We start from the raw sequence: 43638 nt of genomic DNA, 5'->3' as shown, positions 1-43638 counted from the left end.
TATCCGGTCAAATGCGCAGGGGCGGCGGCGAGGTCAGCGGGCACGGAGGCGGTGAGCTGGGCCCGGCGGACGCGGAGGCGCCGAGCCGAGGTCAGCGGACGCGGAGGCGGCGAGCTGGGGTCGGCGGGCACGGAGGCCAGCGGTCGCGGAGGCGGCGCCGAGGCCAGCGGTCGCGGAAGCGACGGCGCGGAGGCGGTGGGGTGAGGTCCGCGGAGGTGGTGGGCTGGGGTCGGCGCGGAGGTGGTGGGCTGAGGTCGGTGGGGGCGGAAGCGGGTGAAGTGGGGTTAGAGGTCGCGGAGGCGGGAGGCGATCTCGGACTTGGGGTGGTGGGCCTCGTCCGCGGCGGCGGCTTGGGTTTGCTGGTCGGTGCGGGGAGTGGGGTTGGCGGCAGCGTGGAAGGCGCGGGCCAGGTCGGCTGACTCGGCGGCGGCTTGGGTCGAGTCGACCTGGGTGTCGTCGAAGGCCTGGTTGAGGGTGTTGAGGCCGGCGCGGGTGTGCATGAGCTGGGTGTCGGCGGCCTGCGCGGCGTTCGTGATACCGGCCGCCGTGGCTCCGCGGTCCTGGACGTTCGCGCTGGAGTTGATCAGCGGGTCGAGGGTCTCGCGAGTCGCCACCAGGCGACGGTCGGCGTTGTCGATGCCCTCGCCGAACTGGTCGACTGCCCTGTCCAGGGCGTCGATCCGGCTCGAGAGCCGCGACATCGCGGCTTGGTCGTGCTCGACGGGCAGCTCGGACAACTCGGTGAGCGCGTCCCGGCCGGCCTTCAACGCACGGGCCCCGTCGGACAGGCGGTCACGCACCTCGTTGATGCCCTGCTGGCCGTACCGGACCCGCTGGTCGGCCTGATCGGCCAACTGCTGGACGTTCCGCACCCACGGGCGTGGTTCGCTCTCGACCGCGATCCGGTTCGCCTGACCGGGCAACTCGAAGACCTCTTGCTCGCTCCGCCGCAGGAAGTTGTCCACGTCCCGGGTGACATCGGCGGCCCGTCCGAGCGACGACCGGGCAGCCGAGAGCGCGTTGGCCGCCGTCTCAGCCAGCCAGGCGGCCCGTTCCTGGGCGCGCTGCTGCTCCTGCGCCGGCGTACTCATTCGTTGCCCTCGGCCTCTTCGTCGGCGGCGAGCGCGGCGCGCAGGGCTGCCTCGGCGCTCTGCAGTTCGGCGCGGGCGGCCTGCAACTGGTCGCGCGCTGCCTCAAGGGCATGATTCGACTGCTCGTTCGGCTCCGTGGACACGGCCCGAGCGTATCCGAACGACGGATCAGCGACGCGCAAGCAGCTCGACGGCCTCGGCGGCCCAGTAGGTCAGGATCTGGTCCGCACCCGCCCGCCGGATCGACGTCAGCGTCTCCAGGATCGCCTTCTCCCGGTCGATCCACCCGTTCGCCGCGGCGGCCTCGACCATCGCGTACTCACCGGAGATGTTGTACGCCGCCACCGGCAAGGTCACGTGGTCGCGCACCTGCCGGATGATGTCGAGATACGCCAGCGCCGGCTTCACCATCACGATGTCCGCGCCCTCGGCGACATCCAGATCGACCTCGCGGATGGCGTCGCGCGCGTTCGCGCCGTCCTGCTGGTAGGTCTTCCGGTCGCCCTGCAGCGACGAGCCGACAGCCTCCCGGAACGGCCCGAAGAAGCTCGACGCGTACTTCACCGCATACGCCAGGATCACCGTGTCCACGAACCCGGACGCGTCCAGAGCCCGCCGTACGACGCCGACCTGGCCGTCCATCATCCCGGACGGGCCGACGATGTGTGCACCCGCCTCGGCCTGCGCGACGCCCATCTCGGCGTAGATCTTCAGCGTCGCGTCGTTGTCCACGCGACCTTCGGAATCCAGTACGCCGCAGTGCCCGTGCGAGGTGAACTCGTCGAGACACAGGTCCGACATCACCAGCAGCGAGTCACCGGCCTCGTGCACCGCATCGCGGATCGCGACGTTCAGGATGCCGTTCGGATCGAGCGCACCCGAGCCGACCTCGTCCTTCTCCTCAGGCACTCCGAACAGCATCACGCCGCCGAGCCCGAGCCGTGCCGCCTCCGCGACGGCCTTCCGCGCGGTATCCCGGGTGTGCTGGTAGACCCCGGGCATGGAGCTGATCGCGATCGGATCGCGGGCCCCTTCCCGGACGAACATCGGCAGGATCAGCTGCCGCGGCTCGAGCGTGGTCTCCGCGACCAGCCTGCGCATCGCCGCCGACTGACGCAGCCGACGGGGCCTCACATCCGGGAATCCAGTCACAGCATTAGCTCTTCCTGCGAGAACCTGCACGACGTTCCGAGGGGCGGGTGACGGGCTCGCCCGCCTCCACCATGGTGTCACGCCGGTCCGCACCGAACCGGGCGAGTGCGTCGGCCAGCTCCTCGGCGGACGGCGCATCGGCCATCGCGTCGACGCGCAGACCGTGCTCCTCGGCCGTCTTCAGCGTGGCCGGGCCGATCACCGCGATCACCGTCGACGCGTGCGGCTTCCCGGCGATGCCGACCAGGTTGCGCACGGTCGAGGAGGACGTGAACACGACCGCGTCGAACTTGCCCGACTTGATCGCCTCACGCGTCGGCGCGGGCGGCGGGGCGGCCCGAACGGTCCGGTACGCCGTGACGTCGTCGACCTCCCAACCGAGGTCGGTCAGTCCGGCGACCAGCGTCTCGGTCGCGATGTCCGCACGCGGCAGGAAGACCCGGTTGATCGGGTCTAGCACCTCGTCGAACGGCGGCCAGTCCTCGACCAGGCCGGCGGCGGACTGCTCACCGGTGGGGGTCAGGTCCGGACGGATGCCCCAGGCACCGATCGCCTCGGCGGTCTTGTCGCCGACCGCCGCGATCTTCAGCCCGGAGAACGCCCGTGCGTCCAGCCCGTACTCGTCGAACTTCTCCCGGACCGCCTTGACCGCGTTGACCGAGGTGAACGCGACCCACTCGTAGCGGCCCTCGACGAGCCCGCGGATCGCCTTGTCCATCTGCTGCGGGTTGCGCGGCGGCTCCACCGAGATCGTGGGGACCTCTTCGGGCATCGCGCCGTACCGGCGGAGGCGGTCCATCAGCGGACCGGCCTGGTCCTTGGTACGCGGCACCAGGATCCGCCAGCCGAACAGCGGCTTGGTCTCGAACCAGGACAGCGCCTCGCGCTGCTCGACCACGGCACCGACCACGATCACGGCCTCGCCGGTGACCTTGGCGGCGCGCAGGTCCGCGACGATCGTCTCGAGCGTGCCGACCACACTGGTCTGCGCGGTCGTCGTACCGCCGACGGTCGCGGCGACCGGGGTCGACGCGTCGAAGCCGGCCTCGACGAGCGCGGCCGCGGTGTCCTTGAGGACGTCGGTCGCGTTCAGCAGGACCAGCGTCTGCTTGGCGTGCAGGCGGCTCAGGTCGAGCTTGGTCTCGGCCAGGTCGAGCACCGTGACCTCGCGGTCGTTCTTCATGGTCAGCGGGATTCCGGCGTACGTCGGGACCGCGCTCACCTCGCTGACGCCCGGGATCACGTTGAAGCCGATCCCGGCCTTGCGGCACGCGGCCGCCTCCTCCGCACCGCTGGAGAAGGTGAACGGGTCACCGGTCAGCAGGCGGACGACGTTCGCCGCGGACTTGGCGGTCTTCACCACCAGCCGGCCGCGGGCCGCGACGCGCAGTGCGCGGCTGCCCTCGGCGCCGGAACCGTCGATCACCTCGACGCCCGGCTTGCAGTAGGTCAGGAAGGCGTCGTGCTCGGGGCCCTCGACGACGACCGCGTCCGCACCGGCCAGGACGTCGCGTCCGGCCAGTGTCAGCAGCGAGGGGTCACCCGGGCCGACGCCGACGAACGTGACGTGGCCGAGCGGTCTGACCGCCTTGGCCGCCGTACTGGTCGCGGCAGCCTTCGCCGGCACTGTCTGAGGTGTCGCGGATACCGCGGTGGAGGCTGCTGTCTGTGCGCTGCTCACGTCTGCCTTCGCCCTCGTCCTCGTGGTGCTTGTCTTCTTGGCTGTCGTCGTGCCTTGTGGCGGTGGTGTCATTCGCGCTCCAGCAATTCGTTCGCCAGCGCTATGCCGAGGGACACCGGGTCGTCCACCGGCCCGTTCGCGGAGAGCCGCCGTACGCCGTCGTCCTGGCCGAGCGCGCCCCGCAGCCAGAGCTCGGGACCGTCCTCACCCTCGACCACCTCGGCGAGCGCTCCGACCGGAGCCGAGCACCCTGCCTCGAGTGTGGCCATCATCTGCCGTTCCGCTGTCACCGCCGCGCGGGTGGCCGGGTCCTCCAGCGGAGCCAGGGCGGCCAGCACCTCGGTGTCGTCCGCCCGGCACTCGATGCCCAGGGCACCTTGTCCCGGAGCGGGCAGAACCTGGATCGGATCCAGGGTCTCGGTCACCTCGGCGAGCCGTCCCAACCGGGACAACCCTGCCCTCGCAAGGACCACCGCGTCCAATTTACCGTCTGTGACGAGCTTGATCCGGGTGTCCACGTTGCCGCGGATCGCGGTCAGCTCCAGCCCCAGACCGAGCCCTTCGAGCATCGCGACCCGGCGGGCCGAACCCGTCCCGACCAGCGCGCCCTGCTGCAGCTCGCCGAGCGTGAGCCCGTCGCGGGCGACCAGTACGTCGCGCGGGTCCTCGCGGACCGGGATCGCGCCGACTGTCAGACCCTCGACCGGCACGGTCGGCAGGTCCTTCAGTGAGTGCACCGCGATGTCGATCTCACCGGCCATCAGGGCGTCGCGCAGGGCGCTGACGAAGACTCCGGTGCCACCGATCTGCTGCATCGGCGCCAGATTGACGTCGCCGGTGGTGACGATCGGGACCAGTTCGACCTCGTGCCCGAGTGCGCGCAGCTGGTCGGCCACCAGCTTTGCCTGGACCGTCGCCAGTGCGGACCGCCGGGTTCCCAGTCGGATCATGCGTGCTCACCTCCGCGCGCCTTGGGCGTCGTCACCGCGTCGACCGTCGCCTGGTCGATGGCGAACAGTTCGCGCAGCGCGTTCGCGTACGTCGGTCCGCCGGGATCGGCGGCAAGTTCCTTCACCCGAACGGTCGGGTTGTGCAGCACCTTGTCGACGACCCGGCGAATCGTCCGGGCCACCTCCTGCCGCTGGTTGTCGTCCAGGCCGGGCAGCCGGCGGTCCAGCCGGGCCAGCTCGGAATCGACGAGCTCACTGGCCATCGTCCGCAGAGCGACGACCGTCGGCGCCACCGAAGCGGCCCGCCGGGTCGCCTCGAACACCCCGGTCTCCTCGCCGACGATCCGCCGTACATCCTCGATGTCGTGCGCACTGCCACCAGCAGTGCCCGCGAGATCGGCCAGCGTGACCAGCGTGACGCCGGGAATGCGGGCTGCCTCAGGCGCGACGTCGCGCGGCAGGGCCACATCCAGTACGCCGAAAGGCCTTCCGTCGCTGGCGTTCTGGATCATCTGAGCGGTCAGCACCACACCACGAGCGCCGGTGCACGACACCACCAGGTCAGCCTCGGCCAGTGCATCAGGAACGTTCGCCAGCTGGATCGCCGTACCGCCGATGCGTTCGGTCAGCGCGACCGCACGGTCATAGTTGCGGTTGGCAATGACCACGCTCTTGGCGCCGTTGTTGATCAGGGTTTGTGCGGCCAGCGAGGCCATCGAACCGGCGCCGACGATCAGTGCGCGACGACCCTCGAAGCCGCCGACCGCCTCGAGCCCGGCCGAGACGACCGAGCGTCCGGCGGAGTCGATGCCGGTCTCGGTGCGAGCCCGCTTGCCGACCCGCAACGCGTGCTGCAGAAGGGCATTCAGGTCGGTACCGATCGTCTCCAGGTCCTGGCCGACGCGCAGCGTCTCCTTCACCTGGCCGAGGATCTGGCTCTCGCCGACGATCATCGAGTCCAGCCCGACCGCGACCTGGAAGAGATGCGCGACCGCGCCCTCCTCGAAGTGCACATACAGGTGCTCGGCCAGATCGATCAGCGGTACGCCGGTGACGTCGGACAGGATCGCGGTGACCTCGTCCATACCCGCGTGGAACCGGTCGACGGTCGCATACACCTCGGTGCGGTTACAGGTCGCCAGTACGGCGGACTCCGTCACGGCCGGCGAGTTCTGCACGGCCAGCGCGAGTTTGATCGCCGCGTCCGGATCCAGCGCGACCCGCTCCAGCACGTTGATGTCCGCGGAGCGGTGACTGATCCCGACGACGAGGTAGCTCATTTCCGTCCTCGCTTCGCTGCGGGCGCAAATGAACTAAGAGCGCTGTGTTGAATGGTGAACTCGCTGCGCTCCTTCACGCGCCGACACCTCCACCCACGGCGGGCAGATCAGAGGCTAGACCGTTGGTCGCTGGTAGCTCGGGCACCTGGGGGAGCGCCACCTCTCCGGACTTGCGTTGTTCGTGGTACGCCAGGATCTGCAACTCGATCGAGAGGTCCACCTTGCGGATGTCGACACCGTCGGGCACGGACAGCACCACCGGCGCGAAGTTCAGGATGCTGGTCACCCCTGCCGCGACCAGCCGGTCGCAGACCTCCTGGGCCGGACCGGCGGGAGTGGTGATGACGCCGATCGAGACCCGGTCGGTCTCGACGATGTGCTCGAGCTCGGCGAAGTCGCGGACCTCCATGTCACCGATCCGCTCGCCGACCAGCGTCGGGTCGGCGTCGAGCAGGGCGACGATCCGGAACCCGCGGGTGCCGAAGCCGGAGTAGTTCGCCAGCGCGTGACCCAGGTTCCCGATCCCGACGATGACGACCGCCCAGTCCTGGGTGACGCCGATCTCGCGGGCGATCTGGTAGCGCAGGTACTCGACGTCGTACCCGACGCCGCGGGTGCCGTAGGAGCCCAGGTAGGACAGGTCCTTGCGAAGCTTTGCGGAGTTCACGCCGGCCGCGGTGGCCAGGTCCTCACTCGACGCAGTCGCGATACCACTGTCCGACAGCGCGGTCAGCGCCCGCAGATAGACCGGCAAGCGCGCGACAGTCGCCTCGGGGATGCCGCGTTCGGTTCTCGTCGGCGGGCCGGGACGACCGCTGCTGGCACGCGTCACAATTCTCCTGGGGGGTGGTTCTCATCAGCCGCGTTCAGTACCCTGCGGCTCCTCTTACTCTAGGAGCTTGTGAACGTGAGAACAAAATCGGCGAACCCCAGGGTGACCGACAGCACTAAGGTCATGCCTGGGCGCTGAGCGCCTTCCGGAGTCTGGCCGGGTCGACCCGCCAGAAGTCGTGCTGCTTGCCGTCCACGAGGGTGACCGGGATCTGTTCGCCGTACTGGGTGAAGAGGGCGTCGTCCTGGGTGATGTCGACCTCGGCCCACTCCACGCCGAGCTGGGCGCAGACCGCCTCGACGATCACCCGGGCGTCGTCACAGAGGTGACAGCCGGGCTTCCCGTAGAGCGTGACGCGAGCGCTCATCCCTCCGCCCGGAGCCGGCCCTTGGCCACTTTGCCGGTGACCGAATGCGGCAACTGCTCGACGACCTCGAGCTCGCTCGGGCACTTGAACCGCGCCAACCGCGTGGACGCGTAGGCCGCCACGGCGTCCGGATCAACCGTCGTACCGGTCTCGGGGACGATGAACGCCTTGATGGCCTCGCCGGTGTCCTCGGACGGTACGCCGATGACCGCAGCCTCCAGTACGCCGTCGGCCGCGACCAGCACGTCTTCGACCTCACTGGGGAAGACGTTGAACCCGGACACGATGATCAGCTCGCGCAACCGGTCCACCAGGAACAGGTCGCCGTCCGAGTCCAGGAAGCCGACGTCACCGGTCCGGTACCAGCCATCGGCGTCCGGTCCGTCCACACCGTCCGGCCAGTAGCCGGAGAAGACGTTCGCGCCGCGGATCAGGATCTCGCCGGGGTCGTCGCCCTCGACGTCCTCACCCTGCTCGTCGGCGATCCGGAGCTCGACGTTCGGCAGCGGGCGACCTACAGAGCCCGGCTTCGGCTCTTCCTCGTCGAGAGTGGTGGTCACACCTGGGGACGCCTCGGTCAGGCCGTAGCCCTGGTGGACATAGAGACCGGTCATCTGCTCGAAGCGGTCGGCCAGGCTGCGCTCCAACGCGGATGCGCCGGTCAACACGACCTTCACGCCGGCGAGCGCCGTACGGAGGTCTGGTTGGGCCAGCAGCGCATGCAGGGCCGGCGGCGCGAGCGGTAGTCGGGTGACTTCATGCTGTTTGACCAGCTCAAGGGTGTGCGCGGCATGGAAACGCTGGTCGATGACCAGGGCCGCGCCGGTCGCCACAGTCCAGCCGAGAACAGCGTTCAGACCGAAGGCGTGGAACATCGGCAGGACGCCGAGGACCACGTCTTCGGGTCCCATTCTGTCGGGGCCGAGCTCGGAGAGATTCTTCACGTTGGCCGTGAGTGCGCGATGCGTGAGCATCGCGGCCCGCGGATCTCCGCTGGTCCCCGAGGTGTAGAGCAGCACCGCGAGCGTCTCGGGGTCGATCGTCGGCTGTAACACAGCGTCACCTTGGAGGTCGCCGGCCCGCACCGTCCGGACCCCCTCGACGAGCCCGGCGAGGTCCGCGTCGGTGACCGCGAGACGGGCCCCGGAGTGCGCCACGACGGTGTCCACCTCGGACTTGGTCAGGCCGGTGTTCAGTGGCACCGCGACCAGACCCGAACGAAGAACGCCCAGGTAGGAGGTGACGAACTCGATGCTGTTGGCAACCAACAGGATGACCCGCCAGCCCGGCACCAGACCGGCCGCGGCGAACCCCCGGGCGGCGCTTTCGACGGCCGCGTCGAGCTCGGTCCAGGTCAGTCGCCGGTCGCCGTCGACCAGCGCGACCCGATCGCCGTGACGTCGCGCTGTGTCACGAAGCAGGTCCGCGAAATTGAAGTCCACCCGCTGAGTCTGCCATGGCCGATCCACGCTCACCGAGCAACCGGCTTGGCCGGAATGGTTGCAGCGGAGCGTAACGGGAGATATACAGGTGAACTCGTGGATGTGCTTCTGCTGAACCTCACACTGCAGAAACCCGTCCATGACGGGGCGACCATGCGCGACAACCCCGACAGCAGGCTGCATTGCGTCATCAGGTGGTGACGGGAGCAGTCCGCTGGCGCATTCGTAGACGATCGACCGACGGGAAGGCGGCACGCCGCAAGCTGTTGACAGCGAGTGTTCTGGGCGTAACGCTCAGTGCTCGCCCATGTCGTCAGCCGCTGTGGCCATGCGCGGATGTGTCAGACGACGTGTCTTTCGAACGGGGAGAGATCTTGACGACGCCGGAGCCAAGTCCGGACGGGATGAGACGGGCAGAGCTCGTCGATCGCGCTCAGGCAGGTGACGTCGGTGCCTTCGGTGAGCTCTACGACGAGTACTCGCTCACCGTCTATCGCTATATCTACGCCCGGGTGTCCTCATCGGCACTCGCCGAGGACCTGACCAGCGAGACCTTCGTCCGGGCGCTGCGCGCACTGGACTCGTTCCGCTGGCAGGGACGGGACTTCGGCGCCTGGCTGGTGACCATCGCCCGGAACCTGATCACCGACCACTACAAATCGGGCCGGGTCCGGCTCGAGGTGGTCACGGACGAGATCGAGACGCACGACCGGCAGACCGAGGGGCCGGAGGTCGACGTACTGGCCGCCGCCACCGCCGAGGTACTGCGGGACGCCGTCGCGGGCTTGCCCGACGAACAACGCGACTGCCTGACAATGCGGTTCTTCGCCGGTTTGTCGATCGCGGAAACGGCCAGGGCGCTGGAGAAGTCCGAAGGCGCCGTCAAGCAACTGCAACTGAGGGCCGTCCGGCACTTGGCGAAGGTTATCCCGAAGGACTTGAGGTGAGACGGATGACAACGAACGTCTTCCGTAACCCGTCAGGCAGTTTCGTCGTTCTCCCTCGTGAGGACCTGTCGGTAATCCCGACTGGCCATTGAGGAGAACGAGATCCATGAGTGACCTACACAGGGCTCGAGCGCGCGCGGAGACCTTCGCGCACGCCGTCGATCACGGGCCCCGTCACTCTTCGCGACTGAGCGATGACCCGGAGTTGGTAGAGGCTGTAGAACTCGTCGGACGGCTGAGGACCGCCGGCGCAGTCGCACCCCGACCGGAGTTCAGCGCCGAGCTGCGGCACCGTCTGCTTGAGCAGGCGGCCGCCCGCGCGGCGACCAGTACTCCGACCATGGTGCGCAGCACTCCTGACAACTCCGACGACCCGCCGAGTGGCGAGGACGTCGACGCGTCCGTGACAGATATCCGCCATCGTCATGGCCGGCGCATCCGGCTCGTGGCCAGTACCGCCGCGCTGGTGCTGCTGGGAGGTGGCATCGGTTCTGCCGCTGCCGCTCAGCAGGCGATGCCCGGCGACACGTTGTACGGGATGAAGCGCAGTATCGAGAACGTGGCCACCAATGTCGGGGTCGGCGACGACTCCCGCGGCCGGCGCGAGCTCGATCATGCCAAGACCCGGCTGTCCGAGGTCCAGGCACTCGCCGAGAACGGCGGGTCCGCGACCACCATCAACGGCACTCTCGACGACTTCTCGGTGCAGGCCCGCAAGGGCGTGTCCCGGCTGGTCGCGTCGTACCAGCAGAACGGCGACGCGAGTGCGATCACCGCGGTCACGACGTTCATCACCAGCGCCCGCCAGGCACTGGTCGAGCTCGGGCCGAAGCTGCCACCGGAGTCGCTGAAGTCGGCGGTCGAGGCGTTGTCCACGATCGACGACCTGGCTCAGCACACGACGACGGCCTGCCCGAAGTGCGACAAGCCGCAGCCGGCGAAGAACCAGCAGGTGCCGACCACGGTCGAGCAGTCGACCAAGCCACCCGGCAAGCTGAAGACCCCGCCGGTCACCAAGCCGTCATCGGGTCCCAGCAGTGTGCCGTCCGTGGCACCCAGCAAGGTGCCGAACACGACGATCGTCGAGGAGTCCCAGAAACCGCCGCCGAGCGCTCTGAAGACCCCTCCCCTACCGTCCGGCTCCAAGCCGACCGGGACACCTACGGGTACCCCGACCGGCCCGACCACCAGCCCGTCCTGGCCCTGGCCGTTTCCCAGCCTGAGCCTCCCACCGCTGATCAACATCCCGGGCGTCCTGCAGACCCTGCTCCCGCCCTGGAAGTAACAGCACCCTTCGCACCACCAAGAAGCCCGGCCCCCGCGGCCGGGCTTCTTCCTTTGTCTCCCCATTTGATGGGCTGACCCACCTGGTTGGGGGAGAGCTAGCCGCATGCGGTTGGCCCACCCACCACGCGATGGGCTGACCCATCAAATGGTGGGGAGCGGCGGGTCAGAAGAAGACGCTGCGGCGCTGGACGAGCAGGGTGTAGAGGGTCTGCTGGATGGTTTCGCGGACCTGGTCGGTCACGTTGAAGACCAGCATCGGGTCGTCGGCGGCACCCTCGGGGAACTCGTCGGTGCGGATCGGTTCGCCGAACTCGATCAGCCACTTCGACGGCAGCGGGATCAGGCCGAGCGGCCCGAGCAGCGGGAAGAACGGGGTCACCGGGACATACGGGACGCCCATCAGGCGGGCCAGCGAGGAGAGGTTGCCGACGAGCGGGTAGATCTCCTCGGCGCCGACGATCGAGCACGGAACGATCGGTACGCCGGTCCGCATCGCGGCGCTGACGAATCCACCCCGACCGAACCGCTGCAGCTTGTAGCGCTCGCTGAACGGCTTGCCGAGTCCCTTGAACCCCTCGGGCCAGACGCCGACCAGGTTTCCCTGGCGGAGCAGCCGCTCGGCGTCGTCGTTGTTCGCCAGCGTGGCGCCGCCCTTGCGGGACCACTCACCGACGAACGGCGTGCGGAACACCAGGTCGGCCGCGAGCGTGCGCAGCGGCCGGCTGGTGTGGTCCGCGACGATCAGCTGGGTGATCAGGCCGTCGAGCGGCATCGTGCCCGAGTGGTTCGCGACGATCAGCGCGCTCCCGGTCTCCGGGATGTTCTCCACCCCGCGCACCTCGACCCGGAACCACTTCTCCGCGAGCGGCCGCAGCATCGGCAGCAGGATCTGATCGGTCAGGTCGGAGTCGAAACCGAACTCGTCGACCTCGTACTCCCCCGACAACCGCCGGCGCAGGAACGCGAACCACTCCGCGATCCGCCGCTCGCCGTCCGCGCCGAACAGCTCTCGCACGACCTTCTCGAGCTGGGCGAAGTCCAGTCCGCCCAGTCCGAACGCACCGAGGTCCGGCGCCCGGTCCTCGGCCCGCGTGGAGCTCTCCTGCTCGGCAACCGGCGGCAGCTCGGTCACGGTCTCGTCGACCAGGTCCGGCTCCGCAGTCTTCACCTTTTTCTTCTTGGACCGCGCTGCTCCCGGTCCAGCGAGAGCGCGCGCAGCCGCGGACGGCGTCGTACGGCGTCCGCTGCCTCGACCCGGGCGTCCACCGGAACCGATCGGGATCACATCCGCGTCAGCCACGCAGCGCTCCGAGTCCGGTCGACAGCAAGGACGCGATCTGGCTGGCCGCGCCCGGACCGAGCGAGCGGCGGAACTCGTCGAACGCCTCGGCGGTGGTGAACTGCGGCTCGAACCCGAAGGCGCTCCGCATCCGCGTGGTGTCGACGACCCGGCCGTAGGTCAGGAACGTGATCTGGTCGGGCGAGAAGTCGGCCAACCGCGCGCGCCGCACGGCGGCCGCCGTACTGGACGCTGTGAAAGACGGGAGGCGAAGCGTCGGGCGGCCGAGCCGCCGGATCGCTTGGGAGAGGGCGAGCACGCCGTCGCCGGCCAGGTTGAAGGTGCCGGGCAGATCGTTCACTGTGGCGTGGTGGATGGCCTCGACGCCGTCGTCCTCGTGCAGGAACTGCAGGCGGGCGTCATACCCGAACACTGTCGGTACGACGGGCATGCCGAAGTACCGCGTGATCGGGGAGTCGGTCTTGGGGCCGATCCAGTTCGCCATCCGGAGCGTGGTCACGCAGACATCGGGGCGGCGCCGGGCGAACCCGCGCACATACCCCTCGACCTCGACCGCGTCCTTGCTCAGACCGGTCTGATGGATCGCCCGCGGCGCCATCTCCTCGGTGAACATGGCCGGATCCCGCGGACCCGCGCCGTACACCGTGGTGGACGACTTCACCACCAGCTTGGCCACGCCGGACGCCTTCTGACAGGCGGCGAGCAGCTGCATGGTGCCGATGACGTTGATCTCCTTCATCGACGACCGGCCGCCGGCACTGCCCGGGGTGGCCACCACGCCGGTGTGGACGACAGTGTCGACGTCCTCGGCGGCAATCACTTTCGCGATCACGGGATTGCGAATGTCTGCCCGGACGAACCGGACCCGGCCCAGCTCGGCCCGTGGCGGAACCACGTCGACGCCGAGCACCGTGCCGATCGACGGATCGTCGGCCAGTCTGCGGGCACACCGAGCACCGGCATCTCGCGAGACGCCGGTCACCATTACCACCTGTGCCACGAGAAGCCCCCAGCCAGACAGCAACCCCACCGATCGCCGCGCCACCTCATGTCGCCGGGCGCGGCGGGCCTACCTACAAAACGACGGGCCTGCTACTTACCGAGCTTGCGGCGCTGAACCCGCGTCTTCTTCAGCAGCTTGCGGTGCTTCTTCTTCGCCATACGCTTGCGGCGCTTCTTGATTACAGAACCCACAGTGGACCATCCAAACTCAAAGAGAACGTCGGCAAAGCTTACCCGTACGTATCGTCGTGGACCTAAAGCGGCCCTTGGGTAGGGTGGAGATCACGTCTGGGGAGGCGCCATGAACACTGTCACCAAGGCTCGGTACGACGGTCTGGCCGACTGGTACGACGACCGGTTCGTGAGCGGCGCGGAGCCGCATCAACCCGGCCTGCTCGAGCTGCTCGGCGAGGGTTCCGGCCCCTGCCTCGACATCGGCTGCGGCACCGGACGCAACTTCGGGACCATCCGGGCCAGCGGTCGCGAGGTCGTCGGTCTCGACTACTCGTCCGACCAGCTGCGCCTCGCGCGAAACCGCACCGACGGCCCGCTGATGGTCGGTGACGCAGCCGCCCTGCCGTTTCCCGACGAGTCCTTCGACACGGTGATGGTGATGTGGATCTCCACCGACGTCGACGACTTCGGTGACGTACTGCGCGAGGCTGCCCGTGTCCTGCGGGCAGGCGGGGTCTTCATCGAGTACGGCGTGCATCCGTGCTTCAACGGACCACATGTCGTGTACAACGAGGACGGCAGTCGTACGGCGCACACGTCGTACCGGCAACCCGGCTGGCACGAACCCGCGCCGTACTGGGGTGAAGGCGGCATCCGCCAACACATCGGCATGAGCCACGTCCCGCTCGCCGACTACCTCAACGCCTTCCTGACCACCGGTCTCGCCCTCGAGCGATTCATCGAGCCCGAGGGCCCCGGCGTACCCCACTCCCTCGCGGTGCGGGCGAGGAAGCGGGTCTGAGTCATGGCCTACGTGATCTTCGTCGGCGGTCTGGTGGTGGTGCTGGCCGGGCTCACCGTGTTCGCGCGGTGGGCCAAGGGGCGTGGACATGGGGCCGGGCTGGCCCGGGCGGTGGCGGCGTACGAGGAGGCCTATCGGCCCACCTCGCATCACGCTCACCAGGAGCAGCGCGTCGCGGGTGATCGGCGGGCTGAGGCTGGTTCGCCGGACGACCTCTAGAGGTAGTTGGCGACTGGGCCGAGGGTGAGGAAGCCGGATTGGGCGCCGGCTTGTTCGGAGGCGGCTGGGCGGAGGGCGGCTTGGGCTTTCGCTAGCAGGGGTTGATGATCTGCGGCCTTGGCTGCTTGGGCGAGGAGGGCCCAGTGTGCTTCGAGGAGCAGGCCTGGGGGTGGGGGTGCGATGTGGCTGAGCAGGCGGGCCGCATAGGAATACTTGCCCTGGGCAATCATAAGCAGGGGCTGGATCCACGGGGTGTGCGGACCGTAGTCGGCGGTCTGGGAGAGGGAAGTCTCGTGGCGGAGGCTGTGGGCCGCGAGGGCGAGTGGGAGTAGGCCGTGGTCGAGGCCGGGCATGGCGGTCGCGGGGTGGTGGGTCGCGGCTTGTGCGTAGGCACTTGGGGTGTCGGCGCGGAGGGCGGCGTACCAGCTGGTGAAGACGCCGACGAGCGGTGAGTCGTGCCGGGCGCCCAACGCATCGGCCGCGGCTGCATGCTCGTCGGCGGCGGTGTGGTCGGCGATGGCGCACGCGGACTGCAGGCGGATGAGGTGCCCGAGGATCTCGTACGCCGGGAGCGCGTGGCGGGCGGCGAGCGCGATCAGCTCGGCGCCGATCCGGTCGCGGGTTTCCGACTGACCGGCCTGGCGGCAGGACTGGATGAAGACACCGTTCAGCGCGAAGGCGAGGATTGCGGGATCATCCAGGGTGCGGGCGATCTGCTCCGCTTCGCGAGCGGCCTCCAAAGGGCGGGCGGCGCTGGATCCCCTTGATTCCAAGGCGATTGTGGCGAGGAGGCGTGCGCGCAGTGCCGGGTGATCCTGGGTCGGGAGGACCCGCTCGGCCGCACGCACGATCGCTGCGGCCTCCGCCTCGTCGTCGGACCGCGTCCAGATCGCCGGTACGTCGTACGCGCCGATCACCCGCGCAGCGAGATCCGGATCGCCGAGCTGCTCGGCTGCGGCGATGGCCGCCAAGCGGTGCCGACGTACCTCAGCGAGCTCGCCGGTGACCGCGAGACTGCGCAGCATCCCGACTGTTGATTCCAGCTGCGCCTTCGCGCCGGTGGTGCGTTGATAGGCGGCTGCGGTGGCGGACCACACCGACGTAGGCTCCACGGCTTGGTTGAGGATGTCCGCCTCGAGCCGCACTAGCGCCGTACCGGGGTCGATGCCTAGCTGCTCGACCAGCATGGCGCGGGCACGTCGCAGTACGGCGAGGGCGTCGGCCTGGCGACCGGACTGGTAGAGCGACAGCGCCAGGAGTCGCCAGCCCTCCTCACGCCAGGGGTGGTCGGTCACATGAGCGTCCAGCTCAGCCACAGCCGCTGCAGCCTCGCCCGCGGTCAGTCGCGCCTCCGCCAACCGCTCCACGGCCAGCAGCCGCAGCTCGGTCAGCCGGGCTCGCTCCCCCTGCGCCCACGGCTCGTCGGCAAAGTCGGCGTACGCGGGACCTCGCCACAGCTTGAGGGCAGCCTCGTACTCCCCCGCCTTAACTGCGTCCTCAAAGCGCCATGCATCGACAGATGTTGCTTTGAGCGCATATCCGGGCCCCTCGGTCACCAGCAGTTGCGGCTGGGTCCGCGGTGCCCGCTCCGGCTCCAGAGACCGCCGGAGCGCGGCCACAAACGTCCGTACGGCGCTCAGCGCACCATCTGGCGGATCGCCCCACAGATCGTCGACCAGCCGCGTCGCGGGTACCACCCGTCCCCGCGCGACGATCAACCGAGCCAGTACGGCGCGATGCCGCGGACCCTTGAGCGCAACCAGCTCCCCAGCGTCATCCCAAGCCACCACCGACCCGAGCACCCCGAACTCCACCCACTCACCGTAACGTGCTCATCCAGCGCTCATCCGCCCGCGCGAACCTGAGCGAGTGAAGATCAACGGATTCGACTACCTCCAACTCCCAGGCGCCGACGGCATCACCCTCAACGTCGCAGTAGGCGGCACCGGTACGCCGATCGTCCTGCTGCACGGCTTCCCGCAAACCCACCTGATGTGGCGCCACGTCGCCACCAAGCTCGCGACCGAACACACGGTCATCTGCCCCGATCTACGTGGTTATGGCGACAGCTCCAAGCCGGCTGAGGCCTACTCCAAACGCACGATGGCCATGGACATCGTCACGGCGGTTCGCTCACTCGGCCACTCGACGTTCGCCCTGGCAGGTCACGACCGCGGCGCCCTCGTGGCCTTCCGTGCCGCCCTCGACCACCCGGACGCGGTCACCCACCTGCTGTCGCTCGACGTACTGCCCACCCTCGACATGTGGGAAGTCATGCACGGCACCACCGCCGCCATCGGCTTCCACCTCTACCTGATGGCGCAGCCACCCGGCCTCCCAGAAGCACTGATCGCCGGCGCCCCCGACGCCTTCTTCGGCCACTTCCTCGACATCTGGACCAAAGACCCAACCGCCATCCCCGCCGAGGTCCGAACGGCGTACCTGGATGCCTCTCGGGCTGCCATCCCCTCGATCGTCGCCGACTACCGAGCCTCCGCCACCATCGACGTCACCCACGACACCGAATCCCTTGCCGCTGGCAACAAACTCGAAATGCCCGTCACCGTCATCCAGCAGGACTGGGGCTCCGCCCTAGGCTTCGACGCCACCGCCCGCTGGCAAGCCTGGGCCCCCAACCTCCACCACCAAACCACCACCGCCGGCCATTTCCTGGCCGAAGAATCCCCCACCGAAGTACTAACCGCCCTCCACCACCTCCTCAACCGCTAACAGCACCCCCCGCCCGCGCCGCCGTCGCAACTTCACGCGCACTCGCCGGGGGTGTGCACCCCCTGTCGTGCCCTTGAACAAGCTATGACCTGTCCACGCCCACCACGTCCTGTTCAAGCCCCCAATTGGAAGCCCGTACGGCGCGGTGATTACGCCGCTCCGCCTTGCGCCGGGTCCGCTCCACCTTGCGCCGGGTTCACTCCACCTTGCGCTAGGTTCACTCCACCTTGCGCCGGGTCCGGTACGGCGTTTGGTTGCGCGCCGCCTCCGCCTCCGCCTCCGGGAATTTGAACGGATAACCCCTGAAGTTGACCCTTCTCCCTTGAAAATTTGAGGGGAGAAGGGGCCATCTGCGGGGATATCCGTTCAAATGTGGATAGGGGATCGTGGGGGTTGGGAGGCGTTGGCCGGTACGGCGGGGTGGTTGCTCGCCGATCCGACTGCGGCCGGGGATGTGGGCTTGTGGTTGCTCGCCGCTGCGGCCGATTTACAGTGGCGGGTGGCCGGGCTGGGTGCCGGGCTGAGGGGATGGTTCGGCCGGTGACCGCGGTGGCCGTTGCTTGGACTTCCGGGCTGTGGCTGGGGTCCAGGATCTGCGCTGAGTGGAAACTTCTGGTCGCCATCTGCACAAAATGTTCCACCGAGCGAACGGGGCGACCGGCATGGGGCCCGTTTCGCGTTATGGGTGAATTTTTCGGGTCCATGCGCCGAAAAAAGTCACCGATAACGAGCAGGCGGACCCCAGGCGCGGGGTGGGTCGCGCTAATTGGTGAGTTTTGGGGACTCGGTGACGAAAATCGACCAACTAGTGGGCCGGGCGGACCGGCGTGCGGGTCGGATCGCGTTAGTTGGTGAGTTTTAGGGACCCGGTGACGAAAATCCACCAATTAGCGAGGGCTTCCAGGCGCGGCAGTACCCCGGCACCCCCCGGCACCCCGGCACCCCGGCACCCCGGCACCCCGGCATCCCGGATCCCAGCACCCCCTGAGCCCCCGCCATCTGATGGGTTAACCCATGAGGTGGTGGGTTTTGGACTCTCATGCGGGTGCAGAACCCACAAACTGGTGGGGGAACCCATCAGATGCGCAGGGGGGCGAGGGCCCGGGCGGGAGCGGTCGCCACGGCGGGTCACTTTGCAGGCCTCGTTGTTACTGGCCGCAACCGAAGCCCGGAAGCCCAGGCAACGGGGACGCGGTCACCGACGGGTCCATCCCCCTCAGCCACGCGCCGGGCCTCAGCCACCCGCCACTGTAAATCGGCCGCAGCGGCGAGCAACCCAAGGCACACGTCTCCGGCCGCAGACGGATCGGCGAGCAACCACCCCCGCCGTACCGGACCAGCCGCAGACGGAGTGGCGAGCAACCATCCCGCCGTACCAGCCCGCCCGGCCGCAGACGGAATGGTGAGCAACTATCCCCCGCCGTACCGGACCAGCCGCAGACGGAATGGTGAGCAACCATCCCCGCCGTACCGGACCAGCCGCAGACGGAATGGTGAGCAACCATCCCCGCCGTACCGAACCGGCCGCAGACGGAATGGCGAGCAACCATCCCGCCGTACCAGCCCGCCCGGCCGCAGGCGGAATGGCGAGCAACCATCCCCGCCGTACCGGACCGGCCGGAGGTGGAGCGGCGAGCAACCACCCCGCCGTACAAGATCCGGTGACCTAGGCGAAGAGGTGGGTCGTGGAGGTGGCTAGGTCGGTTAGGGCTGATTCGAGGGGCGTGCTCACGAGGTGGCCGTTTTGTTTGACGATGGTCCCGCCGACGAGGACGGTTTCTACGTTGCCAGGGTGGGCTGAGGTGACGACGGTCGCGACCGGGTCGGTGAGGCCGCCGGCGAGGTTGAGGTCGGTGGTGCGGAGCAGGATCAGGTCGGCTTGGTTGCCTACGGCAAGGGAACCTACGTCGGGGAGGTTGAGGGCTTGGGCGCCGGCGATCGTGGCCAACTGGAGGACTTCGGCGGCAGTGAAGGAGTTGTAGCCGAGGGCCAGGATCTGCCGCATGAGGCTGAACATGTCGCCGGGGGCGCTGGTGACGGTGTCGATCCCCAGCGCCAACGGGACGCCCAGGGACTTGAGGCGGACAGCCACAGCGGGGCCCATTTCGAGGCGGGCCTCGACGGCGGGGGCGATCGAGACGGAGGCGCCGGAGTCGGCGATCAGGCGCAGTTCGTCGTCGGAGAGGTTGTTGCAGTGGACGTAGAGGGTGGTCGGGCGGAGGAGACCCGCCTTCTCCAGAAGGGCGATCGGGGTTTGGGTGACCTCGCTGCGGTCGATGTGAGTCACCACGGAGAGGCCGAGCGAGGCCGCCAGAGCCCAATCCGCCGAGACGACGTCGAACGGCGCGTACGCCGGTCCGGTGGATGCGACCGCGATCGTGATCCGCGGGGAGGCGAGGTCGGCGACGTGCCGCATGGCATCCGCATCGACCGTTCCGCCGACCAGCGGCGAGGGACCGAATCCGTAGACCGCACGGATCCCACTGCGATCCAACGCGTCAACGGCAGCCTCGGCAAACTCCACCGAGCCCTGCACATGCGAGTAGTCCTGCACCGTAGTGATGCCGCCGTCCAGGCACTCCAGCGCGCCGACAAGGTTGCTTGCGGCAACATCCGAGGGACGGTACCGCGTCCCGCGCGCCTGCATCACGTGGTCGAAGTAGTACCCGAGGTCGCCCTCGGTCCCGATCCCCCGCAGCGCCGCCTGCCAGACATGCCGGTGCGTGTCGACGAAACCCGGCAGCACGATCCGTCCGCGCGCATCGATCACCTCGGCTCCGAGAGCGGACAGCCCCGGGCCGACCGCGACGATCCGGCCGTCCTCGATCAGTACGTCGGTCTCCGGCCGCACCACCACCTCCGGCGCGGTGTCGATCACGAGACCACCCTGTACGAGCGTGCGCATCACAATTCCCCTCAGTGGAAAGCTTTCTTCAAAGCTATCACCAAAGGCATCTAGACTGTCAACCATGACGACAGATCGGGTGGACGGGATCCTCGCGGCCTGGCAGCACGAACTGCCGGCCGCGCTGCACCCGACCAGTGAGCTGACCAAGCGAGTGATGGTGCTGGCCGACGCCCTGGATCAGGCCAGCCGGCCGGTACTACGAGAGCTCGGCCTGACGTCGGCCGAGTACGACGTGATCGTCGCGCTGCGCCGTGAGGGAGCGCCGTACCGGCAGAAGCCGTCGGACCTGAGCCGCAACCTGTTCCTGTCCTCCGGCGGCACCAGCAACGTGATCAACCAGCTGGTACGGCGGGGCTACGTCGACCGCGAGCCTGATCCGGAGGACGGCCGCGGCACCCAGATCCGGCTCACTGCCGAAGGGGTCAAGGCGGCCGAGGAGGCCGTGGTCGCCAGCTCCGCGGCCCAGCACAAGGTCTGGGACGGGTACCCCGACGAAACGGTCCAGCAGGCGCTCGCCGTACTGCGAGCGCTACAAGGACTGGACACATGACGAGGCGGCCGGTCCCCAGACAGGGATCCGGCCGCCTCTCTCGTGGTTATCCGGCCTGAAAGAAGGCGCCCTTGAGGTAGTCGTGCACTGCGTCCTCCGACACCCGGAACGAACGACCCACCCGCACCGCGGGCAGCTCACCGGAATGCACCAATCGGTACACCGTCATCTTGGACACGCGCATGGCCGTGGCAACCTCTGCCACGGTCAGAAACTTCACCTCTGCGAGCGGCTGCTCACCACCGGACTTCTTTGATGCCATTTGCGCACCGCACTTCCAGCACGGATCGTGCGCCGGCTTCCCCTCCGGCACCTCCGTCCGTGCATGTGTCGAGACTAGTGGCTGTTGGTGCGAATGGGAAAGAGGGGGACTCGTGTGACTCGATCCTGTGACGAAGTCAGTACGTAGGGTCGAGGCCCAGGTACGGAAAACAGATGTCCCGGGTGGCCTTGATCGACCGGTCCAACCAGGTGTCCGGGTTGTAACCGGTCGACCAGTCGATGTACTCCGGGTCCCGCCCGTCCGTCATCCGCAGCGGTGCCACCCGCCCGAACCGGATCTGTACCTCTTCCCGCCACGCCTCCGGCACCGGAGTCTGCGGATCGACCGGCTTCCCGGCGACGATCGCCAGCAGATGGCTCCACGCGCGCGGGACGACGTCGATGATCGCGTAGCCGCCACCGCCGGTCGCGACCCACTTCCCGTCGGTGACCTCGTGCGCCAAATCGTGCAGAGCCAGGTACGCCGCCCGCTGCCCATCAACCGTCTTGGTCAGGTGCGCGAGCGGGTCCTCCACATGCGAGTCACACCCATGCTGCGTCACCAGGATCGAAGGCCGGAACGCCCGAACCACGTCCGGCACGATCGCGTGGAACGCCCGCAGCCAACCGGCATCCCCGGTCCCAGGCGGCAGCGGCACGTTCACCGCAGACCCCTGCGCATTCGGCCCACCGATCTCCCCCGATCCACCTGTCCCCGGGAAGAGCGTGGTCGGCGACTCGTGCAGGCTCACGGTCAGCACCCGCGGGTCGTTGTAAAAGACTTCCTGTACGCCGTCCCCGTGGTGCACGTCGACATCGACGTACGCGACCCGCTCGGCGCCATGATCGAGCAGCCACTGGATCGCGATCGCGGGGTCGTTGTAGACGCAGAACCCGCTGGCCCGGTTCGGCATCGCGTGGTGCAGGCCACCGGCGATGTTCGCCGCGTGCAGCACCTCGCCCTCCCAGACCGACCGCGCGGCCTCGACGCTGGCCCCGGCGATCTGCGCGCTCACCGCATGCATGCCGGCGAAGTTGTACGTGTCGTCCGACCCGAGCCCATGCTCAAGATCCGGTACGTCGGGATGCTCGCTCGCGCGTTTGACCGCGTCGACGTACTCCGCCGTGTGCACCGTGCGCAGCAGGTTGTCACTCGCCACCGGTGCCGGGACGATCGGCAGATGGTCGAGGATCCCGAGTTCCCGGGCCAGGCGGATGGTCAGCTGCACCCGGACCGGACTCATCGGATGCCCGCGGCCGAAGTCGTACCCCGTCAGCGCATCCTCATAGACCAATCTCGCCTCACCACTCATGTGTCCTCCGCTTCGCTCCGGCCCCATGAGCCTTGCTCCCTGTGCCTTTTGATGAGCTCGCTCCGCTCACTCAAGCGACCATAGCGGTCCACCTGGAGTTCGGGGTCGGTCGAAAGGTTTGCCGGGGTCCCGGCAGCGGCTGACGATCGATGCGCACCCGCCCAGCTTTCGAGGAGACCTCCATGCGTGCGATCGCTCGTGCCCTGCCCGCGCTGCTCAGTGTGGCCGCGCTGATCGGAACCGGCGTCAGCGCCGGAACCCTCACCACCAGTACGACGGCCGCACCCGCCGCCGACACCCCCGCCGTGCCGATCAACCGGGCGACGCCGACCAAGATCATGCCGCTCGGCGACTCGATCACGGCCAACTCCACCGGCAACGGCGCGGCGTCGTACCGGCCGGACCTGTGGCAACTGCTGAAGGCGGACGGCCGGCCGATCGACTTCGTCGGCTCCCAGGTCAACGGGCCGGTGGCCCTGATGGACCCCGACAACGAGGGCCACGGCGGCTGGACGATCAGCCAGATCCAGGCGAACGCCGTCAACTGGATGAACACCTACCGGCCGGACGTCGTCACGCTGCAGATCGGCACCAACGACATGTACGACGACGCCTCGGCCGGCGCCGCGCCGGGCAAGCTGTCGACGTTGCTGGACACGATCACCAGCACGCTCCCGGACACCAAGGTCTTCGTGAGCGCGATCCCGCAGCTCGCGAACGCCGACTACTACACCCGGGTCGCCGCCTTCAACTACACGATTCCCGGCATCGTCGCCGGGAAAGTTGCCGCTGGCAAGCATGTCAGCTACCTGGACGCGAACTCCGGCCTCTTCCAGCCCTACGACTTCGTCGACATGTGGCACCCGAACTACGGCGCCGCGTCCAAGGCCGCAGTCCGCTGGTACGCCGCGTTGACCGGGCTGCAGGTGACCCGGTTCGAGGCCGAGCAGACCGCCAACGCGACGATCAGCGGAGCTCCGACCAAGCGGACGCAGATCATCTCCGCCTCGGGCGGTGCGAAGGTCGGGTACATCGATCTCCCGACCAGCTTCGTCAAGTTCACCTTCGATGTCGGTGCCGCCGGCACCTATCGGATCCGGGCCCGCGGCGCCAACGGGATCGGGACTCCCTGCACGCACATCGTCGACGCCAATGGCGGTACGCCGGCCACGATGACGTACCAGTCGTACAGCTGGGACCTGCTCGGTACCTCCGCGGTCGACCTCGACCTGAAGGCGGGGACGAACACCGTCACCTTCAAGAAGGGCGAGTGCTACACCGAACTGGACGCGATCGACATCAGCCTCAAGCCGACTGCCTGATCGCTAGAGCGTCTGGGCCATCAGGGTGAGCGGGCGCGTCGGGTCGTAGAACGTCTCGATGCGCCCGGTCGGCTGGAAACCGGCCCGGCGGTAGAAGGCCGCGGCCCGCGGAGCGGCGTCATACACCCAGAGCAGCAGCCGCTTGAACGACTGCTCGCGAGACCACGCCAGCAGCGAGGTGGTGAGCGCATCGGCCACTCCCACGCCACGGAACGACGGGTCGACCCACATCGAGAGCATCAGGGCGGCATCCGGGTCCCGCTCGTCCGGACCGGCCGGTACGCCGATCACCATGCCCGCGGGTTTGCCGTCGGACTCGGCCAGCAGGGTCACCTTGGTGTCGGCGCTCAGCCGGGCGCGCCAGTCGGCCGCAGTCAGCGCGATCGACTCACCGTGCGTCTCGTAGAAGGATCCCGGCGCCTCGAGCAGGGCGCGCAGCCGGACCTCACGCAGGATTTCCCAGTCGTCCTCGGCCAGTCGCTGTACCAGCACCGTCATAGCCTCCATTTTGGCCCACGTGGTCTGGAGGCCTGGAGGGGGCGGGTTGGAGCAGCGGGCGGCGCAACACCCCTCCCAGGCTGCGCCGGCCCGCTCAAGCGCTGGGTCAGCAGCGGGTCCAACAGCCGGTTCATCGCGTTGGGACTGCAAAGCGTTACAGGATCTGCAAGGAAAAACAGATTCGTTGCCCAGAGTGAGCCTGGGGTAGCCCTCGAACCGCTCCCGGGGCTAGGCTTCGGGCGTGAACACGAATCTGCAGCAGTGGTGGGCCGTCTAGGGCGGTCACCCAGCGTTCACGCGCATCCATGAGGCCGTCTCGCCGAGACGGCCTTTTTTGTGCCCCGGTGAGACCCCAACTCACCCGAAAGGCACTGATCATGACCTCGCTCTCCGGCATCACGCCGTCCGGCCGCCTGACCCTCGGCAACCACCTCGGCGCCCTGTCCCGGTTCACCGACCCCGACGGTTTCTACTTCGTCGCGAACCTGCACGCCATGACGACCCGGCACAATCCACGACGGCTCGCCGCCCTCACCCGAGAATGCGCGACGCTGATGCTCGCCGCCGGCATCCCGCCTGGAGCGGTCTTCGTGCAGTCCGACGTCCCCACGCACGCCCAGCTCGCCTACCTGCTCGAGTGCACCACGTACGTCGGCGAACTGGGCCGGATGATCCAGTACAAGGAGAAGGGCGGCCGCCCGATGACGCGGGCGTCCCTGTTCACCTATCCATGCCTGATGGCGGCCGACATCCTCCTGTACGGCGCTGAGCAGGTCCCGGTCGGCGGTGATCAGGACCAGCACGTGGAGCTGGCCCGGGACGTCGCGATCCGGTTCAACCGCGAGTACGGCGAGACGTTCGTCGTACCGAGGCTGCACAAGGCGGCGCTGGCCACGCGGATCAAGGACCTGACCACCCCGACAGCCAAGATGAGCAAGTCCGACACCGACGACGCGGTCGGGACGATCCGGCTGCTCGACCCGCCGGACGTCATCCGTCGCCAGATCATGCGGGCGGTCACCGACTCCGAGAACACGGTCCGCCACGACGAGGACAACAAGCCGGGAGTGACCAACCTGCTGGAGATCCTGGCCGCTTGTACGGACGGCGACCCGGTCGCGTTGGCCGCGGCGTACTCGTCGTACGGCGATCTCAAGCGGGACGTGGCGGACGCCGTACTGGCCGTGATCGAGCCCCTGCAGAAGGAGTACGCGCGACTCGCGACCGACCCTGGGGCGATCGACGAACTGCTGGCGCAAGGGCGGGATCGCGCCCTTGAAGCGAGCACTCCCCGACTCCAAGCGGCGATGCGAGCCATGGGTTTGGCAGGATCAATGCCATGAAGATCCGCGCCGCCACCTTCAACCTCCGCAATTCTTCCGCCCCGGACGGCGACAACGCCTGGCCGGTACGACGGAATGCGGCGGTGGCGGCGATCGAGCTCCTCGACGCCGACGTGGTCGGGCTGCAGGAAGTGCTGCCCGACCAGCTCGAATACCTGCGGTTCCGGTTCCCGAAGTACGAGATCGTCGGCGTCGGCCGCGACGATGGCATCGACGCCGGCGAACGCTCCTCGGTCATGGTCCGCACCGGCGATTGGCGCATCGAGCGCTCCGAGACCCGCTGGCTCTCCGACGACCCCGGTACGCCGGGCTCGGTCGGCTGGGATGCCGACCTGACCCGAGTCGCGACACTCGTCTGGCTACGACACCGCAGCGGTACGACGATCGGCGTACTGAACACGCATTACGACCACGCCGGCGAGGTCGCGCAGCTCCAGTCCTCCCGCCTGGTCGCCAAGTGGACCGCTGGTGACCTGCCGTGGATCGTCATGGGCGACCTGAACGCGACCCCGGATTCACCGCCCTTGAAGGCGTTGACGGACGCCGGCCTGCGGTACGCCGTACCAGCTGATGCCGGTGGTAGCTGGCACAACTTCACCGGGGCCGAAGACGACGACCGGATCGACCACATTTTGGTGAGCCCGGCCTGGACGGTGACCGAGGCGGCCGTCTCGCACTTTCGCCCCGGCGGAAGGCTGCCCAGCGACCATTGGCCGGTCATGGCCACGCTCAGCTTGTAGACCAATCGGCGATTGGTCTAAAGGCAGGCTGGACCAGGTCGCCAGCCGGGCCGACCATGGTGTCGACTAAACGCATGTATGCCGACAACGAACCGCGCTGGCGCGTCCTCGGCCCCTGGCAGGTGGGCTCTGATCTCGCCGAGCTGACCTTGCCCCCAGGGCAGGCCCGAGTGGTTCTGGCGTCACTGCTGCTTGCCGTCAACCAGCCGGTCGGGCTCGACGCCCTCGCCGACCAGGTCTGGCCTGAGCGTCCACCAGCCAACCCGCCCGGCACCCTCCATACCTACGTCTCGCGCCTGCGCCGGGTCCTCGGTGCCGGCCGGATCGAAACCGACCAAGCCGGGTACGTGCTCCGCGCGGATGAGCGGAACATCGATCTCCACCAGTTCCGCGCGCTGTGCGCCCAGGCCGCAGCCGCGGAATCGCCGGCTGCAGAGCTGAAACTGCTCCGTACGGCGCTCGCGCTCTGGCGCGGCAGACCCTTCGGTGACTTGACCTCCACGTGGCTGGACCGCGACGTCGTACCGCAACTAACAGAGGAATGGTTCGCGGCGACCGAGCGCAGGATCGACCTCGAACTGGCCGCCGGGCCACCCGGGGGTGTGGTCGCGGAACTGTCCGACCTCACTCGGCAGTACCCAACTCGTGAAGCGCTGTGGTTCCGGCTGATCGACGCCTTGCGCCGCTCCGGCCGCCGAGCCGAAGCGCTCGACCGCTATCACCAGGTCCGCGCGATCCTGCGAGATGAGCTCGGTATCGATCCGAGCCAAGAGCTGGACGAGTTGCACCGCGCGATCCCGAACAGCGAGGCGAGCCACGGACCGGAACCGATTCGGCAACTGCCGCACGGCATCCGCACCTTCGTCGGTCGCGGTGCAGAACTGACCGCACTCGACGCGCTGGATCGTGAGCAGTCACCGAACCAGGCGACCATTGTCACGATCGACGGCGCGGCCGGCAGCGGCAAGACCACCCTCGCGGTGCACTGGGCACACCGGAAAGCCGCCGACTTCGGTGACGCACAGCTGTATCTGAACCTGCGCGGCTACGGCCCCGGCGACCCAGTCAGCCCGTACGACGCCGCGGCGATGCTGCTGCGGTCCCTCGGCGTCGCCGCCGAACGGATCCCGGGCACGCTCGAGGAGCGATCCGCCTTGCTACGCAGCACATTCGCCGGCCGGCACGTGCTGCTCGTTCTGGACAACGCCCGCGATGCCGACCAGGTCCGTCCACTGCTCCCCGGACCCGACAGCCTCGTCGTCGTAACCAGCCGCAATCAGCTGCGCAGCCTGGCGATCCGCGACGGCGCCCGCCGACTGACATTGCGGTCAATGGAGCCGGACCAGGCCATTGAGTTGCTCGCAGCAACTATCGGTGCTGACCGCGTCGCCGCCGAACCGGAGGCCAGCCGTGCTCTGATCCGGCTCTGCGACCGGTTGCCGCTCGCGCTGGCCATCGTCGCCGAACGCGCAGACCGCGCCCCGACCCTCGCCGAGGTGGTCGACGCACTGGGCGACGCGCAGGCCCGCCTTGCCCACCTCGACGGCGGTGATCCGCAGTCCGACCTGACCGCGGCTTTGTCATGGTCGCATCAGGCTTTGCCAGCCCCGGCTGCTGCGATGTTCCGGTTGCTCGGCCTCCATCCTGGGGACGACATCGGCTTGCCGGCCGCGGCCGCACTGGCCGGGCTCCCGCTGATGCAGGCTCGGGCGGTGCTCGATCATCTCGTCACTGTTCACCTGGTTCACCAACATCGGCCTGGCCGGTACGAAATGCACGACCTGATCCGGCTCTACGCCGGCGAACTCGCCGCGGACGTCCCCCGCTTTGAACGAGACACGGCCATGGACCGGCTAGCCGACTGGTACCTGCACGCCGCGTTGAGTGCCGACGGGCGCCTGTCGCCGTTCCGGCCGAGAGACTTCGCTGAACCGTTCCGTCCGACGTCCCCGACGCCGGAGTTCGCCACCGTCAGCGACGCTGTTGCCTGGTTCGAGCAGGAGTACGACTGTCTGCGCGCCATCATTACCTGGTCGGCGTCCCACCGACGCGCTGGACATGCCTGGCGGACCGTCATAGCGATGCTGATGTTCATTGACAACCGGCTCCCGTGGTCAGACGGGCTGGCACTCTTGGAGTTGGCCGTCGACGCGGCCAGCACGGAGTCCCGGCCGTCGGCGCGCGCTCTCGCTCTGAACTCCCTCGTCTTCTTTTCTTTCCACCGACGGGACTGGGCACGTCTTGAGAGCTACCTGACCGAGGCCATCTCGTGTTTCCAGGCGGATGGGCACACTCGGGGCGAAGGGTCAGCGCTCTCCAACCTCGCCTACCTGCATGCGGAGCTGGGACATTTCGAGCTCACGCTCGAATACAGCGACCGAGCCATCCGGCTCTGCGCCGAGTCCGGCGAAACGCGCGGCCTCGCGATGAATCTGCACAATCGAGGTGTCGCACTGGCAGCGACAGGCCGCCACGCCGAGGCCCTCGAGGCTCACCTGGAGTCCGACAGAGTAAATCCGGGGGACCCGGCGACGGAAGCGATCAACCTGCAGGATCTCGGCCGCACCTATGCCGAACTCGGCCGGATCGCGGCCGCAGTCCGAGCTTTCCGTCGCTGCGTCCAAAAGCTCAGGATGATCGACAACCGGCGCGGAGAGGCCGACGCCCTGATTGACCTTGGCAAGCTGCTGCTCAAGGCCGACCACCCCACCCTCGCCGCCGGTCCCCTCCGGACCGCCCTGACGATCCTCGTCGAGTTCGCCGACCCCCGCATCGCCGACGTCGAAGCGCTGCTTGCCCAAGCGGAACAACAGACCGCTCGCTGACAGCTTGCGGCTCCCGGAGTCCCCGAGAGCCGCAAGCCGGTACTCGTTAGAAGTACTTCAGGTTCGTCCCGGGGACCGAGTACACCGCGTTCCCGCCGATGTTGCCCCGCGAACGCGGTTCTGACGACCTCCGCGACGCGGATGCGCTCTGGTTCACCCAACTGAACCAGCTGCGACCGATGCCGGCTACGTTGTTCCCTCCCGTCCAGACTGGGCCCGCGATTGAGGCCTCAGCCGAGCGCCAGCGATCCAAGAACGTGGTGCTCTTCACGTCGTAGTAGCGGGCATTGTTCGGGCCAGGCTGCTGCTGACACGGGACAACCATCTGGATCATGCTCCCAGCGCTGCTGTAGCACTTGGCCGGCGACCCGGCGCGGGAGTCCTTGATGTTGTCGGCCTCGGCCATACCAGCGCTGAACCCATTGATGACCTGTGCGCCGATACCGAGGTTCGCGTCCATCCCACCAGGCGGCGGAATGGGGGTACCGAACGCGGCTTTTCTGTACTTGTTGATCCAGCCGCCCCATCCACCCAAAGCCGCCCCAGCGAGGTCCATGCCGAAGCTCAAGAAGTTCCGTTCCTGGATGGAGCGGTAAGCGTCAAGGACATTGAGCGCGGAACTGGCTACGTTGAGCACCCTCGCGCCAACGTTGATCGCCATGGCCGCACCAGCGACCCAGCCGACCGGATTGGTCATTGCCAGCGCGAACCCCACGATTCCGAGGCCGGCTCCGATGGCACTGCGGTGTCGATCTACCCAATTCACAGTGTTCTTGAGCCAGCTCCACCACAAGCCGGTGGGGTCGGAGGCGTTGACCGGAGTGCTGCCGGCGTAGGAGTAGCCGTCGAGTTGTTGCGGGCTGTCCTTATCCATTAGCGGGTCGGCGGACAGGAAGCGTCCGGTGTCCGGGTCGTAGAGGCGGGCGCCTAGTTGGGTCAGGTTGGTTGAGGGATCCGCGGTACCGCCGACGAAACCTTTCTGTCCGGGGAAAGTTGCGGCGGCCTCACCACGTGGGGCGCCGAACGGGAGTTCGCGTCGACGAGCGACCGACTGGCTCTCGGCGTCGACGGCGAGGCGTTGGGTGCCGTGGTGGTCGGCGGCGAGCCAGGTGAGCTTGGCGCCGGTGCGGACGGCCATTGTTGCGCCGCCGTGTTCGTAGTAGCGGGTCCCGGTGAGTTTGACGGTGGCCTTGTCCAGGCGGATCTCTTGGCCTGGCAGATACAACACCGAGCTGGTCGGGTCGTGCCGGATCAGACGACTTCCGTCGGCGGCGTAGACCGAGGTTGTCTTCGCACCTGCTTCGGTGACAGATTCGACGCGGCTCTCTGGTGTCCACTCGAGTGCCTGCGCACCGCGGGACACCGTGTTACCCGCTGCGTCATAGCTGTAGTTCGTCGTAGCGTTGCCACTCGGACCGCTGGTGGTCACTGAGCTGACCGCGTGTGCAAGCGGCTTGCCGGCGTCCGGGTAGTTGTAGTTGCGCGTGGTGTCACCACTGGCTGCGTGCTGAACCTCGGTACGCCGGTTGCCCGCCGGGTCGTAGTTATAGCTCGACCAGTACGGCGCCGGGCCCGAAAGTGCTTGTGTGGTTGGGTTTTCGTCGCATCCGGCCCCGTTCGTCCAGGCCTCGGTCAATCGCTGGACGTGGTCGTAGCGGAAGCACTGAACGTCATCCGGAACACCCGGCGCGCTCTCGGCGATCGAGGTGATCCCGCCCGCAACATTGCGGGTATACCGAGTGTCGGACTGCATTGGTCGCGGTACTTCGGCGTCCACCACAGTGCGGTTGACCTGCCGCGTGTTGTCGTCGTAGTACGTCGACAGCCAGGTCCGCTTCCCGGTCTCGCCGAGATGTACGCGCTGCTGCTCGCCGTACTTGGTGTACTCCGTATTGAGGACGTACTCGGTGGTGCTGCCTTCCGGACCGCCGTACGTGTGCAGCGGCCGGCCAAAGTCGTCGTAGCTGTGGAACACCGACTCCAGCGGCAGTTCGCCTGCCTTGGGGAAGGTCTCGCTCTCCAGGCTGCCGTCCGGGTTGTACGTCAGCGTGGACTCATAGGACCCGGCCAGGTCCCCCTCATTGATGGGGATGGTCGTTATGCTGCGGTACGGCTGATAGAGCGCCGTGTACGCGGTGACAGCGCTGACGTAGGCGTGGTCCTCGGCGTCGTAGCGGGTCGCCGTGGCGGGCTGCCCCTTGGCTACTGTGTCGTAGGTCCAGGCCGCCAGTTTTCGACCGGTCAGTGACCCGGCGAACTCTGCGGTCTTGCGATCGAGATCGTCGTAAGCAGACGCGATGGTCTGCGAGCGGGCGTCGGTCTGCGCGACCACCCGGCCGGCGTTGTCGTACGTCGCCTTGCTGGTCCCGCGGTCCGGGTCCTTGGCCTCGGTCTTCCGGCCGCGGAGATCATAGGTGTACTGCCATTTGTTGCCTGCGGCATCGGTTAGGACAGCCAACTGCTCAGCCGGCGTGTACTCGTACTTGGTGGCGTCGTACGCACCGGTCGGTGTCGCACCCTTGTACTGCCGGAGCTCGACCAGATGGCCACGAGCGTCGCTGATCTTCGACGTTGCCGGGCTCCCGTCCGGCGGGTCGACGTCCACCCGGTCACCGCCGTACCGCGTGCTGGTCCGGAACTTCTCGGTCGGGCCACCGCTGAAGATCGACTCGACCGTTCGGCCGGCGCCGTCGTACTGCGTGGTGGTCAGGCCGGGCGCCTCGTTGTCGTTGGCGACCCAGAGGTTCGTGTCGACGTCGGCGGTGTTGAAGAACGGCTGGGTCGACTTCCACACCCGGCCCTGCGAGTCGTACCTGGTGTCGGTGAGCAGCCGGCCGCCATTGACGGCAGGTGCCTGGACCTGGCGGGCTCGCAGCAGACCGTCGTAGATGGTGTTCGTCGACACGTAGCGGCCGTTCGGGCCGAGCGTGGTGGCGGTGACGACATTCGGTTGATCGTTGCGGACCAGGTAGGTGTACTTGACGTTGGGCGACTGCGGACTGCTGCCGCCCCGAGGCCGGTTCGGCAACCACGCCGCGGTCACTCGGCCGAGAGCGTCGTACGTCGATTCCGTCACGCGGCTGTTCGCGTCGGTGACCATCAACTGGTTCCCGAACGCCGGATCGACGGCGACAGCGTTGGTGTGGCCGAGTGGGTTCGTGGTGACGGTCTTGGTCACCGGCCCGCCGGTCGTCGGCGTGTACGCCGTGGTGGTCAGTTTGCCGAGCGCGTTCCGGTTCTCGACCGCCCGGCCGTGCTGGTCGTACTTCGCCGTCGAGACGGTGGTGTACACCGGCCCGGAGGCTGGGCGCTCGGCCAACTGCTCGGACCGAGTCACCGTTCCACGCACCGGCGGGAGACCGGCGTCTTGGTCGTCGTACGACGTGCGGTCGTCGGAGATCGCGTTCTTCGGGAAGACCGGAGTGGTCCCGCAGTTCACCGACACCTTCTCGACCCGCGACGGCAGATTCAGCAACCAGGCCGTCATATTGCGCACGTAGGTCGTCCGCGTGCAGGTGTCATCGGCCGGGTCGGCGACATCACCCAGATCGTCAACCTGCTTGGGCTGGCCACGATCGTCGTACGTGGTCACGCTCTTCGTGGTTCGCCAGCCGCGACCGCCGTCCAGCGCGACCATGTCGCGAGCCGTCCCGATACCGACGATGTAGGAGCTGTAGTCGCCTCGGGTGGCCGTCGGCCCTTGCCAGACCGGTTCGGTGATCGACTTCTGTACGACGGTCGCGGAGTCCCCGAGATACGTGGTGGTCTCGAGGCCGGCGCCTTGCAGCCAGTCGTGGTCGGTGTAACTGCCGCCCTCGGAGTCGGTGAGCGGCACCGGCTTGGTACCGCCGGTCGGTGTGGCTCGGTCACCGTTCATCCCGCGGAAGAACCGCTGCTCGGTCAGCGTGACCGGACCGGACGGATCGTTCGGCACACCCTTGCGGATCCGCACCTTGCCGAAACCGCGGAAGTCGTCCCAGGTCTTCTTGTCGGGCGGCGTGAACTCGGACTGGCTGTAGTGCCAGGCAGCGCCGTCGAGGTACTCGTAGCTGGTCTCCTGCTGCGGGTTGGAGCTGATCCGGTCGGACTGCACGACCGACGAGACGACGTACTTGTGGAAGTAATCAGTGCGGTCGGCGTAATTGCCCGTTTTCCGCCAAGTCACCGGGAAACAGCGTTTGGTGTTCGTCTCGGGGCTCGTCGGCGGCGCGGTGCAGTCCGGCGGCGCGTAGTTCACCGATGTGACTCCCCCGGCCTCCGACACGATCCCGGTCACCCGGTACCGCATCAGCGGTGTCACCGGATCGGCCGGCGGCACCCGGTTGGCGTAGGCGGCACCTTCGAACGTCACCGGCGGCAGCGTGATCGAACCGCCCACCAGGCCGGTGTGGCTGATGGACTTCAGCCACAGCGCCGGCTTCCCGCCGTCACCCGGCTGCGGGAATTGCTGATCCAGATTCCAGCGATCCACATCCGTGTACGACGATCCGCGCAGTACCTGCGTGGTCACCGAGGCAAGTCGCTTGGTGCTCCAGAAACTCGGTGCGTATTTGTCCTTGCAGGTGGCCGACTCGCAGCGCGCATCCAGCGGAACGTCGGGAAAGTTCTCCTTCTTGTCCAGCGTGCAGTCGCTCCCCGGAACACACCGCTCGGCGGTACCGAAGACGACCCGGCCGGACGGCTGCGCGGTACCGGCGCCGTGCAGGCCGTAGTCGATGCGATCCAGCCAGCCACCGCGGTCGTACTGGACGGCGGTGTCCTTCAGGTTGCGGCCGTAGGAGTTCGTCTCGGTCTGGTACTGCAGCAGGATGGTGTTGCCGTACCGGTCGACGATCTTGTCCAGGTTCCAGCGCCAGGCCTGCTTGCACGACGAGGTGTCGAAGGTCGCGCCATGGCAGGGCTCGCCCTCGTCATCGCCGAAGACCGGGACGGTCCAGGCCGACTTCGCGTCGGCGCGGGAGCCGAAGAAGTACTGAGTGCCGTCGACCGTGGTGATCTTCCAGTACTCACCGTCCTTGGCGTCGGTGCCGGCTCCGGTCAGCCGCTCGACCCGGGAACCGTCGTCGTGCTTGGTCCGCCAGCCGTTCGCACCGGAGATCAGCATTCCGCCGGAGCCGCCGTACGAGGCAATGGCGTTGTCGCTGCGCCAGCACAGATCGCCGACCTGCTGGCCCTTGTTCGAGCCCTCCTTGTCGTCGGCACAACCGCCGTACGAGCGTTCGACGAAACCAGGGTTGAGATCCCAGCCGTCACCGATCCAGGACGGCTGATTGTTGGTGGCACTGGTGCGGCCGTCGATACCGGCCGAGGAGTACGCCAACGCCAGCTTCGGCTCCAGGCCGCCGGGCGCCGGCGGCACCCTGAGCGGGTAGCTCCAGTTGAAGCCGCCGGTCTGTGCCGAGACGTCCCAGGTCGCCGACGCCGCCAACGGGGTGGCGCTCGGGTTCCCGGAACCCACGGGCGCCGCTGGAGCGCCCGGATCCTGGTTACCGGTCACGGCTTTCGTGGATGCGTCGTCGGCGTCCCGGCTCTGGACCGACTGCTGGGTCACCGGCACCGATTTCGTGTCCGGCAGCGGCACCGATGGTCCGGTCGCGGCGGCTGCCGCGTCCGGGGACGGAACGGACACTCCGGTGGCGAGCGTCAGTGCGAACGCCAGAGCGGCTGATACAGCAGATCTTCTGCGCATGCTGATGGTCCCCTCGACTGTCAGCCGGCCAGAGCCGGGTAGGAGCTGAACAGGGTCTCGATGCGGCTCTTGTCCAGCCGGCCGGCGTACACCCGGACGTCGTCAACGTCCCCCGGCCAGAACTCAGCCGGCGTACCGCTGACCAGACCGCGGCCGAGCTGCAGCCCACCGGCAGCGGCCCAGGGTGTGTCGAGCGTGCCGGCGCCCTGCCGGGTGGCATCGACGTACAGCCACAGTTGCTTGGCCTCCGCGTCGTACACGCCGACCAGGTGCCGCCATTTGTTCAGGTCGGATTCTCGTGCCGACACGGACGCCTTCGTCACGGTGCCATCGGCCTCGGGCATCTCGAAGATCCAGGCGCCGTACGGACGGGTGTCCTTGTCCGTGAAGTGGCCCAGCCTGAACTTGCTCGTCTGTCCACCGTCGAGGCTGATCGCGGTGAGGTGGCACGAGAACTCAGCCCCGGGATCACACGTCTTACGCAGCCGAACCCAGGTGGAGACCGTGAAGCTCTTCGAGGTGTCGATGTCGACGCCGGTGGTCGAGGCTGAATCGTCCTGACCGTCGAAGCTCAAAGCCTTGCCCACCCGGCCGTCGATCCGGCTGGGCCCATTGAGCGTGCCCGCCCGGGCGCCGACGGAGTCCGCGGCGTTGGTGCCGCTCGTCTCGTCCAGCGTCCAGTTGTGCGCCAGGCCGAGGTCCCGTCCGGCCATCGCGACCAGTTCACTCTCGGCCAGCACCCGGTCGTAGACCCGGACGTCGTCGATCGCACCCGGGAACGAGGCGCTGCGTACGCCGTTCCACTTGCTGCCGCCGATGATGAATCGGCCGGCCGGATAGTTCCAGGTCTGCGTGTACGACGCCGTGGCGCCGAGCACGCCGTTCACGTGGATCGCGATCTGCTTGCGGTCGGCGTCGTAGCTACCGACCACGTGCTGCCAGACACCCACCTGGGCCAGCGGTCCGATCGCTCGGGCACCGGAGTTCCCGGCATCCTTCACGTCCGCACCGGACATCGCGAACGTCCAAAGGCCCCTGTCCGTGAGTTGCAGGTGGAACGAGCTGACGACTTCACCGTCCTGCGACAGCGGAACCCACCAGCCACCGAGCTTGTCCGGTCGGAGCCAGGCACTGACCGTGAAGCTGCGATCGACATCCACAGCGTGCGGTGCATCGACGTACGCGTCGGTGCCGTTCAGCTGGAGCGCGCGATCCGCAGCGTCCGGCATCGAGGTCTGGCCGGCCGTCCACGTCACACCACCGTGCAGCGTGGCGTCACGGTGGTTCGCCGACGCATCGGTGGTGTTGCCGTCCAGCTTCCAGGTTGCCGCACTCGCGTCGTTGCCCGCCATCAGACCGCGGACCTCGTCCACCGAGATGACCCGGTTGTACGCGCGGACCTCGTCGATCATGCCCGGCCAGGTGGTGGTCGGGTTCCCGTTCCACTTACCGCGCCCGATCCGCATCGGACCGGTCGCGTCGAAGCCGGCGACGCGCGGCGCCGTACCGGCCGGAGCGCCGTTCACGTACAGCCTGATCACCTTGGCCGGTGCGTCATACACGGCGGCCAGGTGGGTGAGCGTGCCGACCTTGGCCGGCACCGTGGAGACCACCATCTCGTCCGCCGGGCGGTTCACTGCATCGGCCGACGGGTTGTAGAACTCCCAGACTCCCTTATCAGCAAGCTGGCGATACCAGAGGAAGTAGCCACTGACGTTCGTGCCGTCCTGAGCCAGGACTGGCACGGTCCAGCCGGTCTGCGGCGCCTTGTCGAGCTTCACCCAGGCTGCGACCGAGAAACTCTGATCCGTGCGAACCACCGGTCCGGCAGTCGCCATCTGACCGTCAACACCATCGAGCTGCACACCGCGGCCAACAGCACCACCGTCCGTACCAGTCAGCGTCGCACCGCCCTGCAGTACGCCGCCGACGCCGCCGTCCACCTTGTTGGCGACCGCAGTGCCGGCCGCTTCCTCGAACGTCCAGTGCGCGGTCTGTACGTCGTCCTGCGCAACCTCGGTGCGGATGTCCTCGTCGGGCAACGCCCGGTCGTAGACCTTCACCTCGTCGATGCCGCCGGACCACGGGTCACAGGGATCGGCACCACACTTCTGCCGACCGACCACCAGTGGCCCGGATGCCTGCCAGGGAACAAAATTCTCCGGCAGAGCCTGCTCGGCGACCCGAACGCCGTTCACAAAGAGCCGGATCACCTTGGCGGACCGGTCGTACACGCCGGTGACGTGTGACCACCGATCGAGCTGCGCCGGTGCGCTCGCGAAGGCGTAAGTACCCGGCGGGCTGACCGCGGTGCCGTTGTGCAGCATCAGCAACGCCCACTTGTTCGTGTCCCCGCGATACTGCAGATAGAAACCGCTGTTGTACGGCGCTCCGTCCTGGCTGGCGATCGCCATCACCTGACCGGATCTCAGCGGCTGCGGTTTGACCCAGGCCGACACCGAGAAGCTGGCATCGGTGCGAAGGGTGTTCGGCGCAGTCATGTTCGTCGTGGGCTGCGTGCCGTTCAGCTGCAGACCCAGGCCGATCGCTCCCGGTGCGTACTTGGCCGCGCCGCCCAGCGTGCCGTCCCGGTCGCCCAGACTGGCGGTGTCCTTGGCATTTCCCTCGAACGACCACTGTGCCAGCGGTCCACGGCCTTCGCGAACGTAGAACCGGTACGTCGTGATCGGGCTCAGATTGCCGGCCCGATCGACGCTCCGGACGAACAGCTCCTGCGGCCCGTCCGCCCACGGAGTGACCGAGACACTCGACTTGCCACCCAGAGCATCTGCTTCGGCCCAGGTGCTGGGCGGCGTCTGCGTGCCCCAGAGGTAATGGTCGACGTCCGCCGTCCCCGGATCGCTGCCGGCGACCGCCGTCCGCTCGAACGTGAACTCACCCGGTACGCCGACGGCGCCGTGCCAGCGATTGTCTTGCTGGTAAAGCGAACCGGTCACCTTCGGCTCTGATGAGGGCGGTGTCCGGTCCACCACGAACGGACCAGGCCCGTTGGTCCAGGGGCTGTAGTCGAGCCGCTGACCGTTGTCGACGTCCCAGCCACGAACCTGCCAGCTCATCTTCTTGCCGTCGGTCAGCGCGACAGTGGTGTCGTGGAAGGAGCCGTTCGCCTGCAGCGAGCCGTACCGGGTCTCGACCGCGCCGTCGGTGGTGATGTCCCACTGCGGCAGGTTGGCCTCGCCGTCCGGGTCGGACAGGCCGGCGATCAGACGGACCGAGCTGCCGCTGAAGTACGACGTACCGGCGCACCACTTGCAGGGTGCCGGCAGCGGCGGATCGCTGCGCACGCTGCCCGGCGCGTTCGGCGCCGCGTTGAACTTGATCCGGAGCTGGGTCGCGTTCGCGTCGTACTTGCGCCAGTAGTCCTGATCGCCCTCGTTGCCGGCCTGGATGATGTAGGTCGACGTACTCGTCGGGTTGATGTGTTCGGTCGGCACCGCGAAGGAGAACTCCTTCCAGCCACCGCAGCCGCCGTTGGCATAGGACGCCGGTGCATTCGCCTCACCGATCGGCCAGCCGCCCGGTGCGTTCGACCAGGTGATGCCCGGCCCGATCGGGCTGGTGCCGAGCAGCACCTGCTTGCGGGCGCTGCAGCTCGGGCTGCCCACCACCGCCGAGTCGAGCCAGACGTTCATGATCCGCTTGCCGACCAGGATGCCGCCGGCCGCGGTGTCGAACTGGAAGTAGGAACGCATCAGGCCGATGCCGTTACAGTCCGAGAAGGCACATTTGCCGACCTGGGCCACATCTGCGCCACCAGGACTGGCGTTCGACCAGGTGCTGCCCGGCTTGCCCTGCGAGACCGAGGTCCAGAACGACTTGCCGTACGTCGCCCAGTTCGGGTCGATCACGATCGGCAGCACGGCCTTCGGGTCCCGGAGCAGGCTCACGTCCGGGCTGATCGTCAGCGCCGACGACGCAACGGCGACTGCCGCCACCGACCGGCGGGCCGGCGTAGCGGAGTCCCACATCGCCGACGGCGGTGCCGAGAAGACCACCGCCCCGGAGGTGTTGCGCGCCTCGAGCGCCCCCGTTTTGGTCGCCGTGACGCGCAGCCCCTCTGTCTGCATACCTAGCCGGATCGGCCCGAGCTCCTGCGCTGCTTCCCGGGTCCGCACCACCAGGTGCTGGGTGTATCCGGTGGACTCGGCGCGCAGCACCAGGTCCACACCGGGCAGCACCTCCCGGTACGTCGCCGTCGACTCGGACAGCTCGGGTGTCGGCAGCGTGCCTGGCCAGGTCAGCGTGATCCGGCTCCCGGCCTTGCCCAGACGCAGCATCGGACCGGTGCCGCCGCCGGAGAACGTCAGCTCGGTGCTGACCACCTTGGGCGCGACGCTGCCGTCGGCCGCGCGGGCGAGGGTCGAGTCGATCCCGGTCCAGCGGTTGTTGCGCAGTACCCGGACCGGCCCGGCCGACAGCTCCGCCACCGACGAGCCGTCGGGTTCGGCGTAGACGGTCCGGTCGGCCGCGCGGAGGCTGGAAACCTCCACCCGGCTGCCCTGCCGGAGCGCAGCTTTGGTCGCGCCGGCCAGGTCGGCCACCTCGGCGACCGGGGGCGGCGCGCCCGCCACGGCGGCCGCCGTACGGGAGGCGTCAGCGGTTGGAAGTACGGAGATCAGTGGCGTGACGAGGACCAGCGCCAGGACGGTGCCGAGGCGCCGGAAGGCTCTCCCCGACGACGGCAGACGTGAATGCAACACAGAACAAACCCCCAGGTCGCGGAATCATGCGCGACCTGGGGTTCTGCCTCCCCCGAGGTGGTCCCAGCTCGCTCGCGAACAGGATGGCCGTCGGGACCTTGACGGGTTCTGTACCGGCGGCGGGGCCGTGACAGACGCCGTCCCCAGGGTCAGATCTTGGCGAAGACCTCTTCGCGGAGGCGTTCGAGGGTTTCGAAGCGCTTGGCGCCGGAGCCGAACCAGTGGTCGGGGACGAGGATCTCGTCGATGCCGGCTTCGGGGTACTGGGCAACGATGTCGAGGACTTCCTGTGCCGAGCCCATGATCACGTGCAGGCCGCGGGACTCGAAGTTCTCCTTGCGGGCGACCGCCTCGGTGTCGCCGGGGGCGATCACCTCGAGGAAGGTCTGGGCCGAACGGCGTACTGTCTTGGGGTCGCGGCCGATGCGGTCGCAGTGTTCGGCGAAGACTTTGCCCTTGTGGGCGGCGAGATCCGGGCGGCCCCAGTGGTTCCACTCGTCGGCGTACTTGGCAACGATGCCGAGGGCAACCTTCTCGCCGGAGGCGCCGATCAGCACGGGGAGTTTCGCGGGCTTGGGCTCGAGCGGGGCGTCTTTGAGCTGGTAGTACTTGCCGTCCAAGGTCGTCCGCTCCTGGGTGAGCAGACCGGTGACCACCTGGCAGGCCTCTTCGAACCGGGCCAGCAACTGCTTCACCGGCGGGAGCTCGATGCCGTAGACCTCGTGCTCGTTCACCTGCCATCCGGCGCCGATGCCGTAGACGAACCGGCCGTTGCTCATCTGGTCGATGGTCGCGGCCGCGTTGGCGGCGACGGCCGGGTGCCGGTAGGTGTTGCCGAGCACCATCGAACCGATCCGCACCCGCTCGGTGCGGACGGCGAGACCGGCGAGCAGCGCGAACGCCTCGTTCACCGGGATCGACAGGTCGTCGTCGTTCTTCATGAAGTGGTCGGCGATCCAGACGCCGTGCCAGCCGGTGCGCTCGGCGTACTCGGCGCCCTCGAGGATTTCGGTCCACGTCCGACCGGCGTTCGGCCAAAAGGAAAAGTCCATGGCCTCGAGCCTACGTCGAGCTGTGGATCAGACGAGGTGCCAGCGCAGCAGGAAGGAGCCGATGGAGAGCACCAGGTAGAGCAGGACGAGCAGGGCGCCGATGCCGGGGCGCGGGGTCGCGCGGCGGGCGGGGCGGCCGGCGGCCTGCAGGCGCAGGGCCTCCATCACGGCGGCGACCTCGGTGGTGCGGTCGGTCGGGATGCCGTTGATCTCGTTCTCGTCTTTGCCGCGACTCAGTACGACGTTGTCGTCGCCGACCTCGATCTTGTCCACGTCCTGCCAGGGCAGGCTGCGGATCAGCATGCTCGTGCGCGCCTTGAGGGCGGTCGGCGTCAGCATCACCCGGTAGAGCACGACACCACCGGCGACACGGACCACGGAGGCACCGATGATCGTCAGCAGGAAGACCGCGAGGATGTCGCGGGCGCCCATCCAGAGCCAGGAGTTCAGTGCCGGTATGGCGACGAACGGCGCCACGAACAGCGCCCAGGCCCACCACGGCGCGGGATCGACCGGGACCCGCCACGGCAGCTCCGGCAGCTCTGCCACCGGTTCCGGGGCAGGGCTCAGCTGCTCGGGGCTCTTCTGCGCCGAACGATTAGCCACAGGCGGGACTCCCTTGACGGAACTGCGGCCCTCACAATAACGCCAGCACCACCGGAGGTGTTATTCGGCGGCGAGATCGCGCGAGCGATTACGCGCCGCTTCGATCGCCGAGAGGAACGCGGCCCGGACCTTGTGGTCTTCGAGCTCCCGTACGGCGGCCGCCGTGGTACCGCCCGGTGACGTCACGCGCTCCCGCAGTACGGTCGGGTGTTCTCCGGTCTCGCGCAGCAGTTTGGCCGAGCCGACCAGGGTCTGCACGACCAGGTCGGTCGCCGTCGTTCGCGGCAGGCCCATGTGGACACCGGCCTCGATCATCGACTCCACCACAAAGAAGATGTACGCCGGTCCGGAGCCGGAGATCGCAGTCACCGCGTCCTGCTGCTTCTCCGGTACTCGGATCACCCGGCCGGTCGCAGACAGCAGGCCCTCGGCCAGGACGAGGTGGCTCTCGTCGCAGTGCGCGCCGCGGGAGATGGCAGCCATCCCCTCGTCGACGAGCGCGGGGGTGTTCGGCATGACGCGGACGACCGCGACCCCTTCGGGCAGCCGCGACTCGATGAAGGTGGTCGAGATACCCGCGGCCAGTGACACCACGGTCTGGGACGGCTTCACCACCGGCGCGATCTCGGCCAGCAACTCCGGCATGTCCTGCGGCTTCACGACCAGCACCAGAGTGTCCGCCTTAGCGGCCGCATCCAGGTTGGAGACGACATCGACGCCGTACCGCTCGCGCAGCTCGGCCGCCCGCTCCGCACGCCGCTCGGTGATCAGCAGCTGTTCCGGTCGCCGGCCGGCCCGGATCAGCCCCGACAACAACGTCTCGCCCATCACACCGGCCCCGAGAATGGCCACCTGGTCAGTCATGCCCACACAGTACTGACGATCCGCCACGCACTCCGAGCATTTGTCCAGGAAGGAGACATAGGATGTCCTATGTCCGCCCCGCTCTGACCATAAGGATCCGCCCATGACCCTTCGCCGCACCCTCGCCCTCGCCGCCACAACACTGCTCCTGCTCAGTGGTGGAGTCGCCGAGGCGACCGCCGTCCTGTACCCCGTTGTCCAGGCCGCCGATGACGACGCCGACGACCTGGACGTCAGTACGCCGACCGCCCCGAGCCTGGCGACGTCCAGCACCCCAAGCGCGTTCGACACCTCGGCCACCTCCCCCGTCGACCATTGCATCCTCTGGAGCGAGACGCTCGGCAACACCTGCTTCGAGTGGGTCGGCGACATCCAATGGGTCCAGGACAACATCGAGAACGGCTGGGCCACCGTCGTGAACGTCCAGACCAACTACGGCAAGGATCGATACTGCCAAGCACCCCCGAAGGCCAAAGGCTGGGGTTACTGCGACTACGACCACAAAGAAGGCAAGTGCGTGCGCTGGCGGTTCTACGAGCTCAAAGACGGCACAACCCGCAACTGGGGCTACTGGAGCGCCTGGTACGGCACCGCCTACGGCTACCCCTGCTGATGCCTACTTCTTGCTGATCAGGGAGCGGGCGAAGAACTGCAGGTTGGCGGGGCGCTCGGCGAGGCGACGGACCAGGTAGCCGTACCAGTCCTCGCCGTACGGGATGTAGATGCGCATCGTGTGGCCGAGACCCGCCAGCCGGAGCTGCTCCTCGGGGCGGATGCCGAACAGCATCTGGAACTCGAAGGAGCCCGGCTGCCGGTTGGCGCGTTCCGCGAGAGCGCCGGCGATGTTGATCAGCCGCGGGTCGTGCGAGGCGACCATCGGATAGCCGGTGCCGTTCATCAGGATCTTCAGCGCGCGGACGTAGGCCTTGTCCACCTGGCGCTTGTCCTGGAACGCGACCGACTCCGGCTCCTTGTAGGCGCCCTTGCAGAGGCGGACGCGGGAGCCGGCGTGCGCGAGGTCGCGGCAGTCGCCCTCGGTACGGCGGAGGTAGGCCTGCAGCACCGCACCGGTCTCCGGGAAGTCCTGGCGCAGCTCGCGCAGGATGCCCAGCGTGGAGTCGGTGGTGGTGTGGTCCTCCATGTCGAGGGTGACCGTCGTACCGGCGTTGCGGGCGGCGTGGCAGATCGTCCGGGCGTTCTCCAGGGCGATCTTCTCGCCGTCACCGGGCAGCGCCTGGCCGACCGCGGACAGCTTGACCGACACCTCGGCGTTCTTGGTCAGGCCGGCTTCGGAGAGCTTGCGGAGCAGCTCGAGGTAGGCGTCCGCGGTGGCGGACGCGGCGGCCAGGTCGGTGACGTCCTCACCGAGGTGGTCGAGGGTGACGTTCAGGCCGTTGCTGACCAGCTTCTCGGTGGCCAGTACGGCCTCCGGAGCGGTCTCACCGGCCACGAAGCGCGCCACGATGCCACTGGAGACCGGCATCGCCGACACGGCCTTCTTGATCTGGGGGCTGCGGGACATGCCCAGCAGGACTCGCCGAAGCACTTCTGTTCTCCTCCTCGAAGCCACCCGGCCCCGTATGCCAGTGGTGTCAGCAGGCTACGCGCCTGAACACGACGCTCCATAATCCTGTGGCCGGAACCACACCAGCGGCGTACTGGTCCGATCACGCTGTGTGTCCGCACCTCG

The 43638-nt window shown here is 68.0% G+C and carries 35 protein-coding genes; 12 read left to right on the top strand and 23 right to left on the bottom strand.

Features of this window, described 5'->3' with window-relative positions; genetic code table 11:
• Nucleotides 1–284: 284 nt before the first annotated feature.
• The 9 genes from ACFVWG_RS01515 to ACFVWG_RS01475 all read right to left on the bottom strand — a co-directional run bounded on the left by ACFVWG_RS01515 (nucleotide 285) and on the right by ACFVWG_RS01475 (nucleotide 8795).
• Entirely contained in the window at nucleotides 285–1091 is an 807-nt protein-coding gene (locus ACFVWG_RS01515) for a hypothetical protein (protein WP_391541161.1), read from the bottom strand.
• A complete protein-coding gene (locus ACFVWG_RS01510) occupies nucleotides 1088–1234 on the bottom strand; it encodes a hypothetical protein (RefSeq protein ID WP_391541160.1) in 147 nt (48 codons plus the stop codon). Before ACFVWG_RS01510 ends, ACFVWG_RS01515 begins: the two co-directional genes overlap by 4 nt.
• Nucleotides 1235–1259: 25 nt before the next feature.
• Nucleotides 1260–2243, bottom strand: coding sequence for a porphobilinogen synthase (gene hemB, locus ACFVWG_RS01505; protein ID WP_391541159.1), 984 nt, complete (start codon nucleotides 2241–2243; stop codon nucleotides 1260–1262).
• A gap of 4 nt (nucleotides 2244–2247) precedes the next feature.
• Nucleotides 2248–3996, bottom strand: coding sequence for a uroporphyrinogen-III synthase (locus ACFVWG_RS01500; RefSeq protein WP_391541158.1), 1749 nt, complete (start codon nucleotides 3994–3996; stop codon nucleotides 2248–2250).
• Nucleotides 3993–4874 (bottom strand): hydroxymethylbilane synthase, encoded by an 882-nt coding sequence (gene hemC, locus ACFVWG_RS01495; RefSeq protein ID WP_391541157.1) that lies wholly within the window; start codon nucleotides 4872–4874, stop codon nucleotides 3993–3995. The genes ACFVWG_RS01500 and hemC overlap by 4 nt, the downstream gene beginning before the upstream one ends.
• Entirely contained in the window at nucleotides 4871–6154 is a 1284-nt protein-coding gene (locus ACFVWG_RS01490) for a glutamyl-tRNA reductase (RefSeq protein ID WP_391541156.1), read from the bottom strand. The genes hemC and ACFVWG_RS01490 overlap by 4 nt, the downstream gene beginning before the upstream one ends.
• Before the next feature lie 73 nt (nucleotides 6155–6227).
• Complete coding sequence (locus ACFVWG_RS01485) at nucleotides 6228–6986, bottom strand: redox-sensing transcriptional repressor Rex (protein WP_391541155.1); 759 nt, start codon at nucleotides 6984–6986, stop codon at nucleotides 6228–6230.
• A 121-nt stretch (nucleotides 6987–7107) separates the two neighbouring features.
• Nucleotides 7108–7353 (bottom strand): glutaredoxin family protein, encoded by a 246-nt coding sequence (locus tag ACFVWG_RS01480; RefSeq protein ID WP_391541154.1) that lies wholly within the window; start codon nucleotides 7351–7353, stop codon nucleotides 7108–7110.
• Nucleotides 7350–8795 (bottom strand): class I adenylate-forming enzyme family protein, encoded by a 1446-nt coding sequence (locus ACFVWG_RS01475; RefSeq protein ID WP_391541153.1) that lies wholly within the window; start codon nucleotides 8793–8795, stop codon nucleotides 7350–7352. Before ACFVWG_RS01475 ends, ACFVWG_RS01480 begins: the two co-directional genes overlap by 4 nt.
• Nucleotides 8796–9199: 404 nt before the next feature.
• On the opposite strand from ACFVWG_RS01475, the gene ACFVWG_RS01470 reads away from it, so the two are divergent.
• Both ACFVWG_RS01470 and ACFVWG_RS01465 read left to right on the top strand, forming a co-directional pair.
• Complete coding sequence (locus ACFVWG_RS01470; protein WP_132164702.1) at nucleotides 9200–9742, top strand: sigma-70 family RNA polymerase sigma factor; 543 nt, start codon at nucleotides 9200–9202, stop codon at nucleotides 9740–9742.
• Nucleotides 9743–9848: 106 nt separating this feature from the next.
• Entirely contained in the window at nucleotides 9849–11027 is a 1179-nt protein-coding gene (locus ACFVWG_RS01465) for a DUF5667 domain-containing protein (protein ID WP_391541152.1), read from the top strand.
• Between the two features lie 165 nt (nucleotides 11028–11192).
• Here the strand turns inward: ACFVWG_RS01465 and ACFVWG_RS01460 are convergent, their stop codons facing one another.
• The 3 genes from ACFVWG_RS01460 to ACFVWG_RS01450 all read right to left on the bottom strand — a co-directional run bounded on the left by ACFVWG_RS01460 (nucleotide 11193) and on the right by ACFVWG_RS01450 (nucleotide 13523).
• Nucleotides 11193–12329 carry a lysophospholipid acyltransferase family protein gene (locus ACFVWG_RS01460; protein WP_391541151.1) on the bottom strand — a complete coding sequence of 379 codons (1137 nt, stop codon included), beginning with the start codon at nucleotides 12327–12329 and terminating at the stop codon, nucleotides 11193–11195.
• The gene (locus ACFVWG_RS01455; RefSeq protein WP_391541531.1) at nucleotides 12322–13314 is read right to left on the bottom strand and encodes an NAD-dependent epimerase/dehydratase family protein; all 993 of its coding nucleotides are present in this window, start codon (nucleotides 13312–13314) and stop codon (nucleotides 12322–12324) included. Before ACFVWG_RS01455 ends, ACFVWG_RS01460 begins: the two co-directional genes overlap by 8 nt.
• A 107-nt stretch (nucleotides 13315–13421) precedes the next feature.
• Entirely contained in the window at nucleotides 13422–13523 is a 102-nt protein-coding gene (locus tag ACFVWG_RS01450; protein ID WP_008356322.1) for a 30S ribosomal protein bS22, read from the bottom strand.
• Between the two features lie 109 nt (nucleotides 13524–13632).
• Between ACFVWG_RS01450 and ACFVWG_RS01445 the strand changes: the two genes are divergently transcribed.
• Both ACFVWG_RS01445 and ACFVWG_RS01440 read left to right on the top strand, forming a co-directional pair.
• Nucleotides 13633–14307: a class I SAM-dependent methyltransferase gene (locus ACFVWG_RS01445; RefSeq protein WP_391541150.1), complete on the top strand. Its 675-nt coding sequence runs from the start codon at nucleotides 13633–13635 to the stop codon at nucleotides 14305–14307.
• Between the two features lie 3 nt (nucleotides 14308–14310).
• A complete protein-coding gene (locus tag ACFVWG_RS01440; RefSeq protein WP_391541149.1) occupies nucleotides 14311–14526 on the top strand; it encodes a hypothetical protein in 216 nt (71 codons plus the stop codon).
• Here ACFVWG_RS01440 and ACFVWG_RS01435 read toward each other — a convergent pair.
• Nucleotides 14523–16340 carry a BTAD domain-containing putative transcriptional regulator gene (locus ACFVWG_RS01435; RefSeq protein ID WP_391541148.1) on the bottom strand — a complete coding sequence of 606 codons (1818 nt, stop codon included), beginning with the start codon at nucleotides 16338–16340 and terminating at the stop codon, nucleotides 14523–14525. The genes ACFVWG_RS01440 and ACFVWG_RS01435 overlap by 4 nt on opposite strands.
• Before the next feature lie 55 nt (nucleotides 16341–16395).
• Here ACFVWG_RS01435 and ACFVWG_RS01430 point away from each other — a divergent pair, with 55 nt between their 5' ends.
• Nucleotides 16396–17256 carry an alpha/beta fold hydrolase gene (locus ACFVWG_RS01430; RefSeq protein WP_391541147.1) on the top strand — a complete coding sequence of 287 codons (861 nt, stop codon included), beginning with the start codon at nucleotides 16396–16398 and terminating at the stop codon, nucleotides 17254–17256.
• Nucleotides 17257–18704: 1448 nt separating this feature from the next.
• A complete protein-coding gene (locus ACFVWG_RS01425; RefSeq protein ID WP_391541146.1) occupies nucleotides 18705–18926 on the top strand; it encodes a hypothetical protein in 222 nt (73 codons plus the stop codon).
• Here ACFVWG_RS01425 and ACFVWG_RS01420 read toward each other — a convergent pair.
• Entirely contained in the window at nucleotides 18923–20161 is a 1239-nt protein-coding gene (locus tag ACFVWG_RS01420) for an amidohydrolase family protein (protein ID WP_391541145.1), read from the bottom strand. The genes ACFVWG_RS01425 and ACFVWG_RS01420 overlap by 4 nt on opposite strands.
• Before the next feature lie 64 nt (nucleotides 20162–20225).
• Here ACFVWG_RS01420 and ACFVWG_RS01415 point away from each other — a divergent pair, with 64 nt between their 5' ends.
• Complete coding sequence (locus ACFVWG_RS01415; protein WP_391541144.1) at nucleotides 20226–20714, top strand: MarR family winged helix-turn-helix transcriptional regulator; 489 nt, start codon at nucleotides 20226–20228, stop codon at nucleotides 20712–20714.
• Nucleotides 20715–20760: 46 nt separating this feature from the next.
• On the opposite strand, the gene ACFVWG_RS01410 is transcribed toward ACFVWG_RS01415, so the two are convergent.
• Nucleotides 20761–20976 carry a helix-turn-helix domain-containing protein gene (locus ACFVWG_RS01410; protein ID WP_012923942.1) on the bottom strand — a complete coding sequence of 72 codons (216 nt, stop codon included), beginning with the start codon at nucleotides 20974–20976 and terminating at the stop codon, nucleotides 20761–20763.
• 136 nt (nucleotides 20977–21112) lie between these two features.
• Nucleotides 21113–22288 carry an acetoin utilization protein AcuC gene (locus ACFVWG_RS01405; protein WP_391541143.1) on the bottom strand — a complete coding sequence of 392 codons (1176 nt, stop codon included), beginning with the start codon at nucleotides 22286–22288 and terminating at the stop codon, nucleotides 21113–21115.
• A gap of 182 nt (nucleotides 22289–22470) precedes the next feature.
• Between ACFVWG_RS01405 and ACFVWG_RS01400 the strand changes: the two genes are divergently transcribed.
• The gene (locus ACFVWG_RS01400; RefSeq protein WP_391541142.1) at nucleotides 22471–23610 is read left to right on the top strand and encodes a GDSL-type esterase/lipase family protein; all 1140 of its coding nucleotides are present in this window, start codon (nucleotides 22471–22473) and stop codon (nucleotides 23608–23610) included.
• 3 nt (nucleotides 23611–23613) lie between these two features.
• On the opposite strand, the gene ACFVWG_RS01395 is transcribed toward ACFVWG_RS01400, so the two are convergent.
• Entirely contained in the window at nucleotides 23614–24108 is a 495-nt protein-coding gene (locus ACFVWG_RS01395; RefSeq protein WP_391541141.1) for a GNAT family N-acetyltransferase, read from the bottom strand.
• A 377-nt stretch (nucleotides 24109–24485) separates the two neighbouring features.
• On the opposite strand from ACFVWG_RS01395, the gene trpS reads away from it, so the two are divergent.
• The 3 genes from trpS (at nucleotide 24486) to ACFVWG_RS01380 (ending at nucleotide 29016) form a co-directional block, all read left to right on the top strand.
• Nucleotides 24486–25451 carry a tryptophan--tRNA ligase gene (gene trpS, locus ACFVWG_RS01390; RefSeq protein ID WP_391541140.1) on the top strand — a complete coding sequence of 322 codons (966 nt, stop codon included), beginning with the start codon at nucleotides 24486–24488 and terminating at the stop codon, nucleotides 25449–25451.
• The gene (locus tag ACFVWG_RS01385; protein ID WP_391541139.1) at nucleotides 25448–26191 is read left to right on the top strand and encodes an endonuclease/exonuclease/phosphatase family protein; all 744 of its coding nucleotides are present in this window, start codon (nucleotides 25448–25450) and stop codon (nucleotides 26189–26191) included. The genes trpS and ACFVWG_RS01385 overlap by 4 nt, the downstream gene beginning before the upstream one ends.
• Nucleotides 26192–26265: 74 nt before the next feature.
• Nucleotides 26266–29016, top strand: a complete 2751-nt coding sequence (locus tag ACFVWG_RS01380; protein WP_391541138.1) for a BTAD domain-containing putative transcriptional regulator — start codon at nucleotides 26266–26268, stop codon at nucleotides 29014–29016.
• 46 nt (nucleotides 29017–29062) lie between these two features.
• Here ACFVWG_RS01380 and ACFVWG_RS01375 read toward each other — a convergent pair whose 3' ends face one another.
• The 5 genes from ACFVWG_RS01375 to proC all read right to left on the bottom strand — a co-directional run bounded on the left by ACFVWG_RS01375 (nucleotide 29063) and on the right by proC (nucleotide 41948).
• Nucleotides 29063–34705 (bottom strand): RHS repeat-associated core domain-containing protein, encoded by a 5643-nt coding sequence (locus ACFVWG_RS01375; protein WP_391541137.1) that lies wholly within the window; start codon nucleotides 34703–34705, stop codon nucleotides 29063–29065.
• A 20-nt stretch (nucleotides 34706–34725) separates the two neighbouring features.
• Nucleotides 34726–39426, bottom strand: coding sequence for a LamG domain-containing protein (locus ACFVWG_RS01370; protein ID WP_391541136.1), 4701 nt, complete (start codon nucleotides 39424–39426; stop codon nucleotides 34726–34728).
• 149 nt (nucleotides 39427–39575) lie between these two features.
• Complete coding sequence (locus ACFVWG_RS01365) at nucleotides 39576–40478, bottom strand: TIGR03560 family F420-dependent LLM class oxidoreductase (protein ID WP_391541135.1); 903 nt, start codon at nucleotides 40476–40478, stop codon at nucleotides 39576–39578.
• Nucleotides 40479–40505: 27 nt separating this feature from the next.
• A complete protein-coding gene (locus tag ACFVWG_RS01360) occupies nucleotides 40506–41084 on the bottom strand; it encodes a hypothetical protein (protein WP_391541134.1) in 579 nt (192 codons plus the stop codon).
• Between the two features lie 60 nt (nucleotides 41085–41144).
• Nucleotides 41145–41948, bottom strand: a complete 804-nt coding sequence (gene proC / locus ACFVWG_RS01355; protein ID WP_391541133.1) for a pyrroline-5-carboxylate reductase — start codon at nucleotides 41946–41948, stop codon at nucleotides 41145–41147.
• Nucleotides 41949–42051: 103 nt separating this feature from the next.
• Between proC and ACFVWG_RS01350 the strand changes: the two genes are divergently transcribed.
• Nucleotides 42052–42561: a hypothetical protein gene (locus ACFVWG_RS01350; protein WP_391541132.1), complete on the top strand. Its 510-nt coding sequence runs from the start codon at nucleotides 42052–42054 to the stop codon at nucleotides 42559–42561.
• A gap of 3 nt (nucleotides 42562–42564) precedes the next feature.
• On the opposite strand, the gene ACFVWG_RS01345 is transcribed toward ACFVWG_RS01350, so the two are convergent.
• Nucleotides 42565–43494 carry a proline dehydrogenase family protein gene (locus tag ACFVWG_RS01345; protein ID WP_391541131.1) on the bottom strand — a complete coding sequence of 310 codons (930 nt, stop codon included), beginning with the start codon at nucleotides 43492–43494 and terminating at the stop codon, nucleotides 42565–42567.
• Nucleotides 43495–43638 lie beyond the last annotated feature (144 nt).

Origin of the sequence: Kribbella sp. NPDC058245 (genome assembly GCF_042882005.1) — a bacterium.
Taxonomy (GTDB): domain Bacteria; phylum Actinomycetota; class Actinomycetes; order Propionibacteriales; family Kribbellaceae; genus Kribbella.
This window is presented reverse-complemented; position numbering and strand designations above follow the sequence as displayed.

What these genes read in the sequence shown, in the direction of transcription:
- ACFVWG_RS01515 (WP_391541161.1), bottom strand. Translation starts at nt 1,091, where the DNA reads ATGAGTACGCCGGCGCAGGAGCAGCAGCGCGCCCAGGAACGGGCCGCC.
- ACFVWG_RS01500 (WP_391541158.1), bottom strand. Translation starts at nt 3,996, where the DNA reads ATGACACCACCGCCACAAGGCACGACGACAGCCAAGAAGACAAGCACC.
- hemC (WP_391541157.1), bottom strand. Translation starts at nt 4,874, where the DNA reads ATGATCCGACTGGGAACCCGGCGGTCCGCACTGGCGACGGTCCAGGCA.
- ACFVWG_RS01490 (WP_391541156.1), bottom strand. Translation starts at nt 6,154, where the DNA reads ATGAGCTACCTCGTCGTCGGGATCAGTCACCGCTCCGCGGACATCAAC.
- ACFVWG_RS01480 (WP_391541154.1), bottom strand. Translation starts at nt 7,353, where the DNA reads ATGAGCGCTCGCGTCACGCTCTACGGGAAGCCCGGCTGTCACCTCTGT.
- ACFVWG_RS01470 (WP_132164702.1), top strand. Translation starts at nt 9,200, where the DNA reads ATGAGACGGGCAGAGCTCGTCGATCGCGCTCAGGCAGGTGACGTCGGT.
- ACFVWG_RS01465 (WP_391541152.1), top strand. Translation starts at nt 9,849, where the DNA reads ATGAGTGACCTACACAGGGCTCGAGCGCGCGCGGAGACCTTCGCGCAC.
- ACFVWG_RS01455 (WP_391541531.1), bottom strand. Translation starts at nt 13,314, where the DNA reads ATGGTGACCGGCGTCTCGCGAGATGCCGGTGCTCGGTGTGCCCGCAGA.
- ACFVWG_RS01445 (WP_391541150.1), top strand. Translation starts at nt 13,633, where the DNA reads ATGAACACTGTCACCAAGGCTCGGTACGACGGTCTGGCCGACTGGTAC.
- ACFVWG_RS01440 (WP_391541149.1), top strand. Translation starts at nt 14,311, where the DNA reads ATGGCCTACGTGATCTTCGTCGGCGGTCTGGTGGTGGTGCTGGCCGGG.
- ACFVWG_RS01420 (WP_391541145.1), bottom strand. Translation starts at nt 20,161, where the DNA reads ATGCGCACGCTCGTACAGGGTGGTCTCGTGATCGACACCGCGCCGGAG.
- ACFVWG_RS01415 (WP_391541144.1), top strand. Translation starts at nt 20,226, where the DNA reads ATGACGACAGATCGGGTGGACGGGATCCTCGCGGCCTGGCAGCACGAA.
- ACFVWG_RS01410 (WP_012923942.1), bottom strand. Translation starts at nt 20,976, where the DNA reads ATGGCATCAAAGAAGTCCGGTGGTGAGCAGCCGCTCGCAGAGGTGAAG.
- ACFVWG_RS01405 (WP_391541143.1), bottom strand. Translation starts at nt 22,288, where the DNA reads ATGAGTGGTGAGGCGAGATTGGTCTATGAGGATGCGCTGACGGGGTAC.
- ACFVWG_RS01400 (WP_391541142.1), top strand. Translation starts at nt 22,471, where the DNA reads ATGCGTGCGATCGCTCGTGCCCTGCCCGCGCTGCTCAGTGTGGCCGCG.
- ACFVWG_RS01395 (WP_391541141.1), bottom strand. Translation starts at nt 24,108, where the DNA reads ATGACGGTGCTGGTACAGCGACTGGCCGAGGACGACTGGGAAATCCTG.
- trpS (WP_391541140.1), top strand. Translation starts at nt 24,486, where the DNA reads ATGACCTCGCTCTCCGGCATCACGCCGTCCGGCCGCCTGACCCTCGGC.
- ACFVWG_RS01385 (WP_391541139.1), top strand. Translation starts at nt 25,448, where the DNA reads ATGAAGATCCGCGCCGCCACCTTCAACCTCCGCAATTCTTCCGCCCCG.
- ACFVWG_RS01380 (WP_391541138.1), top strand. Translation starts at nt 26,266, where the DNA reads ATGTATGCCGACAACGAACCGCGCTGGCGCGTCCTCGGCCCCTGGCAG.
- ACFVWG_RS01375 (WP_391541137.1), bottom strand. Translation starts at nt 34,705, where the DNA reads ATGCGCAGAAGATCTGCTGTATCAGCCGCTCTGGCGTTCGCACTGACG.
- ACFVWG_RS01365 (WP_391541135.1), bottom strand. Translation starts at nt 40,478, where the DNA reads ATGGACTTTTCCTTTTGGCCGAACGCCGGTCGGACGTGGACCGAAATC.
- proC (WP_391541133.1), bottom strand. Translation starts at nt 41,948, where the DNA reads ATGACTGACCAGGTGGCCATTCTCGGGGCCGGTGTGATGGGCGAGACG.
- ACFVWG_RS01350 (WP_391541132.1), top strand. Translation starts at nt 42,052, where the DNA reads ATGACCCTTCGCCGCACCCTCGCCCTCGCCGCCACAACACTGCTCCTG.